Source organism: Halorubrum rubrum (assembly GCF_024494685.1).
GTDB classification, from domain to species: domain Archaea; phylum Halobacteriota; class Halobacteria; order Halobacteriales; family Haloferacaceae; genus Halorubrum; species Halorubrum rubrum.
The window spans coordinates 1-56,245 of record NZ_JANHDM010000002.1; the positions used below are offsets into that span (position 1 = coordinate 1).

Below are 56,245 nucleotides of genomic sequence, written 5' to 3' on the forward strand. Positions count from 1 at the left end.
TTGAGGTGCTGTACGAGCACTACGATGTTCGGACAGATCAGGAGAAGATGACCGTCCGCAAGAGAGCCCTCGATGATGTGGAGGTGTTGTCAGATGACCGATAAAGCTCCTGCCCCGCGAGTCCATAGCAGTCTCCCGTTTCTGCGAAGGTCTCGAATCGACCAGAAGAAGAGCTTCCTGTGTCGTTTCGAGAGAGAGAAGACCGGAAAGAAGAGGATCGGCAAATCGAGTTAAACAGGCAGCCGCATCATCCCGCCGCCGTCTGGCGAAGGAAATCGATCGGATCGGAGAAATGACTTTCCGTATCGTGTTTCATGAATACTAGACGATGTGCTTAGAATTCTCACAGTCGGATATTGAAACACGATCTACGAGAGATAACTATGACTGATCTCAACCGAATAAAAGAGGCGAGTGATTACCTCAAGTCGACGCATATTCTGTTGGGGCTTTCGACTGCTGGCATGATTCTAATCGGATACACATATTACTATCAAAGTCCGGAAAAACTACAGGCTGTCTCAACTGTCGTACTGGTCGCGATTACAGCATGGTATGCGTATCAACTTCGGGAAACAGTTGAAGAGACACGAAGGGGTAGAGAAAGAGGTGCCATCATCAGAATCATCAGTGATGGCATCGATCCGATGTTGTCAATTATTGAGAGACACGATAGTACAGATTCTAATTATGACTCAGATGATCTTGAACCGCTCCCAGATTATTCTTGGAAAGATCCGTCTAGTGAAACTAGAGGACCACTTGTCGTAAATTTGGGAGGACCATCTATTCCGATCAACGAACCTATCAGAAAAGATCTAGAAAGAGATAGTTCGGAAATAATCAAGCTATGTGAAGACTACAGAGATATTTATAAAGAATATTCGGACGTGAGATCAGACGTTAAAAACGGCATAGAGAAATATATAAGAGATAATTTTATAGATGACAAAGAAGATTGGATTGAAAGCCTAGATGGACGACCGGAAGATCAGAAATATGCGATCAGACAGAGATACAATCAATACGCTGATCTTGTGATACAGCAGGCCTGGGAACGACGGATGGAAATTAGTGAAAATAAAGCGTATTTTGAATCAATCCGTGAGATCTATGACGAAGAACTGGCCAAACTCCAAGATATTCGATCTGATCTAATCGAAAAAAGGGAAGAAGTCAGACGACTTTTGAATGACCAACGTCAACAATATATTTCAACGTATCATATCAGAGAGATCCAACTCGAAGACGATGTAGACGACACGTAGGATGATCCTGTGTTCCACGTTCATCGCCTGTAAGTCACGACAAGATTTTACAAACATCATCTCGATCGGTCCGCATGACCGATCCGACGCCCGCCGACGTCTCCGACGAGATCCGCTATCAGGGGAAGGCGATCGACGATCCGGAGTGGATCCCGGAGTTCCTCGCCGACCAGGAGACGGGCGTGCTCGGGCTCGTCGACGACGACACGCCGCACCTCGTGACGCAACTGTTCGTCTACGACTCCGAGGCGGGCGCCATCTACCTCCACGGCGCGCAGGGCGGGCGGGCTCACGACCTCGTCGAGGAGGGCGACGGGCCGCGAGCCAGCTTCACGACGAGCGAGAAGGGGCGGTACGTCCCGGCCGATGAGCCGGTGAATTTCACCGTCGAGTACTCCAGCGTCGTCGCCTACGGGACCGTGGACTTCGTCACGGAGCGGCCGGCGAAGCGGCGCGTCCTCGAACGCTTCATGGAGAAGTTCGCTCCCCAGTTGACGCCGGGCGAGGACTACGAGGAGATGGCCGCGGAGTCCATCGACCGGACCGCCGTCTACCGCCTCGACGTGGACTCCTGGAGCGGCAAGGAGGGCTGGAAGGAACCCGACCACCCGGACGCCTACGATCTGGACGCGGTCTGAGCCGTCCCGGTCGAGCGGTCTCGGTCGCGCGTCGGGCGAGCGGTCCCCGGAGCGCTCGGTGCCCGCCGGACCGAGGCGGAGCCCGACCGCCCACGCGATCTCGAACGGCCCGGCGAGGATCGGGAGGAATCACGACGTATCGGATCGGCGTTCTTCTCGGACCGCGCGCGAGGTTCGGGGTTCCGTCGACTCGCGTCGGGGCGTCGCATCGATTCCGGGGCGTGGAAGACGGGAAGACGAGGTGACCGGTTCGACCGCTCCCGGCAACGCCGGCGTCTACCCGCGGGGTTATGCCCGCCCCGGATGAGATCCGGACATCGATGGACGCGAACGAGCGACGCATCGTCGCCTTCACGGCGAGTTCCCACGGGCTCGTCCACACCTACGAGCTCTCGATCCCGATCCTGCTCACCGTGTGGATCGCGGAGTTCTCGACCACGGCCGCGACGCTGGGCGCGCTCGTCACCGTCGGCTACGGGCTCTTCGGCGTCGGGGCGCTCCCCGGCGGCGTGGTGGTCGACCGCTTCGGCTCGAAGCCGGTCATCCTCGCGTGCCTGCTGGGGATGGGCGGCGCGTTCCTGCTCGTCGGGGCCGCCCCGAGCCTGCCGGTGCTCGCGTTCGCGCTCGCGGTGTGGGGCGTCACCGCGAGCGTCTACCACCCGGCCGGGCTCACGCTGCTCTCGAAGGCGGTCGAGCGCCGCGGGACCGCGCTCGGCTACCACGGCATCGGCGGCAACCTCGGCATCGCGCTCGGCCCCCTCGCGGCGGTCCTGCTGCTCCTCGCTTTCGACTGGCGGATCGTCGCCGCGCTGCTCACGATCCCGGCGTTCCTCGTCGCTGGCTACGGCGTCACCGTCGACGTCGACGCCGCGCTCGCGGCCGCCGGCGAGGCCGACGGCCGGGACGAAGCCGAAGGTGAACCCACGAACGCCTCCCTCGCCGACTCGCTCGCCGGGTTCGTGGGCGACACGCGGGCGTTGTTGACGCTCGGGTTCGCGCTCGTGTTGGTGTTCGTCACGTTCAGCGGGCTCTACTACCGGACCTTCCTCACGTTCCTGCCGGACCTGCTCGGCGACACGCTCGGCGGGTTCGCCGACCTCCAACTGGTCGATCCCGAGGGCCCCTACGCCGAGGAGTTCGACCCGGCGCGGTACCTCTACGTCGCGATCCTGATGGTCGGCGTCCCCGGCCAGTACCTCGGCGGCCGGATCGCCGACCGGATCCCACCCGAGCGGGGGCTCGTCTACCTCATGTCGATCCTGGCCGCGCTCGCGCTGGCGTTCGTGCCCGCTACCGGTCGGATCTGGTCGTTCCTGCTCGTCTCCGGACTGCTCGGCGTCGCGCTGTTCACCGTCCAGCCGCTCTCGCAGGCGACCGTCGCCGCCTACTCGCCGCCGGGAACGCGGGGGCTCTCGTTCGGGTACACCTACCTCGGGATCTTCGGCGTCGGGTCGCTCGGCGCGGGGCTCGCGGGGTTCGTCCTCACGGTCGCCGGCACGCGGGAGCTGTTCTTCGTGCTCGCGGGTATCGCCGCCTGCGGCGCGCTCGCCTCCGGCTCCGTCCACCGGTTCGGCGACTCTCGGGAGTAGTCGGCCCGATCCCCGGAAGGGCTTAGTCGCCGGCGGCGTCCCTCCCCCGTATGGACGATCGACGCGACGAAGCCAGGAGAGGGGACGGAGCCGATCCGTACGCCCCTGCGACGACGGCACTCGACCGCGGGGCGTTCGAAGCGGACCCGGCGGCGGTCGCCGCCCGACTCGACGCGGACGACCCGCTCTCGGGCCTCGCGGATCGCTTCTCGGTCCCCGGCGACGCGTTGTACATGGACGGCAACTCCCTCGGCCCCGCGAGCGACGCCGCGCTCGCGAGCCTCGACCGGGTCGTCGACGAGTGGCGCGACCTGCTGATCGGCGGGTGGACCGACGCGGACCCGCCGTGGTTCGAGGTCGGCGAGCGGATCGGCGCGGCGCTCGCGCCGCTCGTCGGGGCCGACCCGGCGGAGGTCGTCGTCGGCAACTCGATCACGGTGAACGTTCACACGCTCGTCGGAACGTTCCTCGACGAGTTGCTCGCCGGCAACGGCCCGGACCGGGCGGGGCACGCGGCCGCCGACGGGAACTGGAATCCCGACGTCGAGCCCGCGGTGCTCGTCAACGACCTCGATTTCCCGTCCGACCACTACGCGATCCGCGCACAGCTCCGGCAGCGCGGGATCGACCCCGCCGAGAAGCTCCGGATCGTCGAGAGCCGCGACGGGCGGACGATCGACCCCCGCGACATCGAGGCCGCGCTCGGGGCGCACGACGACGTGGGTATCGTCTTCATGCCGACCGCGCTCTATCGGTCCGGACAGCTGTTCGACGTGGCGCGGATCGCCGAGGCGGCCCACGACGCGGGGGCGTACGCGGGGTTCGACGCGGCCCACTCGGTCGGGGCGGTCCCGCACGCGTTCGCGGACGCGGGCGTCGACTTCGCGGTGTGGTGTACGTACAAGTACCTCAACGCCGGCCCCGGCTCCATCGGCGCGCTGTTCGTCGCCGAGCGCCACCACGGGCTCACGCCGGCGCTGGCCGGGTGGTGGGGTCACGAGAAGGCGACGCAGTTCGAGATGAACCTGACCTACACGCCCGCCGACTCCGCGGGCGCGTGGCAGATCGGCACGCCGCCGCTGCTCGCGGCGGCCCCCCTGGAAGGTTCCGTCGAACTCCTCCGAGAGGCGGGGATCGACCGGATCCGCGCGAAGTCGCTCGCGCTCACCGACTTCCTGATCGCCCTCGTCGACGAGAGACTTCCCGAGGTCTCGGTCGGGACGCCCCGCGAGCGCGACGCCCGCGGCGGCCACGTCGCCCTCGAACATCCCGAGGCGGAGCGGCTGAGCAAGGCCCTGACGGACCGCGGCGCCGTGGTCGACTTCCGGCCGCCGAACGTGGTCAGAGTCTGTCCGGCCGCGCCGTACACGTCCTTCGCGGACGTGCTGGCGGTCGTCGACCGGATCGAGGCGCTCCTCGAGAGCGGGGACCACCTGGCGTACGCGGTCGGCGAGGGCGGCGTGACGTAGGGGTACGCCGATCATCCAGCGACGGGGCGGTGGCGCGCCTGCGAGCGCCCGGCAGGGCGCGAGCAGCCCGCGAGGGAGTCGGTCGCCCGGAGCGACGCGGAGGGCGGCCGACGAGGCTGGGGAGGCACGAGGTGCGGGGCGGGACTCAAAGGGGCAGCCGCGAGGACTCGATGCGCTCGCTGCGGTCCTCAGTCGGTCGCTACCGCTCCCTCCTTGCGGTCCTTACGTCGCGCGTCTTCGCCCTCGCGGCTGGGGCTTTGGAGGCGTTCTCCGCAGTCACGTTTTCCGTGTCGTACAGCCGAGCGACTGGGGCTTTGGTGATGTTCACCGCGCTAACAACGAGATACGATCGCGCAACTACGGCTTCGGCGAGCGGCACTACACCGCCGACACTCAGCTAAAGACGTTCCTCGTACAGCGACGAACTTAATCGGCCGAGCGCCCAACGTCCGACGATCAGACGATGGCGGAACCGTCGGGTATGGACGCCTTCACCCGCCTCGGGAGCGAGGTCCGCGGGGCGCTCTCCGAGCGGGGCTTCTCGACGCCCACGGAGCCGCAGCGGAAGGCGATCCCGCCGATCGCGGCCGGGAGGAACGCCCTCGTGCTCGCACCCACGGGCACCGGGAAGACCGAGACCGCGATGCTGCCCGTCCTCGACGCGATCCACCGCGCCCGCGACGCCCCCGGCGACCCCCCGCGTGAGGGGATCTCCGCGCTCTACATAACCCCGCTCCGCGCGCTCAACCGCGACATGATGGACCGGCTGGAGTGGTGGGGCGACCGGCTCGGGATCGAGGTCGCGGTGCGTCACGGCGACACCACCCGGTACGAGCGGTCGAAGCAGGCCGACGACCCGCCCGACGTGTTGATCACGACGCCCGAGACGCTCCAGGCGATCCTGACGGGATCGAAGATGCGGGTCGCCCTCGAGGACGTCGAACACGTCGTGGTCGACGAGGTCCACGAGCTGGCGTCGGCGAAACGCGGCGCCCAGCTGACGGTCGGGCTCGAGCGGCTCCGGCGGGTCGCGGGGCCGTTCCAGCGGATCGGGCTGAGCGCGACGGTGGGGTCGCCGGAGGAGGTGGGGCGGTTCCTGGTCGGCTGCGGGCGGCGCGACCCGGACCGGGAGGGTGACCGCGCGTTCGAGACGGTCGAGGTCGCGGCCGGGACCCGGACCGACGTGCGCGTGCTCGACCCCGAGATCACGGGGGCGGATTCGCGGCTGGCCGGCGAGCTCGCGACCGACGAGACGACCGCGAGTCACGTCCGCGCGATCCGCGAGACGGTCCGCGAGAACGACTCGACGCTGATCTTCGTCAACACGCGCCAGACCGCGGAGGCGCTCGGATCGCGGTTCAAGACGCTCGCCGAGGGCGACCCCGAGGACGAGACGGTCACGATCGAGGTCCACCACGGCTCGCTCTCGACGGAGGTCCGCGTCGACGTCGAGGACCGCTTCAAGGCCGGCGCGGTCGACGGGCTCGTCTGTACGTCCTCGATGGAGCTGGGCATCGACGTGGGGCGCGTCGACCACGTGGTCCAGTACGGGAGCCCCCGCGAGGTCGCCCGGCTGCTCCAGCGGGTCGGGCGCGCGGGCCACCGCCGCGACCTGGTCTCGGAGGGGACCGTCGTGACGCAGGGGGGCGACGACACGCTGGAGGCGATGGCGATCGCCCGGCGGGCCGGCGAGGGGCTCGTCGAGCCGGCGAGCATCCACCACGGCAGCCTCGACACGGTGGCGAACCAGGTCGTCGGCGTCGTGATGGACGAGGGGGAGGTCCACGCCAGGACGGCCTACGAGACGATCACGAACGCGTACCCCTTCCGCGACCTCTCCGAGCCGACGTTCCAGGAGATCGTCCGCGAGCTGGACGGGAACCGCCTGCTGTGGCTCGACGAGGAGTCGGACACCCTCGAGAAGTCGGGGGGGACGTGGCAGTACTTCTACGCGAACCTCTCGATGATCCCCGACGAGTCCACCTACGAGGTGTACGACATGTCCTCCCGGCGGGGGATCGGCACCTTGGACGAGCGGTTCGTCGTCAACTTCGCCGGGCCGGGCGAGACGTTCGTCCAGCGCGGCGAGATGTGGCGGATCACGGAGGTCGACGAGGAGGAGGAGCGCGTCGAGGTCACGCCGATCGCCGACCCCGCCGGAGAGGTTCCCTCGTGGGTGGGTCAGGAGATCCCCGTCCCGAGGCCGGTCGCCGAGGAGGTCGGGCGGATCCGCGGGGAGGTCGCGAGCGCGCTCGAGGCGGGGTCGACGCCGGCGGCGGTCGCGGGCGACCTGGCCGACCGGTACCCGGCGGACGAGCGGACGGTCCGGGAGGCGATCGGGACGATCGCGGACCACGTCGACGCCGGCCACCCCGTGCCGACGGACGAACGGGTCACCATCGAGGGGAGCGCGCGGACCGTCGCGGTGAACGCGACGTTCGGCCACGAGGTCAACGAGACGCTCGCACGGCTGCTCGCCGCGCTCGTCGGCCAGCGCACGGGGTCGTCCGTCGGGATGGACGTCGACCCCTACCGCGTCGAGTTCGAGGTGCCGGGCGGGGCCGACTCCGGCACGTTCCGGGAGGTCCTCGAGACGACCGATCCCGATGGGTTGGCGGCGTACCTCGAGATCGCCGTGAAGAACTCGGACGCGCTGAAGTTCACGCTCGCGCAGGTCGCCGCGAAGTTCGGCGCGGTCAAGCGCTACCGGGAGGGTCGCGGGAAGTTCGGCGGCGATCGACTCCTCGCGGCGCTGGAGGGGACGCCAGTCTACGACGAGGCGCTCCGGGAGGTGTTCCACGCCGACCTCGCGGTCGCGGAGACGGCCGACGTGCTCGAGGCGGTCCGGTCCGGCGGGATCGACCTCGCGACCGCTCGCGAGCGCACGCCCCTCGGCACGGCCGGCCGGTCCGCCGGAACGGAGTTCCTCGTGCCCGAGAACGCCGACGCCGACGTGATCGAGACGGTCCGCGAGCGCATCCGGGACGACCGGGTTCGCCTCTTCTGTCTCCACTGCCGGGACTGGGAGCGCACCACGAAGGTCAGGCGGGTCGGAGAGCGGCCGGAGTGTCCGGAGTGCGGATCGACGCGCGTCGCGGCGCTGAACCCGTGGGACGAGGAGACCGTCGCCGCGGTCCGCGCCGCGGAGAAGGACGACGAGGAGGAGCGCCGCACGGAGCGGGCACACCGGGCGGCGAGTCTCGTCCAGTCACACGGGAAGCGCGCGGTGATCGCGATGGCCGCTCGCGGCGTCGGCCCGCACAACGCCGCCAGGATCATCAACAGGCTGCGCGAGGACGAAGACGAGTTCTACCGCGACGTGCTGCGCCAGGAACGCGAGTACGCGCGAACGCAGTCGTTCTGGGACTGACGCGGATCTCCGGGCGACGCGAGGTCGCGATCGCCCTCCACCCGACGTCGTCACCGGGGGACCGCCGCGGATCGGTGGTCGAACGCGGGCGCGAGATCCCGCACATAGATCAGTAACGACCATTAGAGAAAGAAAATCGATAGTAATACCTCTTCGATGACGATATACGCACAGATTATCACGCCTCTCCTTCATGATCTGATACTGGAGGACTGTCGGAGTGGATGAACCACATATTTATATACTTCCTACCGAAACGGTGGGTTGATCCATGGTTAGGTCAGACGCGGACATGAAACGGCGTGACTTCCTGAAAGCGACCGGTGCCGGCGGCACGGTCGGAATTACGGCCCTCGCCGGCTGTTCCGGTGGCGGCGGTGGCGGCGGCGACGACGGTTCGGGCGACGACGGCTCCGGTGACGACGGTTCGGGCGACGACGGCTCCGGTGACGACGGTTCGGGCGACGACGGCTCCGAGAACGGCGGCGGGAGCAACCTCCCGACGTACACATACGTTAACAACGCACAGAGCTACAACCCGCCGCGACACGACGCGATCAACCTGATCGCGAGCCAGTTCGACGACGAACTCGGCCTCGACATCGAGGTCGACGTGCTCGAGTGGGGGACCCTGTTCAGCCGGGTCTCCGAGGAGTACGACTACAGCTTCTCGACGTGGCACACGTTCTTCGTCTCGGAGCCGGTGACCGAGCTGAACAACCTGCTCAACTCCGGCAACACCGACCCCGGACAGGGGAACTACGCGGGCTACGTGAACGAGGACCTCGACGAGCTGATGTCGAGCTACCTGGCCGAGCCGGACGCCGACACGCGGATCGACCAGTGTCACGAGATCCAGCAGACCGTGATGGACGACGTGCCGATGATGCCCGTCACGCATATGCCACAGACGGCCATCTACAACAACAACCAGGTCTCCAACTGGGAGTCCGACCTCGCGAACGGGTTCAACTCCTACTGGACGATGATCAACCTGGAGATGGAGGGCGACGAGGACACCCTCAAGGGCTACTGGCCGGAGACGCTCTCGACGATGAACGTGCTCGGGCACAACGACGAGAGCAAGCACGTCTACCAGTTCAACATGCTGTACGACTTCCTGGTCCAGTACAACGGCGACGCCGAACCGGACCCGGAGGTCAGCCTCGCGACGGACTGGGAGCGCGTCGACGAGACCACGATGGAGTACACCATCCGGACGGACCACTCGTGGCACGACGGCGAGGACGTCACGGCCGAGGACGTCGCGTTCTCGTACAACTACATCGTCGATAACGAGGTGCCGCTGTACTCCACCCAGGCCGGCTACATCGAGGGTGCGGAGGTCGTCGACGACGAGACCGTTCGGATCAACATGTCCGAGCCGCTCGGGCCGTTCAACCTCTCGGTCGCCAACCTCATCCCGATAATCCCCGAACACAAGTGGGCCGACCGGGACAACCCGAGCGAGGCCAGCATCGAGGAGCCGGTCGGCAGCGGTCCGATGATGTTCGACTACTGGGAGCAGGGCAGCGAGTTCGGCATGACGAAGTTCGACGAGCACTTCGCGCCCGTCGACTTCGATCGCCGCTTCTGGCGGGTCATCCCCGAGGCGTCGACGGTGTGGGAGAACCTCATCGACGGCGACCTCAACTACGAGCCGTTCGGCCGGATCGACCGCCAGCTCAACGAGAACCAGGACAACGAGAACATCGGGACCCAGTTCAACCCCGCGGCGACGTTCTGGCACTTCACCCCGAACGAGCGTCAGGAGGGACTCGACGACCCGCAGATGCGGAAGGCGCTCGTCGAGGCCATCCCGCGGACGCCCATCGTCGACCAGATCCTGTTCGGCTTCCCGGAGCCCGGCTTCAACGTCGTCTCGGAGGCGTTCGGTCCGCTCCACACCGAGGACGTCACCGAGTACGAGGAGAGCATCGACGCGGCCCGCAGCCGGCTCGAGGAGGCCGGCTACTCCTGGAACGACGAGGGCGCGATCCAGGCACCCGAATAGAGCGCACGGGCGCTTACCCCACCTCACGGCGCAATCTTTAAACGAACCACAAGGATATTAGTGACTAAGTAACATGGGAAAAGCTAGCTTCGTTGTCAGGCGCACGCTCCAACTCGTCGCGACGTTGTGGGCGGTCGGAACGGTGCTGTTCGGGCTGTTCAGGCTCATGCCCGGCGATCCGACGTCGTACGTGGTCTCCTCGCAGATGACACAGGAGGCCCGCCAACGGCTCATCGAGAGCTACGGCCTCAACGACCCGTTGTACGTCCAGTACATCCGGTTCCTCCAGAACCTGGTCCAGCTGAACTTCGGGCAGTCGTTCCACTCGAATCAACCCGTCACCGACATCATCGCGACGTACATGCCGAACACGCTCGTGTTGATGCTGTCGGCGTTCGTCGTCGCGTACGCCATCGGGATCACGCTCGGCGTGTTGTCCGGCTGGTACCGCGGCTCCCGGTTCGAGCGGAGCACGGTCATCACGGCGTTGACGGCCCGGAGCGTGCCGACCTTCTACGTCGGGCTCATCGTGCTCTGGATCTTCGGTGCCGAACTCGGCCTCATCCCGATGAGCGGGATGACCAGTCTGGGGACCGGCGGTCAGAGCACGGGGTTCCTCGACATGGTCCTCACCGTGGACTTCCTCAAACACCTCATGGCGCCGGCGGCGGTGCTGGCGTTCTACTACATGGGATACCCGCTCCTGATCATGCGCTCGAGCATGCTCGAGGTGCTCTCGGAGGACTTCATCGACGTCTGCCGCGCGAAGGGGCTCAAGGAGCGGACGATCATGTTCAAACACGCCGCCCGGAACGCCCTGCTCCCGATCGTCACGGCGGCGGCGATCGCCCTCGGCTACGCCGTGGGCGGGAGCGTCCTCATCGAGACCGTGTTCGCGTGGCCCGGGATCGGTCGGGAGATGGTCCGCGCGGTCCTCCGGCGCGACTTCCCGGTCGCACAGGGCACGTTCATCGTGCTCGCGTCGACCATCATCTTCCTGAACTTCGTGGCCGACCTCGCGTACGGCTACCTCGACCCGCGGGTGACTTACGACTAGACCAATGGCCCAAGAAGAACAATCAAGTCGGTCGATATACACCGACCTCGACGACGGCGGCTCCGACGAGGAGATAGACAAGTGGCAGCGGACGTTCCGCCTCTGGCGGGAGACGCTCCGGGAACACTGGGGAATGCTGACCGACGAGCTGTCGGTCAAGCTCTCGATGCTCACCGTCGCGGGGTTCATGCTGATCGCGATCTTCGCGCCGTTCATCGCGACCCACCAGCCGCTCCAGCGGCAGTACCAGGGCGAGGCGGGGATCATCATCGAGGACTGGGCCGAACCGTCGCTTCTCGGCGCGGACACCGAGTACCTCCTCGGGACGACCGCGGAGGGATTCGACATCTTCAGCCAGCTCATCTACGGGACGCGCGCCGCGCTGCTGGTCGGGCTCGTCGCCGCGATCTTCACCGCGGGGATCGGGACGCTCGTCGGCCTCGTCGCCGGCTACTACGGCGGGAAGGTCGACGACGCGCTGATGCGGATCGTCGACTTCCTGTACGGGATGCCGCTTCTACCGACGGTCATCGTCCTGGTCGCGGTGTTGGGACCGGACCTCTGGAACATCATCCTCGCGCTGATCGTTCTCCAGTGGCGCTCGACCGCCCGCGTCATCCGCTCGCAGTCGCTGTCGCTGCGTGAACGGCCGTTCGTGAAGGCCGCGGAGGTCGCCGGGGCGGGCGACTGGCACATCATCAGTCGACACCTCGCGCCGAACGTCCTTCCGATGACGTTCCTCTACGGCTCCTTCGGGATCGCATGGGCCATCCTCGCCGAGGCGGGGATCTCGTTCATCGGCCTCGGCGACCCCAACACGGTCTCGTGGGGAACGATGCTGCAGGCCTCCCGTGCGTACTCCGCGCTCTCGTTCGGCGCGTGGTGGTGGTTCGTGCCGCCGGGGATCTGTATCGGTCTGCTCGTCATCAGCGGTTTCCTCATCGGCCGCGGCTACGAAGAGATCACTAACCCCAAACTACAATGAGTCAACTGGAAGTCGAAGACCTCGAAGTCTACTACGAAACCGAAGAAGGGCCGGCACAGGCCGTCGACGGCGTCTCCTTCGAACTCGAAGAGGGCGAGAACCTCGGTATCGTCGGCGAGTCCGGCTGTGGGAAGACCACGCTCGCGAAGGCGATCATCGGGATCCTCCCCGACGCCGGCTACATCAACAACGGCAGCATCAACTTCAAGGGTGACGACCTGACGGAGATGTCCGGACCGGAGCGTCGCCGCCTCAAATGGGAGGAGATCTCCATGATCGCCCAGTCGGCGATGAACTCGCTGGATCCGGTGTACACCATCCGCGAGCAGATCGTGGAGGCCATCGAGACCCACCGGCCGGGGACCGGCCGCGTCGAGTCCGACGAGATCGTCACCGAGATGTTCGAACTCGTCGGGCTCGACCCCGAGCGCGCCGACGACTACCCGCACCAGTTCTCGGGCGGAATGCGCCAGCGCGCGATGATCGCGATGGCGCTCGCGCTCGAGCCGTCGCTGATGCTGGCCGACGAGCCGACCACGGCGCTCGACGTGATCATGCAGGACCAGATCCTCAAGCGGATGGGGTCGATCCAGGAGGAGATCAACTCCTCGATGCTCGTGATCACCCACGACGTGAGCGTCGTTGCCGAGACCTGCGACCGGGTCATCGTGATGTACGCGGGGAAGATCGCCGAGGAGGGTCCCGTCGAGGAGATCTTCAACCGGCCGTATCACCCGTACACGATCGGGTTGAAACGCGCGTTCCCGAACATCCGCAAGAGCAGCCAGGACCTGCTCTCCATCGCGGGATACCCGCCCGAACTCGTCGACCCGCCGCAGGGCTGCCGGTTCGCCGCGCGGTGCCCGATGGCGACGGACAAGTGTCGCGAGGAGGAGCCGGAGGCACACTACGAGAACGGCCTCCGCTCGTACTGTCACTACGCCGACGAGATCGACACCGAGCTCCGACCGTACGCCGACGACTCGGACACGTGGAGTCAGACTGCCGCGGCCACCGACGGGGGTGTCGAGGAATGAGCGGGAAGGAGGCCCTCCTCGAGGTCGACGGCCTGAAGAAGCACTTCAAGGTCAATCAGGGCTGGATCGCCAGCCTGATGGAGTCGTTCGGCAGCGGGGAGCCGGACTACGTCCACGCGGTCGACGGCGTCAGCTTCGAACTCCGCGAGGGGGAGACGCTCGGACTCGCCGGCGAGTCCGGCTGCGGGAAGACGACGACCGGGATGTCGCTGGTGAAGCTCCACGAGCCGACCGCCGGCGACATCATCTACGACGACCAGCGGCTCTCGGAGGCGACCGACGCGGAGATCAAGAAGTTCCGGCAGAACGCCCAGATGATCTTCCAGGACCCCTTCGAGAGCCTGAACCCGCGGATGACGGTGTACGACACCGTCGCCGAGCCGCTGCGCATCCACGACATCCCCAACGAGACGGCGCGGGTCCAACGCGCCCTGGAGTTCGCGGAGCTGCTCCCGGCCGAGCACTACTTCGACCAGTACCCGCACGAGCTGTCCGGCGGACAGCGACAGCGGGTCGCGATCGCGCGGGCGCTCGTGCTCGATCCCGACTTCATCGTCGCGGACGAGCCGGTGTCGATGCTCGACGTGAGCCTCCGTGCGGGGGTGCTCTCGCTTCTCGACCGCATGACGGACGAGTTCGGCCTCTCGGTCGTCTACATCAGTCACGACCTCTCGCTGCTCCGGCACATGTGTGACCGGCTGGCGATCATGTACATGGGCAAGATCGTCGAGAAGGGGCCGACGGACCAGATCATCGAGAACCCGCAACACCCGTACACGCAGGCGCTCATCAACGCCGTCCCGGTCCCCGATCCGGGCGTGGGTCGCGACCGCGTCGAGCTACAGGGCGAGGTCGGCGACGTCATCGACATCCCGACCGGCTGTCGGTTCAAGAACCGGTGTTCCGAGTACATCGGCGACGTCTGTGACCAGGTGGTGCCGCCGTTAGAGCAGAAGACGGAGTTCGAACAGGACGTCGCCTGTCACCTCTACGAGAGCGCGGCGGGGTACGATCCCTACGAGGAGATGAGCGGGAGTCCGAGCGCCGCCGAGACGGGCGACGGGGCCGAGTCGACGCCCGCCGACGACTAGTTCCCGTCCGTCAGCGGCGCTTCGAGCCGGATCCCCGGCGCGGTCACCGCGAACGGGATCTGGGATTTGTGTTTCTCACAGACGCCGGTCACCGTCCCGCGAGCGTCGCCGATACGCGAGACGCTCCGGAGCACGTCCGGCGTGTACTCCAGAGCGACCCCGTCGACGCGACCGGCGCGCGCGCCGTCCTCGAGCCGGTACCCCTCGGCGATCGAGAGCTCCGCGGAGCCGCAGTCCGGTCGCTCCTCGGTCATGTCGTCGATGTCCTTCGCGTAGAGGGCGCTCGCCGGGAACACGCCCTGCCGCTGAACTCGCTCGAACTCGTCGCGGAGCCACGGCTGTTTGAATCGCTCGACGTACACGTCGGCGTCCTCGCGGAGCGCGGCGGCGTCGGCGTCGCCGGCGGCCACCTCCAGGTGGCGGGCGTGGATCCGCGGCGGCTCCGTGAACCCGAGGCTCGGGACGCTGTTTCCGGCCGGGTAGACGTCCTCCTCCGCGGCGGTGGTGGTGTTGTGGAGCAGTCGCTCGATTCGTCCGTTCGAGACCAGCCGCGTGGGCGTGGTCGGTTTGACCTCGGCGTCGTACGCGCGGGCGGCCCAGGAGCCGGCGTGGACCGTGTCCTCGATCGCGAGGTCAGCCGGCCCGATCCGGTCGCCGACGTCGTAGGGGCTCAATCCCATGTAGCCGGTGTCGGCCTCGAGGTAGTGTGAGACGAAGTGGAACAGCTGCCCGGACGCCTCCGGGCTCAACGCGACGGTCGTCTCTCCGGTCGACGCCTCGACCGAGTCGGCGTTCGCGAGCGCCCGAGCGTCGGCGGCGGCGGCCTCGAAGTCGTCTCCGATCTCCTCGAGGAACGCGGCGCCCTCCGTCGACCCGGCGTGGCGACTCACCTTCGGCCCGTCGGCGAGCGTGAGGCTGAAGTTCACTCTCGCCCGGTCGAGCGTCGTGCGGACGACGCTGCCGGTCGTCGTCCCGACCGCCTCCTCGACGTGTGCGTCCACGTAGTTCGCCCACCGACGGTCGAGGTCGAGGTCGTCGGCCGCCGCGAACCCCTCCTCGACGGCGGCGACCTTCTCGTCGAGGTCGCGCTCGTGTATCCCCTCGCTCGCCCAGCCGCCGTGGGTTCCCCGGTGGGTGGTGTAGGCGTCGAACCGCCCCGGCTCGTCCTGCGCGAGCACCTCGCCGCTCCGGATCGCGCGGTCGGCAACGTCGCGCAGGCTCTCCTCGTCGAGCGAGTTCGTGTAGCGGTAGTCGGCGGCCCCGTCGGCGAAGACCCGCAGCCACACGCCCGTCTCCGTGAACTCCGTTCGGTTTCGGGGGCCCTCGTCGGTGACGACGATGTCCGTCTTCTCCTGGTAGACGCCGCCGACCTCCGCGTACGACACCGCGTCGTCGGCCTCGAGGCTGTCGAGCAGCCAGTCCATCGCGTCCAACGCCTCCTCGCGTTCGTCGCTCATGAACGTGTGATCTCCGCTCTCACACATGAAACCCTTGACTTCCGGGGACGGCGGTCGACAGTGCGGTGACTCGACACGCCGCGTACGTTAGCGCTTGTCCTCGCGGCGCTGCTCCTCGGCTTCCGCCTCGTACCGTCTCGCCACCCGCTTCTCCTGGAGCTTCTTTTTGTATTCCCAGTAGCCGGCACCGAGGATGAGGACGGCGAGCACCGTGCCCTGAAACAGCGAGCCGTCGAGCGCGAGGTAGACGAACGCGCCGACCGCGAAAAACAGCGAGAGCCCGAGCGTCGCCCTCGCCCACCGCTGTTTCGGCGCGCGAGGGAGGTTCATGCCCGTGGATTCGTCTCAATACGTATCAACGTTGGCCTTCGGACCGCCGCGATCGACCGGTCGCCGGGTCTAGCTCGCGCCGCCGTACGTCTCCTCGAGGTACGCGACGATGTCGTCGCTCTCGGGCATCGCGTCGATCCCGTTCGCCTCGTCGACGAGGACGGGGACGCCCGTCTGGCCGCTCACCTCCTCGACTTCGGTTCGCTCCCCGTGCGGGCGCGGGACCATGATCGACTCGTACTCCAAGTCGAGCTCGGCGAGCTTCTCTTTGACCTTCGCACAGTACGGGCACCCCTCCAGTTCGTAGAGTTTCAGGTCCGTCATCGTCCGAGAACACGGGCCCGGGAGGTAAAGAACCTCCGCGGTCGGTGTACCCGGCGCGCACGGACGCTGGTGACGTGGCGGGACGACGGTGGCGACGGCGGTGGAGGCGCGACGACGGCGCGGCGACGACCGCGCGGCGACGACCGCGATCACCGCCCTAGAGGATCACGTCGCGCGTCTGGAGCACGTAGTAGACGACGAGCAGTGCCGCGATAACGTACTGGCCGCGGTCGACGTCGTCGTACTCGCCGGTCGCGACCTTGATCAGCGGGTACGCCACGATGCCGGCCGCCAGCCCGTCGGCGATGGAGTAGGCGAACGGCATCACGGTGACGGTGAGCCCGGCGGAGACGGCCCACGCGGGGTCGCTCCAGTCGACCTCGACGAGCCCCTGGAGCATCATCACGCCGACGACGATCAGCGCGATGAAGGAGGCGTACGCGGGGATGGCGGCCACGAGCGGGATCACGGCGAGCGACGCGAGGAACAGGAGCGCGACGACGAGCGCGGTGAGTCCGGTGCGGCCGCCCTCCTCGACGCCGGTCGACGACTCGATGAACGTCGTCACGGTGGAGGTGCCGAGCATCGCGCCGGCGGTGGTGCCGACCGCGTCGGCCATCAGCGGCTTGTCCATCTCCGGGAGGTCGCCCTCGTCGTCGAGGAAGTCGCCGAACTGCGAGACGCCGATGAGCGTTCCGGCGGTGTCGAAGAAGTCGACGAAGAAGAACGTGAACACGACCAAGGCGAACGTGAGCGGATCGACGTCCGCGAGCCCGTCGACGAACGCGCCGGCGATCGGCGTGATGTCGTACTGGGCGGACGGCAGCGACTCCGGGGTGACGACGCCGCGTTCGAAGAGTCCGGCGAGCGTGAGTCCCCAGCCGACGACGGAGGTCGTCAGGATGCCGATCACGATCGAACCCGTGATCCCGCGCGCCCAGAGGACGAAGGTGAACGCGAGCCCGAGGATCCCCAGGATCGCCCACGGGTTCCCGAAGATCCCGCCGAGCGTGACGAGCGTCGCGTCGTCGGGGACGACGATCTGGAGCTCCTGAAAGCCGATGAACAGGAGGAACAGCCCGATCCCGGCACCGACCGAGCGCTTCACCGGTTCGGGGAACAGCCGGATGACGTACTCGCGTGCCCCGACCGCGGTCAGCGCCATGAACAGGACCCCTTCGACGAAGACGGCCGCCAGCGCCGTCTCCCACGGGATCCCGAGGCCCAACACGACCGTGAACGCGAAGAACGCGTTGAGCCCGAGCCCCGGTGCGAGCCCGAACGGTCGGTTGGCGTAAAGCGACATCACGAGCGTCGCGAGCGCCGAGGAGAGGATCGTCGCGATCGCGATCATCTGGACCACCTCGAAGAACTCGTAGCCCGGAATCTGGATCGCTTCGGCGAGGATGAAGGGATTCACTACGATAATGTAGGACATCGCGAGGAACGTCGTGAGCCCCGCCACCAACTCGGTCCGGAAGTCCGACCCGTGCGCTTCGACGTCGAATCGCGCCGCCAGCGTGTCTGCGATCCCCATTGGTTACTCGTGGATACTCTCGGTGTTCAACATAAGGATTGCTACCTGAAATACGCAAATATACACAAATGTGGACATGACTGGAGTCGAAATGTTTTCTCGCCGTCAAAAACTGGTCGAACGTGTGTTCCGGGAGACGGCGGCGGGTTCGGACGCTACTCGAAGGCCGTTAGCGCGCCGACCGGCGCGTCGGTTATCTCGCGGGCCCGGCGCATTCCCTCGTCGCCGACGGCGATGAGCGTGAACACCCCGCCGACGTCGGCGTCGGCCTGAAACGCGATGTCGAGCAGGAGCTCCTGGGTCTCGCCCGAGCGGATCAGGTCGTCGACGACGAGGACGGTGTCGCCGGCCTCGATGGCGCGCCTCGGAAGGTAGTAGGTGAGCTCGATGCCGGAGGCGAGCCGCTGGCGCGACTCGATGAACTCCTCGACGGCGGTCTCCTTCGACTTCTTGGCGTACGCCAGCCGCGCGTCGAAGAAGGAGGCCATCGCCGCACCGAGCGTGATCCCGTCGGTCGCGGCGGTCAACACCACGTCTGGCGAGGTGAACTCGAAGGTCTCGGCGGCGACTGGCGCGACGAGGTCGAGGAACGACTGGTCGAAGACGACTCCCGAGTTGTCGACGTACCCCTCGTCGTCGAAGGCGACGCGGGCGACGAGCTCGTCGGCGAGCGCGTCGCGGCCCACCTCGGAGACGACCTCGCGCGCCCGGTCGGCTCCGGGGAGCACGTGGCCGTTCACGTACCGGTTCAGATCACCCGCCGGCAGCCCCGTGAGCGTCGACAGCTCCTCGTACGTCCGCGTCTCCTTCAGCGTCCGCAACACGGCGACCGCCTGTAGCTGGAGGGCCGCCTTCTCTGCGCGGTTCATACCGATGATCGTGATCACACAACTATGAATACATCGAAGTCACACGACGCAGAGAATATCCACGAACGAACGACCCTCAGCGAACGATTCGCGGACGAACTACCGTTCGCGAACGACGACGAACTCCGCGAGATCCCGGAGGTACTCGATCGCCTCGGTCTCGGGCGGGTCCGCGTCCTCGAGCGCGGCGAGCGCGAGCTCGGACTGGTTGCGCGCTCGCTCGTCGACCTCGTCGGGCGAGAGCGAGGTCACCTGGACGACGCTCGGCCGGTCCATCTCGGCGTCCTGGCCCGTGGGCTTGCCGAGGTCGTCGGCGTCGGCGGTGGCGTCCAACACGTCGTCGCGCATCTGGAAGGCGACGCCGACGCGCTCGGCGTACTCGCCGAACGACTCGATCGCGGCTGGCTCCGCGCCGCCGGCGACCGCGCCGAGTTCCGCGGCCGCGCGGAACAGCGCGCCGGTCTTCCGGCGGGCCAACTCCATGTACTCGGCCTCGGTGGCGGGGCGGGCGGCGAGCTCCGTCGCCTCGCCCTCGCCGAGTTCGACCATCGCCTCGGCGACGGTCCGCATCGCCCGCTCGTCGGTCGAGAAGAGCGCGAACGCCTCGCCGAGCAGCCCGTCGCTCGTGATCATCGCCGGGCCGTAGCCGAACTCGGCCCACGCGGAGGGCGTCCCGCGCCGGACGTCCGAGCGGTCGATGATGTCGTCGATCACGAGCGAGGCGTTGTGGACGAACTCGATGCCGGCGGCGAAGTCGACCGCGTCGTCGGGGTCGCCGTCGAACGCCTCGCAGGCGAGGATCGTCACCGCGGGGCGGACGCGCTTGCCGCCCGCGAGCACGACGTGAGCGAGCTCGTCGGACAGCTCCTCCGGTTCGACGCGGTCGATGACCTCCTCGAGACGGTCCTCGACCAGCGCGACCCGGCGCTCCAGGTACTCCATCCACTGACCGGAGGGGACGGCCGAGCAAAGGCCTAACGGAACGTCCGGACGAGAGGACGACGGGCGGAGCCCGGAGTACGCCTCCGAGGCGTCGTACACGCTCCGCCATACGTGCCACTCGCACGCGCGCTACCGCGGTGGCGCGCCTCCGAGCGAGCCAGCGGCTCGCGAGGAGCCCGCGAGGGAGTTGCGAGCGCGAACGCGCGAGCAACGAGGCTGGGGAGGCGTGAGGTACTGTGCGGGGTGGGGCTCTGGGAACGTTCACCGGGCCAGCAACGACCTCGGCCCGATCTCCGACCTACTGGAACCGGATCCCGAGGTCGTGGAGTCGCTCGTTGTTGCTCGCGACGTTGATGAGAAGCGGGGTGAGCCCCTCGATCTCGGGGGCGTTCGCGATCCCGCCGGCGTCGAGCGCGCGGAGCCCCTCGATCCCCTCGGCGACGTCGGTGACGATCCCCTTCGCGTCCTCGTCGTCGCCGATCACGAGGGTGTCGATCCCGAGATCCGCGTCGAGGTTCGCGAGGCGCGCGGCCGCGAGGTTGTGGAACGCGCCGACGACCGCGACCTCCTCGGGTGCCGCGTCCGCCGCGATCCGCGTGACGGAGCCCGCACCGGGCTTGTGGTAGTGGAAGCCCTCCTCGTCGCGTTTCATCCCGGTGGCCGGCGAGACCAGGATGTCGCCGTCGTCGAGCGCGTCGCCGACCTCCTCGACCGTGTCGCCGACGTGGTACGGCGGCACCGCGAGCACGACCACGTCCGCGCGCTCGGCGGCCGCGACGTTCTCGAACCCGTACACCTCGCGGTCGAGTCCGCGGCTGTCGAGTTCCGTGGTGTACTCCTCGGCTTTCGTCTCGGCCTTCTCGGCGTCCCGCGAGCCGATCAGGACCTCGTGGGAAGTGTCGGCGGCGAGGCGGAGCGCGAGCCCCTCCCCGATGTCGCCGGTGCCGCCGAGTATCGCGATGTCCATGGGACCCGTCGGCGCGTTACGACCTTAGGGGTTGCGTGACCGGCCGTCCTCGCCGTCGGCGGCGCTCCCCGACGCCGACGGGAGCCCTCCCGCCGCCGTCGCCGAGCGATCTTCGGTGCGCCTATACGCAGCCCGGTCGATCCGGCCGCCATGGACGCACAGGACCGCGTTTCCGCGTTCGTCGACGAGCACGGGCTGGAGGCCGACCTCGCGTACCGCGTGCTCGACCTCGAGAGCGAGGTCGGCGAGGTCGCGAAGGAGGTGACGACCTCGACCGACTACGGGTCCGCCCCCGACGACGCCGAGGTCGCGACCGACGAGGTCGGCGACTGCCTGTTCGCGCTGCTCGCGCTCGCCGAGGCGGCCGACGTCGACGCCGGGGAGGCCTTGGAGGTCGCGCTCGCGAAGTACGAGGACCGGATCGAGACGAGCGGGGGAGCCGGCTCGGGAGCGTAGGAGACTCCGAGGACGCCCTCGCCCGCTCACGCGCGGATCTCGATGAGCAGGTCCGCCTCCGGCGACTCGCCCATGATCGACCGGACTCGGTCCCACGAGAGGTCCGCGCGGGCGGTGACGGTCTCGGCCGCGATCGCGCCGCAGGCGTTGGCGACGAGCAGCGGCACCTGGTACTCGCGCGGGTCGTGCGCGAAGCCGCCGTCAGCGATCGCCGGTTCCCTGAGCGCCGCCCCGAGGAACCCCGCGGCGAACGCGTCTCCCGCGCCCGCGGTGTCGACCGCGTCGACGTCGAACCCCGGATGCGAGACGTCGCCGTTGGGGGTGTGGACCGTCGCGCCGTCGCCGCCGTGTTTGACCGCCACGATGCGGTCGTCCGGCGCTCGCGGGTCGATGTCGGTCGCGTCCGCCAGCGCGTCCGCCTCGCGGTCGTTCACGAAGATCAGGTCCGCGGCGTGAAGCGCCGCGTCGTACCCGCGGTCGGTCACCCGGCGACCGGGGTCGAAGCTCCGGGTCGGACCGAGTTCGGCCGCGGTCGTCGCCAGCGCGGCCGCGGTCTCCGGTTTCTGGCCGGTCAGGTGGAGGTGGTCGGCGGCCGCGAGCGTCTCGCGGTCGAGGTCGCTCGCGGAGAACGACTCGTTGGCCCCCTCGTTGGCGAGCATCAACAGCTCGCCGTTCCCGTCGACGATCACGTAGGTGACCGAGGTGGGCGCGTCGGCGTCGACGAGCACGTGGCCGGGGTCGACCCCCGCGCTCGCGAGCTCGCGGAGGGCGAGCGCGCCGGACTCGTCCCCGCCGACGCTGCCGAAGACGACCGACTGGCCGCCGAGCCCCACGACGCCGACCGCGACGTTGGCGGCGCTGCCGCCGCCGGACTGTTCGAGCCGCTCGATCCGCGTCTCCCCGTCGCGCTCGGGCAACTCGTCGACGTGGATCGTCACGTCCCAGTTGATGTGACCCGCGGCGATCACCGCCGGCGGTCCGGTCCCGGTCTCCGGCTCGAGATCGGGATCGACCGCGGGCTCGATCTCGTCGCCGCCGTCGGCGATCGTTCGTCGTGAGCCGTCGTTCGCGTCCGTTCGTCGTGAGCCGTCGTTCGCGTCCGTTCGTCGTGAGCCGTCGTCCTCGCCGCTCATGGCTCGGCCCACGGCTCGGCGGCACCCTCACCGAACAGTTCGCGCATCAGCGTCACGATGCTCTCGGGCGGGAACTGGCCGTGTTCGGTCACGATCGCGTCCATGTACCGCGGCGGCGTCACGTCGAAGGCGGGGTTCTCGACCGCGATCTCTCCGATCTGCTCGCGAGACTCCGGGGCGATCACCTCGTCTTCGGCGCGCATCTCGATCTCCACGGTGTGGCCCGTCAGCGTCTCCGGGTGAAGCTTGATCGTCTGCGCGGCGGTCATGATCGGCACGCCGCGCTCGCGGGCGTTGACCGCCAGTCCCGAAGTCCCGATCTTGTTGATGACGCCGCCGTCGGCGGCGATCGAGTCCGCCCCGACGAGGACGTGGTCCGCCTCGTTCAGGTAGCGCCGCGCCGCGGAATCGACGACGAGCGTGACGGGAACGCCCGCCTCGCGGAGCTGCTCGGCGGTGATATGTCCCTGGTTGCGCGGACGCGTCTCCTTGACTATCGCCTCGATCTCCTTGCCTTGGTCGACGGCGGCCTCGATACACGCGAGCGCGTCCGTCGAGTGACAGTGGGTCATCACCGTGTCGCCGTCGGCGAGGCGGTTCGCACCGACCTGCCCGAGGTCCTCCTGGGCGCGGTCGAGCTGCGCGACGAACTCCGCGACCGCGTCGGTCACGCTCTCCCGTAGCGCCTCCACGCTCCGCCCTTCCATCCGACGAAGGACGTACCGGAGGGCGTTCGGGAGCGAGACGGCCGTCGGCCGCGTCTCGCGGAGCCTCCGGGCGGCCGCGCGCATCGACGCGCGGAACGCCTCCGGGGAGTCGGCGTCGGCCTCGCGCGCCTGCGTGGCGAGCGCCTCCGCCGCGCCGGCCGCGATCGTCGCCGCGCCGCGGATCTCCATCGACGCGATCGCCGCCGTGGTCTCCTCGACGTCGGGGGCGAGTCGGTGATCGGTCATGTCGATACCGTTTCCCGCGAGACGGATATAAACCTCACTCGGCCCGCGCCCCTTCCGTTCCCTCCGTCCCCACCGTTACGCGGCCGGCGCTGGACGCTCATCCGTCCTCCGGTTGCTGGCCGTAGCTCTCGAAGCGCTCCTCGACGGTCGCGAGTTGGTCGTCCGTCAGCAGGTTCGGCTCGCCGATCGCCGACGAACGAACGTAGAGCCGACAGAGGTCCTCGACGTGGTGGGCGTTCTCGATCGCGGTCTCGAGGTCGGGACCAGTCACTACGAGGCCGTGATTCGCGAGGATCGCGGCGTCCGACTCCGCCTCGGCCATCGCGGCGACGACGTTGGCGGCCAGCTCCTCGGTCCCGTACGGCGCGTAGTCCGCCAGCGGTACCTCCCGCCCCACCGCGACGATCATGTAGTGGACCGGCGGGAGCGACACCCCGAGCGTCGCCAGCGTCGTCGCCCACGGCGAGTGGGTGTGGACGATCGCGCCGGGCCGCGCGTGCTCGTAGATCCCCGCGTGCATCGGCACCTCGCTCGAGGGGGCCATCCGGCCCGCACGGCGCTCGCCGTCGACGCCGACCACCGGCACGTCGGCCGCGTCGAAGGCGTCGTACGCCACGCCGGTGGGCGTGACGGCGAACGCGTCGCCGGCGCGGACGCTCAGGTTTCCGGTCCGTCCCGGCGTCAGCTCCGACAGCGCCGTGGCGTACGCCACCACCGCCTCGCGCTCGGAACGGAGGGTCACGCGAGCACCTCCGGGAGCGCCGCGAACTCGTCGATCCGATGGTCGGGTCGTCGCGGACCCGCAAGCTCGTCGCCGGTCGGGTTCTCGCCCGTTCCGCCCGTGAAGAGCACCGTTCGCATGCCGACGGCGTTCGCGCCCTCCACGTCCGCGACGACGTTGTCCCCGACCATGACGGCCTCGCTCGCCCGGAGATCGAGCGCCGAGAGCGCCGCCGTGAACGGGAGCGCACTTGGTTTCTCGCGGCCGACCTCCTCGGAGGTGACGAGCCGATCGATCCGGTCGTCGATATCGAGATGAGCCAGCTTCCGCAGTTGGACTCGCGTCGTGAGATTCGTTACGACGACGACCGCGAGACCGGCCTCACGAAGCGCGTCGAGCGTCTCCTCGACCTCGTCAAAGAGTTCCATCTCCGCCACGTATCCGTCCCAGTACGCCTCGCCGATCGCGAACGCGTCGGCGGCGTCGTGGACGTCGGCGTGTCGTCGGAGCGCCCGCTTGAAGTAGACGAACCGCTCGTGTGAGGCCGCGGTTCCCGCCGTCTCGCGTTTCACGTCCGCACGTGCCCTCGCGTACAGTTCGTCGAACCGTTCGCGGTCGAGGTCGTACCCGCGTTCGCGGAACGTCGAGAGCGCCGCCCGCTTGCCCGCCTCGTTACAGGGATCGTACGGGTAGAGGGTGTTATCGAGGTCGAAACAGACCGCTTCGTACTCCATGTCGAACCCTCGCGGGGCGGCGACTTAAGCGTGGTTCGGCGGGGTCGGTCACCGGACTCAGTCGCCGACTCGACTCCCGTGATCGAGGTCGTACTTGAACGAGTAGCAGTACTTCTCGTAGCCGACTTCCTCGTAGAATCGGTGAGCCTCTTCTCGCCACAGTCCGGACTCGAGCTCGACCGTCTCACAGTCACGGTCGCTCGCCCACTCGTGAAGAAACGAGAGCAGGGCGGAACCGTGCCCCTCCGACCGCCGCGACTCGGTCGTCACCAGGTCGTGGACGAAGACGTGTTTTCCCAGGTAGAAGTTCGTGTCGACGGTGATGCCGGCGACGGCGACGAGTTCAGACCCGTCGTACCGGCCGAAGAGGAGGTACCCCTCCTCGCGCATTCGCTCGTGGGTCACCTCCATCTCGGCGCGGTCGAGGTGATCCCGTAGCTCACGGAGTATCGGATAGGCCGCCTCGAACTCGGGACCGGTCGTGAGCTCGCGGACATCGGTCGTGGTGGCGTCGTCCATTCCGAACGAAACGCCTCCCGCCCGATGCAAGTACGTGTCGGCTCGTGGGTCGTCGAGGGACGCGAGTCCTCGACCGGATGCCGGAACGGCGCCGTACGTTTATCACCGGAAACGCGGCCAGCCCGCCCGTGCGTTGATCACGGACCCGGATCGGGCGAGGCGGGCGTCCGGCGGCCCGACCGGGAAGCGCCCTCGCCGGCTGTCCGCCACCTACCTCTCGTCCACCGGCAGGACCGACAGTACTGCCACCGCCGGATCCGTCCTCACTGCTCGTTCATCGCCTCGCTGGCGATGTTGCGTCCGCGCGAGTTGAGCGCCACCTCGCGGCGAACCCGCACCTCCTCGACGACCTCCAGTTCGATCAGTCGCTCGAACGTCTCCTCGACCTCGTCGACGTCGCTGCCCAGGAACGCGGGGATCTCGAACGGAGAGACGCCCGAGTACAGCGCCATCAACACTTCCCGATCCCGACTCGAGAGGTCGACGTTCGTCGCGCTCCGCTCCTCGCCCTTCCGGAGCCACGACTCGACGAACCGCATCCGCCGTGGCGTCCCGGCGAGATGCGTCTCGATGCTGGTGTCTCCGTCGTCGGTGTGTGACACCTCGATCACGGGTTTCTTCTCGCCGTCGACGGTTCGTCTCGCGGCGTCGAGTCCGCTGATGTCGTCGAGGTCGAACTCCACGAACGCGCCGCCTTCGAGCGCCGCTCCGAGACCGTTCTCGTCGATCTTCACGCGGGCCTGCTCCCAGCCGGTATCCTGGACGACGCCGCCCTCGACGGCCGGATGTTTGGCCAGCAGCGTCCGCTGGTCGAGCAGCGCGCGGTAGACGTCGCGTTCGAACGACTCGTGATCGGCGGCGGCCACTAAGAGCACCTCCTCGCCGAGGTCGAAGCTCACGTAGTTGGAGACGCGAGCGATCGACTGGTTGGCGTCGTGGCGGCCGCCGAGCCGCTCGAGCCGCGAGAGCGGAACCGTGCGCTTCCCGTCGTTGCTCGCGAGTATCAGCCGTCGGTTCGACAACAGGACCCGACCCGGCGTCCAGGAGACGTCGTTGATGGCTCTCCCCTCGCGGACGGCGACCGCGAACCGCGCCTGCGTGTCCGTGACCTTGTACTCGCCGTCTCCGGTCGGCATTTAGACACCACCCGCCCGGAGCTTCGAGACCGCCGAGAACACGCGTTTCCGGACCGCCGAGCTCTCGTCGTCGGTCAGGTCTTCCAGTCGATTCAGCGTCTCCTGTCCGCCGATCTGTCCGAGCACGAACACTGCCTTCGCGCGTACGTCGTCGGGACGTTCGGTACCGAGCCGATCGAGCAGCCGATCCTCGACGACCGGCCCGCCGAGGTTCGTGAGGCTCGTCGCGGCGAACTGGGCGGTCTGTGCGTCGTCGTCGTCGAGGGCGGCCGCGAGCGCCTCGACGGCCGGTTCGGATCGGGGATCGGCGACGCGTCCGAGGATCCACGCCGCGTTCCGACGCTGTCGGCTCTGTGTACCCTCAGTGAGGATCTCGACGAGCGGCTCGACGACCGTCTCGTCGTCGGCCGCCTTCAGCTCGGATACCACTCGATCCCGGACCGCGTGGCTGTGTTCCGTCGGCACGTTCGAGAGCAGCTCGATGACCGAGTACACGGCCGCGTTCCTGACGATCGCGCTCTCGTCGGCGAGCGCACGCGCGAGCGGCTCGACCGGTTTCGGATTGCTCGCGTTCCCGAGCGCGCCGGCGGCGATGCGGCGGAGCGACTCGTCCGAGTCCTCGAGCAGGTCGATGAGCGGGTCGAGCGCGCGGTCGGTCCCGACGGCTCCCAGCGCGTTCGCGGCCGCCCGCCGGACGCGCGGTTCGTCGTCGAGGCGTTCGATCAGCCCAGGAACCGCTCTCGAGTCGGCGAACGTCCCGCAGGCGTGACACGCCCGGAGCCGAACACGCGGATCCGGGTCCGAGAGGGCCCCGACGACTGCGGGAAGCGCGCTCGGCTCGTTGAGGCGAGCGAGCCCGTTCGCCGCCGCGATCCGAAGTTCGGCACGGTCCGCCTCGAGTGCGCGAGCGAACTTCCGGGCGGTGACCCACTCGGCTTCCGACCCGCTCCCGCCGGCGAGTTCCGACAGGAGCTGTTCGAGCGCCTCCTGTCCGATCTCGTCGAGGGCGTCGACGGCAGCCCCACGGACGCCGGCGTCCTCGTCGACCGTCGCCGCGCGGAGGAGCCCGTCGATCGTCGCCTGGTCGTCCTCGTCGGCGAGTTCGCCGAGGAACTCGACCGCACGTTTCCGAACCGCGGTGCTGTCGCTCGCCAGCGCGTCCCTGAGACGGTCGACGTTCCCCTCGCGAGCGTGCTGGTACAGCGACATCAGCGCCTCCGAAACACCCGTCGGCGCTTGTCGATCGGATCGTAGCCGTCGCTGCGGTCCGGCGGGATGCTCTCCGTCATCCCGACGACGAGGACGCCGCTCGCCGCGAGCGACGCCTCCAGGGTATCGAAGAGCGACCCTTTGTGATCCGCGTCGATGTAGATGAGGAGGTTCCGGCACAACACCACGTCGAAGGGTCCCCGAGACCCGTCGCTGATCAGGTCGTGGGTGTCGAACGTCACGAGCCGCCTCGGTGCCTCGCGGACGCGGAACGCGTCACCCTCGCGGTCGACGTAGCGATCCGGCTCCGAGAGCGGCTCGAGCTCCTCGGCGATGTCGGTCGTCCGCGTCGTGTGGTACACGCCCTCGCGGGCGTGATCGAGGGCACCCTCGCTGATGTCCGACCCCAGCACCTCCAGGCGCGCCTCGTCTACGTCGTCGTCGTCACACGCGAGCATCGCGAGCGAGTAGGCCTCCCGACCGTCCGCACACGGCGCGGACCAGACGCGGACCCGCCGCTGCTCGTCGGTGAGACGCCGTAACACATCTCGGAGGACCTCCCACATCTCGGCGTTCCGGAAGAACTCCGTCACGTTGATCGTGAGCGCGTCCATGAGCGCCTCGCGCTCCGCGTCCTCCTCGCGAAGTAGCCGTCGGTACTCGTGGTGCGACTCCATCCCACGACGGCGCATTCGGGCAGTGATCCGTCTGTCGAGGTACGACTCGTTGTAGTAGCCGGGTTCGAACGGAACCGAGTCGTCGATCTGCTTGAGCACGCCCTCGAAGGCGCTCTCGCCGGTCATAGGCTCACCACGTCGAGGACGGCCACGACATCGCCGTCGCCGAGCACGGCCGTTCCGCTGAGTCCCGGCGTTCCCGACAGCGGGCCGTCGAGCGGCTTCACGACCACCTCCTCCTGGTCCAACACCCCGTCACAGTGGAGCGCCACCTTCCGGGTTTCCCCGCGGATCCGGACGAGCATCCCCTCGTCGGCGGCCCCCGCGGCACCGCTCGCGGCCGCAGCGCCGTCGTCGGTGCCGCCGGGATCGTCGGCGTCGCTGTCGCCCTCGATCGAGCCGCCGTCGGTCGCCGCGGCGTGTGGGTCGGCCGCTCCAGCTCTCGACCCGGCGACGTCGAGTCGGTCCGCGAGCCGGATGACCGAGTAGAGGTCGTCCTCGTGGCGGACGACCTCGTCGCCGTGAACCGTTTCCACGTCATCGGCGCGGGAGACCTCGGCGATCGATTTGATCGGGATCCCGTACTCCGTCCCGTTCACGTCGACGAACATCACCTTCACGATGGCGACGGTGACCGGGAGTCGGAAGCGCACGGTCGTTCCCTCGCCCGGCTCGCTCTCGACCGAGACGGAGCCGTCGAGGTCGCGGGCGGTCGTTCTGACCACGTCCATCCCGACGCCGCGGCCGGAGACGTCGGTGACCTCCTCGGCGGTCGAAAAGCCCGGATGGAAGACCAAGTCGTACACCTCGCCGTCGGTCATCGCCTCGACGGTCTCGCGGTCCTCGACGCCCTCCGCGACCGCCTTCTCCCGGAGACGGTCGGCGTCGAGCCCGGCACCGTCGTCGGCGACCTCGATGACGACGTGGTCGCGATCGCGCTCCGCCGTGAGCTCGACCCGCCCGACCGGATCCTTGCCGGCGGCCTCGCGCTCCTCGGTGGATTCGATCCCGTGGTCGACCGCGTTCCGCAGCACGTGGACGAGCGGATCGCGCATCTCCGTGAGGATCGTCCGATCGAGTTCGACGTCGTCGCCCTCGATCTCGAAGCTCACGCGCTTGTCGAGGTCGCGAGCGATGTCCCGGACCAGCCGCGGGAACGAATCGGACACCTGTGAGAACGGAATGAGCCGCATGTCCATCGCGGTGTCCTGGAGGCTGGAGGCGAGCTTGTCGAGTTCATCGAGCGTGTCGGGCTCCGTTCCGGTTCCCTCGAGCTCCCGACGGAGCTTGATCCGGCTCGTCACGAGCTGTTCGACCAGGCCGTACAGCTCGTCGACCTGGTCGACGTCGACCCGGATCGACTTGATCTCTTCGCGATCGGCCGCTCCCGAGGACTCCGGTTCGTCGGCAGCGCCGTCCCCGTCGACAGCGCCGTCCGATTCCCCGCCGACGCCGGCGTCGTCCGGTTCGTCGTCATCGTCCGATGCGATGTCGTTCCCGTCGCTCTCTTCCGAGTCGTCGCCGTTTTTCGAGCGATCCTCGGCAGGGTCGACGGCGGCTTCGGCGTCGGTCGACTCGGTCTCACCGTCCCGATCCGCTCCGGAACCGTCGCTCACGAGCGCGGTTCGCACGCCAGCCACCTGCGTGAGCGCCTCGAGTCCCTCCGTGACGACCGTCGGGTCGGCGTCGGCGACGAAGGCGTCGAAGGTCCCGTCGTACTCGCCCTCCTCCAACGCCTCCGCGTCCGGCCGGGTGGCGTACTCGTCGAAGTTCTCCTCGAGCGCTCGGAGGACGAGCGCCGCGTCGACACCCGGCATCGCGGTCTCGCCCACGGTCACCTCGGCGTAGGTCGCGCCCTCGAACCTGGCCGCTCCGGCCGGCAGTTCGGGAACGTCGATCTCGGCGTCCGCGTCCCCGTCCCCGTCGTCGTCGCTGATCTCGCCGCTGTCGTCGTCGCTGACCTCGCCGCTGTCGTCGTCGCCGACGGCTTCGTCCTCGCGGGCATCGGGATCGACGGTTCCGTGCTCCTCGACCGCTCGGAGCCGCGATTCGAGGCCGGAGGGGTCCGTCGACACCTCGCCGGTCTCCTCGATCTCCGCGACCATCGCCTCGACGGCGTCGACCCCCTCGAAGAGCAGGTCCATGAGTTCCGGCGTGACCTCTCGCTCGCCCCCGCGGACCGCGTCGAGGAGGTCCTCGAGGGCGTGGCCGAACGAGGAGACGTCCTCGTACCCCATCGCGGCGGCGTTCCCCTTCAGGGTGTGTGCGACCCGGAACACGTCGTCCATCGCCGCGTCGTCTCCGGGATCTGCCTCGAGCGCGAGCAGCGCGTTGTTGAGGTCCGTGATCCCGTCTTCGGCCTCCGCGACGAACGCCGCGCGGTGGGAGTCCATCAGGCCGCACCTCCGAGGATCGCGCCGGCGACGTCGTCGAGGTCACACACCGAGTCGACCGCGCCGGTCCCCACGGCGCGTTTCGGCATCCCGTAGACGACGCAGGTGTCCTCGCTCTGTGCGACCGTCCGCGCTCCGGCGTCGGCCATCGCCCGGACGCCCGCGGAGCCGTCGTCGCCCATGCCGGTAAGGACCACGCCGACGAGCGGGTCAGAGACCGTCCCCGCGGCCGACCGCATCGTCACGTCGACGGCGGGCGTCACCGACGCGTCGTCGTCCTCGACGAGTTTCACGCGCAGGCGACCCGCTCGGTAGCTCCCGACCTGCATGTGGCTGCCGCCGGGGGCGACGAGCGCCTCGCCGGCCCCGATCCGCGCGCCGTCGGTCGCCTCCCGAACGTCGTACTCGGAGGCCGCGTCGAGCCGTTCGGCGAACCGCGGGGTGAACGCCTCGGGCATGTGCTGGACGACGAGCACGCGACAGTCGGCCATCGGAAGCGCGGAGAGCACCCGCTCGACCGCCTTCGGGCCGCCAGTCGATGCGCCGATGACGGCGGTCAGCGGCTCCTCGAGGTCGACGTTCGCCGCCGAGCCCCTCGCGGCCCCGCTTCGGGGGTTCCGATCGCGCGTCGCGGCCTCGAGGTCCGCGTCGGCGACCGACCGGACCGCCTCGACGAGCCGATCTGCCTCGCGTGAGACGCCGGTCGACACCTCGCCGCCGGGCTTCGAGAAGAAGTCGACCGCACCGCGCTCGAGCGCCTCGAAGGTCACCTCGGCACCCTCCGCGGTGTGTGCCGACAGCATCAACACGGGCGTCGGCGTCTCCGCCATCAGCCGTTCGACGGCCTCGAGACCGCCCATTCCGGGCATCTCGACGTCCATCGTCACCACGTCCGGCCGCGTCTCGCCGACAACTGACAGTGCCTCCTCGCCGTCGCCGGCCTCGCCGACGACGGCCACCCCCGCGTCGGTCAGGACGTCGCCGATCAGTCCGCGCATGAACGGCGAGTCGTCGACGACGACCACTCGCGGGGCGTCGCTCCGGCCGCCACGCCGATCCGTCGTCCTACTCATGTCCGAAACCGCTCCCAGAGCGAGCATAAACCCACGGACCCAGGAATCACCGGTGATAATTCAGGGGATACCGTTATTGGTCGTCTCGACGCGAGTGGAAGCATGCCAGCCACGGAGGCGGACGCCGAACACACGAAGGTACTGGAGTTCGGCCTCGGCGACGGCACGTACTGTCTGGACATCGGGGTCATCGACGAGATCGTCGACGCCGGCGAGCTCACGCGGATCCCCAACTCGCCCGAGCACGTCGAGGGCGTGATGGACCTCCGAGGTCGGACGACGACGATCGTCGACCCGAAGACGCTCTTTTCGATCGGGGAGACGGGTCCCCGCGAGCGGATCGTCGTCTTCGATGACGACCGAGTCTCGGAGGGCGGGACCGTCGGGTGGATCGTCGACGAGGTGTTCCAGGTCAGAGACGTCGCGCCCGAGGACGTCGACGAGGGGACCACCACCGACGACGAGGGCGTCCACGGGATCGTCAAATCCGACGACCGGTTCGTCGTCTGGGTCGCCCCCGACGTCGACGCCGGCGTCGACGTCGAGATCGACGGAGAAGGAAACTCGGCGGCCGACGAGTCCGTGGAGGCATGATCGACGAGCGAGGGGCGGATCGGCCCGGATCGATTCCGAGCGGATCGGGTTCTCACCGCTGAAAAACGGGTGCCAACGCTTATCGGGCCGCCCGCGATGCTCCACGTATGCGAGTCTCCAGCGGGGTTCCCGGATTCGACGAGCTCGTCGACGGGGGGTTCCCGTCCGACCGGCTGTACGTGGTGAGCGGCCCTCCCGGAAGCGGCAAGACGACGTTCTGCTCGCAGTTCGCGGCGCAGGGTGCCCGAAACGGAGACGACGTGCTGTACGTCAGCATGCACGAGACGAAGGAGGGGATCCGCCGCGACATGGGCGGGTACGACTTCGGCTTCGACCGCGCGCTCGACACCGACCGGGTGACGTTCCTCGATTCCTTTTCGGCGGACGGCCGGCGGTTCTTCGGGCTTCCGGGCGAGCGCCGGGACCGCTCGGGCGTCACGAACCGGCTCACGGGGTTCGTCAACTCTCGCGACATCGACCGGGTCGTCTTCGACTCGACGATGCTGTTGCGCTTCCTGCTCGACGACGACGAGGACACCATGATCCAGCTGCTCTCCTCGCTGAAGCGGACGGACGCGACGACGATGCTCATCTCCGAGATGACCGACCCGAGCGCGTACTCCGAGGAGCACTACCTCGCACACGGCGTCGTCTTCCTCCACAACTACCTGGAGGACGAGGGGATGCGTCGCGGGATACAGGTGTTGAAGATGAGGGGAACCGACGTGAACACCGACATCCAGGACGTCGAGTTCACTGACGGGGGCATTCGCGTCGGCTCGGCCGCGACGGTGACCCGGTGATGTACGCCCGGACCTTCGGGACGGACTGGGATCCGGCGGAGCTGACCCGCGAGGCGGCCATCGATCGGGCGTTCGCGCTCGGCGTTGCGGCGGGCTGCGGGAGCGAACGCCCCGAGGAGCTCGACCGGATCCTCGAGGCGTTCCCCGGCGCGTACGAGCGGAGCATGGTCGAACTCGCCTACGACGAGGGACGGACCAAGGCGCTCGACGCCCCGGCAGAAGAACCCGAGGCCGTCTGGGCGGAGCTGGTCGACGGGGTCGGTACGCCGCGGACGCCGCCGCTGCCGGCGGCGCTCCCCGGAGCCCTCAGTGAACTGACGATCACCCGCTCGCCGAGAACCGGGTCACCGTCCGCGCTTGACCTGCCGAGGTTCCTCCGAAAGTGATTCCTCGGAAGGGTTTTATCGGGGTCGCCCCGATGTGTGAGACATGAGTCCGCTCCCTGACGCTGTCGTCTCCGCCGACAGCGTCCTCGTCAGCGGACCACCGATGAGCGGGAAGTACGACCTCTTCAACCGACTGCTCGCCGCGTGGTCGGACGCCCCCGTCGTCGTCTCGACCGGTCGGACCGCGGAGAAGGTCCGCGCGGATCACGACCGGATCGTCGGGGACGGCGGTGACGACCTCGTCGTCATCGACTGCGTCACCCACCAGCAGGGAGGGAGTCCAGTCGACACGCCGACGACGAAGTACGTGAGCGGTCCCGGCGACCTCACCGAGATCGGGATCAAGTTCACGGACGTGGTCGAGTCGTCGATCGGTCGTGAGCGGGCGGTCGGCGTCTACTCGCTCTCCGAGCTGTTGATGTACTGGGATCCCGACCGGGTCTACCAGTTCACCCGCGTCATGGCCTCTCAGTGCTCGGGACAGGGGTGGCCGTTCGTGAGCGCCGTCGGATCGACGACCCACGACGAGCAGGTGATACACACCCTGTACGAGCCGTTCGACCTGGTCGTCGAGACCCGCGTCGAGGGCGACGAGCGGCAGTTCAGGGTCCGCGACCGGATGGGAGACCCCTCCGGCTGGGAGTCGTTTTGAACGCCCGTCGAGGGCCGTTTTCACCCCACCAGCTCGAACTCGATGCCGATCGGCGGGGCGTCGACGACTCCCCAGTAGACGAACCGGTAGGGGCCCGAACCGAGCGGGGGACAGACGTCGAGTTCGCGTCCCGGAACGGCGTCGACGATGGCCGGCTCCTCCAGATCGATCGACCAGCTGTAGGTGTCGCCCGGCCCGAGCGCGTCGTCCTCGCGGGGGAGGTCCGCGGCATCGCCGGTCGTGGATCCGCGCACGTCGAGCCACCCCTCACCGGTCCGGCGCTGTATCGAGTACGCGTGCTCGCCACGGGTCGTCACCGACGACTCGCCGGCGTTCCGCATCACGAGCCGGAGCGACTGTCCGTACGTCTCGGTGGTCCCCTCCGCGGACAGCTCGAGCGTCGTCCCCTCCGTCTCGACGGTTCGCGATTCGACGGAGGCGTCGAACGGGGCCTCGAGCCGGACGAACTCCTCGTCGGGACACGACAGCGTCTCGGGCGTCCCCTCGGGACCCTGCGGGCCGTCGCCGGCGGCGACGTCGAGACAGCCGGCAGTCGCGGTCGCGCCGAGGACGATCCCGGCCGAACCGGCTCGCCACAGCAGGTCCCGCCGTGAACGCTTCATGTCCGGGCTACGAACGCGACGGGTTTCAACCCCGCGAGTGTGGCCGGCCCGACGGAGTCGCCGGCGATCGCGTTCGGGACCGCAGGCGCCGGCGTTCGGAACCGCTTTCCCGCCGGCCGGCCCATGGCCCCGTATGGAGCTGTTCGGATCCAGCGGCATTCGCGGGGTCGCACTCCGGTATCTCACGCCGGAGCTCGTCCTCGACATCGCGAAGGCGGCCGGATCGACCTGGGAGGCCGACCGGGTCGCCGTCGCCCGCGACACCCGCACCACCGGCGAGCTGTTCGCCAACGCCGCCGCGAGCGGGCTCGCCGCCGTCGGCTGTGACGTCGACCGGCTCGGCGTCGTCCCCACGCCCGCGGTCGGTCACTACTGTGAGTCCGTCGGCGTCCCCTGCGTGCTCGTCACTGCCTCGCACAACCCGCCCGAGTTCAACGGGATCAAACTCGTCGGCGACGACGGCGTCGAGCTCGCCGTCGACGTGTTAGAGCGCGTCGAGCGCCGCGTCCTCGACGACGAGTACGCCCACGCCGACTGGCGGACCGCCGGGAGCGAGACGACCGTCGAGGGCGTCGTCGACGACTACGCCGACCAGCTCGTCGCCGCGATCGATCGGGAGGCGATCGCCGCCGCCGATCTCACCGTAGCCGTCGATCCCGGACACGGGGCCGCGTCGGTGAGCTCCCCGCGGATCTACCGCGAACTCGGCTGTGAGGTACTGACGGTGAACGCCACCCCGGACGGCCACTTCCCCGGCCGGGACTCCGAGCCGGTCCCCGAGAACCTCCGGGCGCTCTCGCGGCTCGTCGCGACCTCCGAGGCGGACGTGGGGATCGCCCACGACGGCGACGCCGACCGGGCCGTCTTCGTCGACGAGACCGGATCGGTGGTCGACGGCGACACCTCCTTCGCGGCGCTCGCCGACGACGCGCTGTCGCCGGGTGACGCCGTCGTCAGCGCGGTCAACGTCTCCCAGCGGCTCGTCGACGTCTGCGAGGCGAACGACGCCGACCTCGAGTTGACGCCGATCGGCGCGACCAACATCATCACCCGGACCCGCGAGCTGGACGAGGATGGCGTTCACGTGCCCATCGCCGGCGAGGGCAACGGCGGGGTGTTCTTCCCGCCGTACCGGCTCTCGCGGGACGGCGCGTACATCGGCGCGCGCTTCCTCGAGCTCCTCGCGGCCGCGGACGCCCCCGTCAGCGAGGCGATCGCGCCCTACACCGACTACCACTTCGTGCGCGTCAACGTCGAGTACGACGACGGCGACGAGCGCGAGGACATGCTGTCGGCCGCGCGGGCGTTCGTCGAGACCTCGGATGCGACCCCGAACACGACCGACGGCTACCGGCTCGACTACGGCGACGCGTGGGTGCTCGTCCGCCCCTCCGGGACGGAGCCGAAGATCCGGATCTACGCCGAGTCAGGCGACGCCGACCGCGCCGATCGGCTGGCCGAGGAGATGCGCACGGCGGTCGAGAGCGGTCGGTAGGGTCGATTTTCACGAGATCATGCGTCGGCGCGCCGGTGAGCGCCCGGCGGGCGCGAACCGCCCGCGAGGGAGTTGCGAGCGCTTGAAAAGCGCGAGCAACGAGGCTGGGGAGGCGTGAGGCTGCGGTTGCGGGGCTGTGCGGGAGGGGCGGGGCTTTGGAGATGTTCGTCGGAACCGTGTTTCTCGATCAGTACGGTCAGGGAGCTGGAACTTTGGAGACGGTCACTGCGCCGGCAACGGGTTATGAACGGATCCGTCAGTCGAGCGCCGCGAGCGCCTCCGCCGCCTCCCGCGCCGCCCGCAGGTGGTCGCGAGCGCGGCGCGGGTCGTCCGTCTCCTCCGCCGCGCGGGCGAACCGGTTCAGCGTCCGCGTCAGCGACTCGCGGGCCGCGGTGATCCCACCGGCGAGGTCGTCGATCGGGGTTCCTCCGGCCGCGGCCTCCCCGGTCCCGGTTCGCGACCCCGCGTTCGGCGTCGACGTTCGCGATCCCGCCTCCGGCGTCGACGGCGACCGTCCGACGGCCCCGTCCGAGGCGTTACGAGCGCCCTCGATCCCGGTCGGTTCCGGGTCGTTCGCGACGGCGGCATCCCCCGCGGCGGCGTTCGCCGCGGCGTCTCCCGTGGCGGCGGCGTTTCCGGCGGTCGCGGCGCTGCCGGCGTCAGCCGTGGGTTCCGACTCCTCCGTTCCGGTCTCGTCGGCCGCGGGGACCTCGAACCCGTCCTCGGTCGCGTGACACGTCGGGCAGAACTCCCGGCCGTCGTGTCGGAATATCGGGTCCCCACACGCGTCGCAGTGGCGGTTCGTCATCGTCGCGCCCTGTAAGAGCAGCTCCGACATCCGCTGGGTGTGCTCGCGTTTCTTCTCGTCCTCCGCGAACTTCTCGCGGAGCTTCTCGCGTTCCGCTTCCTTGTCGAACTCGTCGCTCATGTGCGGCCGAACGCCCTTCACGAGCAAAAGTCCGGTGGGCTCGGCTCGCGCCGGTGCGGATCGGGTCTCCCGCGATCCGCCCCTCACTCCTCGGTGCGGGTCCGGTCGGCGTCGGGGTCGAGCTCGCCGCGGTGGATCTTCGCGCCGTCCTGGGCGACCTGTCGACCGAGCACGGCGCACTTGATCCGCATCGGGGAGATGTCGACGCCGAGCATCTCGGTGACGTCGTCGGTGTCGAGCGCGTCGAGCTCGTCGACGGTCATCCCGCGGAGCCGCTCGGAGAGCATGCTCGCGGACGCCATCGAGATGGCGCAGCCGTCGCCGGTGAACGCCACCGTCTCGATCGTCTCGCCGTCGTCGTCGAGGGCGACGTCGACCTTGATCGTGTCGCCACAGGAGGGGTTCTCCCCGACGTGTGTGAAGTCCGGATCCTCGAGTTCCCCGTAGTTGCGCGGGTTCTTGTAGTGGTCGAGGATCTGCTGTCGGTACATGTCCGAGCCCGTTCCCATACTGGCTCCGAGTAAGCCCGTCGCGTTCAAAAGCGTTCCGTCGGGCCCGTCACGCCACCGAACCGCCCGTTTCTCCCGACGGGTGACCCGCCCTCGCCCGCGAGTGCTCGTCCGCGGACGCGTGCGAGCGACCGGCGTGCGAGCGCTCAGGCGAACAGGTCGCGCGCCTCCCGAACCGCGTCGACGAGGGCGTCGACCTCCTCGACGGTGTTGTAGAGGTAAAAGGAGGCGCGCGCCGAGGCCGCGACGCCCAGTTCGTCGTGGAGCGGCTGGGTACAGTGGTCGCCCGCGCGGATCGCGACGCCGTAGTCGTTGAGGACGCTCGAGAGGTCGTGCGCGTGGACGCCCTCGACGTTGAACGCGACGAGGCCGCCGCGCTCGTCGCCCGGCGGGCCGTAGATCTCCACGCCGCCGAGGTCGGTCAGCCGGTCGTAGGCGTACTCGGCGAGCAGGCTCTCGTGGTCCTCGATGCGCTCCATGCCGACCTCCTCGAGGTACTCGATCGCGGCCGCGAACCCGATCCCCTGGGCGATCGAGGGGGTGCCGGCCTCGAACTTCCACGGGAGGTCCTCCCAAGTCGACTCCTCGAAGGTCACCTTCCGGATCATCTCGCCGCCGTAGAGGTACGGCTGCATCGCCTCCAGTAACTCCTCCCGGCCGTACAGCGCGCCGATCCCGGTCGGCCCGCACATCTTGTGACCCGAGAAGGCGAGGAAGTCGACGTCGAGGTCCTCGACGTCGACGGGACGGTTCGGCACGGACTGGGCCGCGTCCGCGAAGATCAGCCCGTCGTGGTCGTGTGCGAGCTCCGCCAGCTCGCGGATCGGGTTGATCGTCCCGAGCGTGTTCGAGACGTGGACCGCCGACACCATCGCCGTGTCGTCGTCGATCTTCGCCGCGGCGTCGGCCATGTCGAGTCGCCCCTCGTCGGTCACCTCGATGAACCGCACCTCCGCGCCCGTCTTCTTGCCGATCTGCTGCCAGGTGACGAGCGAGGCGTGGTGTTCCATCTGCGTGAGCACGACGTTGTCGCCGGGGCCGAGCTCCGCGAGCCCCCAGGCGTACGCGACGAGGTTCATCGCCTCCGTCGTGTTCTTCGTGAATATCACCTCCTCGCGACCGTTCGCGCCGATGAAGTCGGCGACGACGTCGTGGGCCTCCTCGTAGGCCACCGACGCCTCCTGGCTCAGCTGGTGGATCCCGCGGTGGACGTTGGAGTTGTAGCTCCGGTAGTAGTCGGCGATCCGATCGACGACCGGGTCCGGCGTGTGCGACGTCGCCGCGTTGTCGAGGTAGACGAGGTCGACGTCGTCCGTCTCGTCCTGCCCGGGCGAGGTGGGGTTGCCGCCGACCAGCCGATCGAGGATCGGGAAGTCGTCGCGGATGGCCCCCACGTCGAACGGGTACTGTTCTTGAACTCCCATTGCCCGAGGTAGGTCCCGGAGCACTAACACACCTTCGGTCCGGTACGTGTTGCCCGTATCGGGGAGCTACCCTGATCCGTGTGGTTTGAGCGATCCGACCGATCGAGAGTACGAATCGTGGAATCGGGGTACGTGAAACGTCTCCAAAGGCCACCCAACCGCACAGCACCTCACGCCTCCCCAGCCTCGCGGCTCCTTTCAGTCGCCGCGTCCCTCGCGGACTCCTCGCGCCCTATCGGGCGCTCGGAGGCGCGCCACCGCACCGAAGATCGCTCATTCTCTCATCTGTAGTGTAGTGAGCATCCGCGAACGAAGTGAGCGGTTCACCGACGGCGAGGCGAACGCCGAGCCGTCGGCTTTTTCCCTCCAGGTTTTTCGAGGAGCGGTTCCCGCAGCGAACGGAGTGAGCGAGGGAACCGCTCCTCGAAAAAGGTGGAAGTGAACTGGTGCGCTTTTGAACGCGGGGGGCCTGGATTCGAGCATGACCGAGACCCTCATCCTCGCCACCCGCGGGTCGGAGCTTGCCCTCCGACAGGCGGAGACCGTCCGCGACGCGCTCGCGACCCGGAAGCGCGAGGTCGAGATCCGCCGCGTCGAGACCCGCGGCGACCAGATCCCCGACGAGCTGATCCACCGGCTCGGCCGGACGGGGGCGTTCGTCCGCGCGCTCGACGAGGAGGTGCTCGCCGGCGACGCCGACCTCGCCGTCCACTCGATGAAGGACGTCCCCACCGAGGGGATGGACGATATGGTCGTCGCGGGCGTTCCCGAGCGCGCCGCCGCCGGCGACGTGCTCGTCCATCCCGAGGGGAAGGCGCTCGCGGACCTCCCCTCGGGCGCGGTCGTCGGAACGGGCTCGCTCCGGCGGACCGCCCAGATCCTGGCGGCGCGCCCGGACCTCGTCGTCGAGCCGATCCGCGGCAACGTCGACACCCGGCTGGAGAAGCTGCTCGCGCCCGGCCTCCAGGCGGAACACGAGCGCCGGCTGGTCGCCGCCGGGGAGGACGCCGCGTTGACCGCCGAGGGAGACGGCGAAAACGAGGCTACCGACGCTTCCGACGAGACGTTCGACGCGAGCGTCGAGGAGTGGTTCGACTCGCTGTCGGACCTCGAGCGCTCGGCGATGGAGCGGAAGGTGGACGACGAGTACGACGCGCTCGTGTTGGCGGAGGCGGGGCTCCGCCGGTCGAACCTGCTCGACGAGGTCGGGACGACCCGGCTCTCCCGCGAGGAGTTCGTCCCCGCGGCCGGACAGGGGGCCATCGCCGTCACCGCCGCGGACGACGCGGTCGCCGAGGCGGTGCGGTCGGCGGTCGACCACCCCCGAACGCGGGTCGCGACCACCGTCGAGCGGACGGTGCTCGCCGAGCTCAACGGCGGCTGTATCGCCCCGATCGGCGTCTCCGCGCTCGTCCAGGGCGAGCACGTCCACACCCGCGTTCGCGTGCTCTCGACCGACGGCACCGAGGAGGTGGAGGGCACCCGCGACCTCCCGATCCGGTCGCACGCGACGGCGGCCGCGTCGTTCGCGGGCGACCTCGCCGACCGCGGCGCGACGGAGCTGATCGCCGAGGCCCGCGAGGAGGTCGACGCGGATGCCTGAGGACGCGGCGGGATCGACGGGCGATCGCGACCACGACGACGAGGTCGACACCCGCCACGACGACGAGGTCGGCACGGTGTCCCTCGTCGGCTCCGGGCCGGGCGACCCGGACCTCCTGACGGTGAAGGCGGCCCGGCTGATCGCGGAGGCGGACGTCGTGCTCCACGACAAGCTGCCAGGCCCGGCGATCCTCGGCGAGATCCCCGAGTCGAAACGCGAGGACGTGGGCAAGCGCGCCGGCGGCGAGTGGACGCCCCAGGAGTACACGAACCGCCGCATGGTCGAACTGGCCCGCGAGGGCAAGCGGGTCGTCCGGCTCAAGGGCGGCGACCCGTTCGTCTTCGGGCGCGGCGGCGAGGAGGCCGAACACCTCGCCGAGGCGGGGATTCCCTTCGAGGTCGTTCCGGGGATCACCTCCGCGATCGCGGGCCCGGCGGTCGCCGGGATCCCCGTCACCCACCGCGATCACGCCTCGTCGGTCTCGTTCGTCACCGGCCACGAGGACCCCACCAAGGCGGAGTCAGCGGTCGACTGGGACGCGCTCGCGGCCACGGGGGGAACGATCGTCGTCCTGATGGGCGTTGGGAAGCTGCCCGCCTACGCCGCCGAACTCCGCGACGCGGGGATGGACCCGGAGACGCCGGTGGCGCTCGTCGAGCGCGCGACGTGGCCCGACATGCGCGTCGCGACCGGCACGCTGGAGACGATCGTCGACGTCCGCGACGACGCCGGGATCGAGCCGCCCGCGATCACCGTGATCGGCGAGGTGGCGGCGACCCGCGAGCGCGTCGTCGGGTTCCTGGGGAACGCCGACGAGAGCGCCTCCGGAGGTGACGGCGCGTGAGCGACGACGCGGACCGCGCGAGTGACGACGCCCCCCGCGTCGCCATCTTCCGCCCGGACGACGAGCGGATCGACGAGGCGGTCGACCTCCTCGCGTCGCTCGGCGCGCGCCCGGTTCCGGACCCGATGCTCGCGGTCGAGCCGACGGGCGCGGTCCCGGCCGAGGACGCCGCGTTCGTCGTGCTCACGAGCAAGACGGGCGTCGAACTCGCCGCGTCGGCGGGATGGTCCCCCGGCGACGCGACGCTCGTCGCCATCGGCCCGTCGACGGCCGCCGCGGCCCGCGACGCGGGCTGGGCGGTCGACCTCGTCCCCGAGGAGTACACCTCCGCTGGGCTCGTGGCGGCGCTCCGCGACCGGGTCGACGGCGAGCGCGTCGAGGTCGCGCGCTCGGACCACGGGAGCGACGTGCTCCTCGCCGGGCTCCGAGAGGCGGGCGCGACCGTCACCGAGACGGTCCTCTACCGACTGACGCGGCCGTCCGAGGCGGGCGAGTCAGCCGAACTCGCCGCCGTCGGCGACCTCGACGCGCTCGCGTTCACCTCCTCGCTCACCGTCGAACACTTCCTCGCGGTCGCCGACGAACGGGGGATCCGGGAGGCGGCGGTCGCCGGCGCGAACGACGCGGTCGTCGGCGCGATCGGCCCGCCGACCGCCGAAACGGCGGCAGACCTCGGGATCGACGTCGACGTGATCCCCGACGCTGCCGACTTCGGCGCGCTCGCCGAGGACGTCGTCGAGGCGGCCGAGGGCCGCTCGAACGGAACCGACGCGATCGAGAGCGAGACCGTAGAGGACGCCTGATCGGCGAGGTCGGCGAGCGCGTCGAAACGGCGCGCCATGGCCGAACCGCCGATATCGTGAACCGAGAACTGGAGACCGTCTCCCGTGACCCTCTCACGTCCTTCGGCGGTCACGGCCCGAGAAGCTGGCTCTCCTCACGTCGAGATCGCGCCCATTGTGGATGTCAAATTTGATATCTGAGCACGAGCGTTTATGCCGACCGAACCGATAGCTGGTGACATGGAACCGGGCGAACGATGGTCGATGCGGGTCGACGGGGGCGTCCTCGTCGTCGAGTTTCCACACGGAACGGGGATCAGCCCCGCGGCCGGCGAGGCGCTCCTCGATCGGTGGCGAGGCCTGCTCGCCGATCGCGACGTCGACGCCGTCGTGATCGTCGTGCGGACGAGTCGACCGTGTTCGGACGCGGGTCGGCGAGCGCTCCGCGAGTCCGTACAGATCGCGGTCGCCCGCGGCGTCGACCGCTTCGCCGTCGTCGGGGAGCGGTCGAAACGGCGGTACCTCGAGCGGACGATCGCCATCGAGGACATCGCGGTCGAAGCGTTCAACGACCCCGCGACCGCCGTCCGGTGGGCGCGGTCGTCGCCCGAGCCGCCCTCCTCGCTCAGGTCGTCTCCGTAGCGGTCGACCGTATCTCCGTAGCGGTCGACCGTATCCCCGTCCCGGCCGTCCTCGAACGCCGACGATATCCGGTCAGTCGGCGGTCGCCGGCTCCGTCCCTCCGGCGGCGTCGGCGGGCGGGTTCGCAGAGAAGTAGCTCGCCAGCGCCGGCCCCGAGACGTTGTGCCAGACCGAGAACAGCGCCGGGATCAGCGCCGCCTCCGGGCTGAAAAAGGAGGTCGCGAGCGCGACCGCGAGCCCGCTGTTCTGGAGGCCGACCTCGAAGGCGCAGGCGCGGGTGCGGTCCTCGGACATCGCGGTCAGCTTCCCGATCCCGTACCCCGCGCCGAGTCCGACGCCGTTGTGGATCACGACCGCCGCGAACGCCAGCGCCGCGGCGGTCAGGATGTTCTCCACGTTGAGGCCGACGACGGCGGCGACGATGGCAACGATGGCCGCGACGCTCACCGCCGGGAACACGTCGAGGCCGACCTCGGCCACGCGCGGGGCCCTCCGGTCGAGGACGTACCGGATCGCGAACCCGAGCCCGACCGGGATCACGACGATCCGAACGATGGTGACGAACATCTCCATGAACGTCACCTGGAGGCTCTCTCCGAGGATGAACACGACCCACGCGGGCATGACGACCGGCGCGGCCAGCGTCGTGACGGTCGTGATCGCCACCGAGAGCGCCACGTCACCCTTTCCGAGGTACGTCATCACGTTCGAGGCGGTACCGCCGGGCGCGGCACCGACGAGGATCAGCCCGACCGCGAGCGCGGACGGGAGGTCGAAGGCGACGACGAGCCCCCACGCCGCGAGCGGCATCACGAGCCACTGGGCAATCGCGCCGATCGCCACGTCGCGGGGGCGCTCGACGAGCCGCCTGAAGTCCGCGGGCTCGAGCGTGAGCCCCATCCCGAGCATGATGATGCCGAGGAGCGGCGTGATGTACGGCGCGATGGGCGTGAACGTCCCCGGCGAGTACAGCGCCAGCGCCGAGGCGACGAGCACCCAGACGACGAAGTACTTGCTCGCGATCCGGCTCGCCCGCCGGATCCCGTCGGTTCCGATGCTCACAGAACTCCCCTCCGTCTGCGGTCCATATCGAACGTTCGTCGGATCTACGTTTTCACTCCGTCGCTTCCGGCGAGGCGTTCGGAGGCGGCTCGGGTCAGTCCTCGATCCCGGCCGCCTCGACGACCCGTTCCGCCTGACGGGTCGCGCGCTCGCGGACCGCCGCGGCGTCGATCCCGACGTGTTCGCCGTCGTCGTACCGGACCGTGCCGTCGACCATGGTGAACACCACGTCGTCGCCGTGGGCGGCGTACACGAGGTGTGAAAGCGGGTCGTGGACGGGCGTCGCCCGCGTGCGGTCGGTGGTGAGCCCGATCACGTCGGCGGCGTACCCCGGCTCGAGCCGGCCGATCCGGTCGAACCCCGCGGCGCGCGCGCCGTTCGCCGTCGCCATCCGGAGGACCGTCTCCGCCGGGAGCCTGGTGGGGTCGCGGGCGTCCACCTTCCCGAGGAGGCTCGCCTGTCGCATCTCCGTGAAGGGGTCGAGCGTGTTGTTACACGGCGGCCCGTCGTTGCCGAGCGCGACCGCGATTCCGCGCTCGAGGTAGTCGTGGATCGGGGCGATCCCCGAGGCGAGTTTCATGTTCGAGGAGGGACAGTGCGTGACGACGGTGTCCGTCTCCGCGAGGACCTCGCGCTCGCTCTCGTCGGTGTGGACGCAGTGTGCGAGCGTCACGTCCGGCCCCGTGAGCCCGACCTCGTCGAGCCAGTGGACGTTCCGTCTCCCCGTGGCCGCCTCGACCGCCTCGATCTCCTCGGCGTTCTCGCTCGCGTGGGTGTGGATCGTCACCCCGTCGTGGCGGTCCGCGAGGTCGCGACAGCCGCGCAGGCACGCCTCGCTACAGGTGACGGCGAACCGCGGGGTGACCGCGTAGCGAACCCGCCCGCCGGCCGCGCCGTGGTATTCCTCGATCAGCGTCTCGCTCTCCGCGAGCGCCTCCTCGGTGTCCTCGAGCAGGCCGTCGGGCGACTCCTTGTCCATCAGCACCTTCCCGAGCCGTCCGCGGATCCCCGTCTCGATCGCCGCCTCGAACGCCTCGGCCGCGTGGTTCACGGAGAGGTGGTCGACGACCGTCGTCGTCCCCGACTCGAGACACTCCAGGTAGCCGAGCTCGGCGGCGGCGCGGGTCGCCGCCGCGTCCATCGCCGCCTCCATCGGCAACACGGCCTCGAAGAGCCAGTCGAGGAGCGCGGCGTCGTCGGCGATCCCCCGCCCGATCGACTGGACCGAGTGGACGTGGCCGCCGACGAGGCCGGGCGCGACGACGTCGAACTCCCGCTGCTCGTGGTCGGGATACGTTTCGCGGAGGGCCGCCGCCTCGCCGACCGCCGCGATCGCGTCGCCCTCGATCGCGACCGCGCCGTCCTCGATGACGGTGTCCGCGTCGGCGACGACGGTTCCGGTTACCAGCATGTCCGTCCGTTCCTGACGGGTGACGCTCAAGAGTCTTGCCATCGATCTCGGACCGCCCGGATCGGTCGAGCGTCCGTCCCGCTCGCCCACCACGTCCCGTTCGCGGTGGCGTGACGCCCGTGTTCGGAATTGCGCGGAAGCGTGTGGGAGCGATCCGCTCCGTTCGATCCGTCCCCGAATCTTATCTTTCGTGGCGTCCAATCGGCGAGGAACAGGCCGCCCATGAGCGCATCCTCGGACGCGATCCGTGTCCTCCACGTCGACGACGAGCCGGAGCTCGCGGAGATGGCCGCGACGTTCCTCGAACGCGAGGACGACCGGATCGCCGTCGAGACCGCGACGAACGCGAGCGAGGGGCTGGAGCGCGTCGCCGACGGCGACGTCGACTGCGTGGTCTCCGACTACGACATGCCCGGCCGGAACGGCATCGAGTTCCTCGAGACCGTCCGCGAGGAGCACCCGGACCTCCCCTTCGTCCTCTACACGGGCAAGGGCAGCGAGGAGGTCGCGAGCGAGGCGATCGCCGCCGGCGTCACGGACTACCTCCAGAAGGAGCGCGGAACCAGTCAGTACGCCGTCCTCGCGAACCACGTCACCAACGCGGTCGAGCAGTACCGGACCGGCCGGCGGGCCGCCGAACTCGACCGCGTCCGCACGCTCGCCAGCGACGTCAACCAGGCGATCGTGCGTGCGGACTCGCGGACGGCGGTGGAAACCCGCGTCTGTGAGGTCCTCAGCGAGTCCGACCCCTACCTGTTCGCGTGGATCGGCGAGGTCGATCCCGAAACGAACCGCGTCGAACCGGGGACGTCCGCGGGCACGGAACGCGGATACCTCGACGCGATCTCCATCACCGCCGACGAGAGCGACACCGGGCGGGGACCCGCCGGCACGGCGATCCGCGAACGGCGGGTCGCCGTCTCACAGAACGTCGCCGAGGATCCCGAGTTCGAGCCGTGGAAGGCGGACGCGATCGAGCGCGGGTTTCGGGCGGTGGCCGCCCTCCCGCTCGAGTATCGGGACACCCTGTACGGCGTGCTGGCGGTCTACGCCGAGCGTCCGAACGCGTTCGACGCGAACGAACGCGACCTCCTCGCCGAACTCGGGAACGACATCGGCCACGTCCTCCACTCCTTCGAGGTGCGAGCGAGCCTTCGCGAGGAACGTGACTTCGTCGAGCAGGCGCTCGATTCGCTCAACGACGTCTTCTACGTCATCGACGCCGACGGGACGTTCCGCCGGTGGAACGACCACCTCACGGCGGTCACCGGCTACACGGACGAGGCGATTGGGCGGATGCGGGCGACCGACCTCTTCCCGGAGGACGAACTGGAGCGGATCGACGACGCGCTCGAGGAGGCGCTCGCCGTCGGGGAGACGACCGTCGAGTCCGCGCTCCTGACGGCCGACGGCGACCGCGTTCCCTACGAGTTCACCGCGTCGCGTCTGACGGGGCTCGACGACGACCTGATCGGACTCATCGGGATCGGTCGGGACCTCACGGAGCGCAACCAACGCGAACGGCAGCTCGAACGGCTCGTCGATAACCTGCCGGGGATGGTCTACCGATGCGACAACGAGCCGGAGTGGCCGATGGAGGACGTTCGGGGGGAAGTGACGGAACTGACGGGGTATCACCCGTCCGAGCTGACGGATGGGTCCGGGACCTACGGCGAACGGATCATCCACCCTGACGACCGAGAGCAGGTCTGGCGTTCGATACAGGACGCGCTCGATGACCGCGAGCCGTTCGAGATCACCTACCGGATCCGCACCAAGAACGGGGAGATCAAGTGGGTGTGGGAACGCGGACAGGGGATCGATGCCGACGACGACCACGTGGAGGCGCTCGAAGGGTTCATCACGGACGTTACCCGCCAGGAACGATACACGCGGGTCATCGACGCGCTCCACGAGACCGCACAGTCGGTCGTGCGGGCCGACACGGCCGAGCGAGCCGCCGAGATCGCCGTCGAGACCGTTCACGACGTCCTCGACATGCCGGCGAGCGCCATTCACCTCCACGACGAGAGCGACGGGACGCTGGTGCCGGTGGCGTGGACGGATCTGACCGAGGAGATCGTCGGCGAACCGCCGATCTTCACGCCCGGCGAGGGACTCGCCGGAAGGACGTTCGAGACGGGCCAGCCGCTGATCTCCGACGACGTCTCGACGGTCTCCGAACGGTTCAACCCGGACACGCCCGTTCGGAGCGAGATCATCCTCCCGCTCGACGATCACGGCGTGCTCCTCATCGGGTCGGCCACCCCCGACGCGTTCGACGACGCGGACGTCTCGCTCGCGGAAACCGTCGCCGCGCACACGACGACCGCGCTCGATCGGATCGAACGCCAGCGGGAGCTCGAACGACAGAACGAGCAGCTGTCGGAGTTCGCGAGCATCGTCTCCCACGACCTTCGGAACCCGCTGAACGTGGCTTCGGGGCACCTCGAACTCTCCCGTGCGGAGTGTGACAGCGAACATCTCGACGCGGTGGCGAAGGCACACGACCGGATCGGGGTGTTGATCGACGACCTGTTGAAGTTGGCACGCGAGGGAGGCGGGGTGATCGATCCGGAACCGGTCGATCTGGTCGACCTCGTCCGGGACTGCTGGGAGAACGTGGACACCGCCGCGGCGACGCTCGACGTCGCCGTCGAGCGCACGGTTCGGGCCGATCGGAACCGGCTCGCACGGCTCTTGGAGAACCTGATCCGGAACTCCGTGGAACACGGCGGCGACGACGTGACGATCGCGATCGGCGACCTGGGCGACGGGTTCTACGTCGCGGACGACGGTCCCGGCGTACCGGAAGACGATCGCGATCGGGTCTTCGAGTCCGGCTACTCGACGCGTGCGGACGGAACGGGGTTCGGACTCGCGATCGTCGAGGAGATCGTCGACGCACACGGCTGGAACGTGCGAGTGACCGAGAGCGAGGCCGGCGGCGCACGCGTCGAGATCACCGGTCTCGAAACCGGCGCAGCGTGAACCGCCTCGGGGTCGCGCCCCGAGGCACTCGGCCTGCTTAGCCTGTAGATCCCCGAGTCCCGTAGCGGTTCCCGGCAGGGATCGGGTTCCGGTCTCCCGCGGTGCGTTCCCACGTTGTCCAGTGATATCATTGGTTAAGTAACGTATTTATTGTAAAACGACATATTATCCGCGTGACACGCTGTATTCACTGCGGGAAACCCTCTTCGGGGCGGTTCAGTCTCGTTTTCGAGCGGGAGTCGGAGCAGCGGGAGATGGACCTCCCGCTCTGCGATCAGTGCGTCGATCGGTTCGAGGCCGCTCCGGACGTGCGACTGTCCGAGTGACGGGGCGACCGCTCCGATCTCCTCAGGGCGACGCGGAGTCCGACTCCAGCGCCGTCTCGATCTCCGTCATCTCCTCCGCTCGTCCTCGCGATCCGTCTCGATCGACCGCTCTCTCGAATTCCTCGGTCTCCAGCAGCCGGTCGAGCCGTCGCTCGAACTCCGGCTCGTCGATCTCGCCGGTCGCGTACCGTCGCCGGAGCGTCGCGATCGGGTTCTCTCCGTCGTGACTCCTCGTTTCTCCGACATTCGCACTCGTCGTCTCCGCCGGGTCCGCGGGCTCGACGAGCGGGACGTCGTCGCCGAGGAGCGCCACGAGCGGGAGCAGGAGCAGGAACCCCGTCACGAACGTCGCGGGGACGAGCACGCCGAGCTCGAGCACCGCGAAAAGCGAGGTCAGCCCGAACGAGAGCACCGCGACCAGTCCCATGAGCCGCTTCTTTTCGAACGTGGGGAGGGCAGCCATGATCGCGATCGTCTCGTCGCGGCGAAAAAAGCGTGTCGCCGCCATCGACGCCTATTCCCGTCGCGCGCGCGGACTCGTCGCCACATGCTGCGGTACGTGACGACCAATCCGGGGAAGGTCCGCGAGGCGGAGAGCTACCTGGCGGACGGCTCGGTCAGCCAACTGGACTTCGACTACGCGGAGATACAGGCGGACGAGCTCGCACCGATCGCGGCGCGCGGCGCGCGCGACGCGTACCGGGAGGCGGGCGAACCCGTCCTCGTCGACGACGCGGGACTGTTCGTCGAGGCGCTCGACGGCTTCCCCGGTCCCTACTCCTCGTACGTGGAGGACACCCTCGGGATCGACCGCGTCTGGGAGATCGTCCACGACCTCGAGGACCGCCGGGCGGCGTTCCGATGTACCCTCGCGTACTGCGACGGCGCGGGGTTCGCCGCCAGCCCCGACGCGGTCGACCGCGGCGATCGCGTCGCCGCCGCGGCCGCGGGGCCCGGCGGGGGGACCGACGACGGCGGCGAGGACGACGAGGGCGGTGGCGGCGAGGGGCGCGCCGAGTCGCTCCCCGTCAAGCTGTTCGAGGGGTACGTTCCCGGCCGGGTCGTGGCCCCACGCGGCGACGGGGGGTTCGGCTACGACCCGATCTTCGAACACGACGGCGAGACGTTCGCCGAGATGGACACGGAGCGAAAGAACGCGGTCTCACACCGCGGCCGGGCGCTGGAGAAGTTCGCGGAGTGGTATGCGGACCGCTGAGGCGTTCACCACTCCCGCGCGTCCCGGTCCGGTCCGGGGTACTCCCCGCCGACGACCTCGGGGTAGAGCCGCTCGGGCGAGAACACGCTCGCGAACGCGCGCGGCTCGCGAACGCTCACGGGGAATCGGCCCTTGAGTCCAGCGGCCGCGCCGGCGCTCGTCAGCGCCGGATCGAGGCTGATCACCTGCATCGCGCCGCCGCGGTACGCCGACGCCAGCGCCGGGTGGTCGCCCTCGGGGTGGGTGGCGGGCTCGCGCCACGCCGCCACCCGCTCGCGCCAGTCGCGGGCGAGTTCCCGGTCGGCGAGCGAGGCCACGACCGCCTCCGCGTCCGCGAGGAGGGCGTCGCTGGCGACGAGCGTCGTCCAGGCGTGTGCGCGGAGGACGTCGAGCGCGTCGCGGGCGGGACCGCCGACGAGCAGGTCCGCCGCCAACACGTCGGCGTCGGCGACGACCCGAGCGGGGCTCGGTTCGGGTCGCGCGTCGGTGCCGGCGTCGCTCATGCGTCCTCGCCCCCTTCCGTGCCCCGTTCCGCGCGCCGCTTCGCGAGCGCCCGCGAGATCGCCTCCTCGTCGACGTCGTAGCCGGCCGCGCGCTCGAACAGGTCGCCGAAGGTCATGCCCGGACCGTCGCCCGCCGCACGTATCGACCTTCCGGACGGAACCCGCGGCGCGGCCGCGCGGCGCGTCGACCGCGAATCCCCCTCGGCGACGTGGGACGCTCGTCGGACGGGGGGCACACGTCTGACGCGGATATAAGTCGGTTCAGTCGGTCGATCTCGGCAGGCGCGTCGCTCCGATCGACCTCGGGGTGGGGTGCCATTCCCCCGGTTTTTCCGACGGCGGCACGGCTCGTCGCCGCGCGCCCTACCCATGCCTACGCGTACCAAACAACGATGTGGATGGAACCCGTACGCGGGGGTATGCTCGGATCACCGTCCACGACCGACGTCGCGACCGGCGACGCGGGTCGCATGGGCTCGCTCGCCTCGGCGCACTGGGTCGGGATCGCCGCCGCGGTCGTGAGCGCGCTCGTCCACCTCGCGTTGGGGGTGGGGTTCCTCGGCGACTTCCTCGAGACCGGCCTCACCGTCTCGCTGGCGATGGGCGTCTCCTTCCTCGTCGCAGTCGCGGGGTTCCTGGTCGGCATCTGGTTCGTCCTCACCGACCGCTTCCGGCCGACCGTCTACCTGCTCGGGATCCCCTTCACCGCCGGCCAGATCGTCCTCTGGTACGCCTTCAACAGCCCCGGACTCCCCGCGCCGCCGGCGATAAACCCGCTTTCGGCGGCCGACAAACTCGCGCAGATCGTCCTGATCGCGGTGCTCGTGGTCCTGTACCGCCGGGAGTCGTGACCGAGTCGCCGCCGAGACGTCGTCACGCGATCGTACCTACAACCGGCCGCTGGCGACGAGCCAGTCGCGCGCGAACGAGGCGACGACCGGCACCGCCACCGCGGCCGTGAGGAGCCGCGAGATCCCCTGCCCCGGCACCGGCGACAGCGCCAGCCACGTCGCGAGCATCGTCGCCGCGCCGATCGGCCGACGGAGCCGGCTCGGGCGCAGGTCGTGGGTCGGGAGTCCCAGCCGTCGTCGCCGTCGGAGCCCGTAGGCGAAGAGCGGTCGGGCGCCACCGACCGCGAGGAACGCGAGCGGGGCCGCGCCGGCGACGACGGCGGCCGTCGCGCCCACGAGGACGGTCGCCCCGTCGACCTCGACGTCGAGTTCCGCGCCGAGGTCGGTCACCGCGTCGGTCGCGCGCGCGACCGCGCCGTCGACCGCGTCGCCGCCGGCGGCGACCGCGAACAGTCCGCCGGGGAGCCAGCCGCTCGCGGCCCCGCCCGCGACCGGGTCGACGACGAGGTACGCGCCGAGCAGCGCGAGCGCGGACGCGCGGAGGGTCGTCACGACGGTCGCTGCCGTCACCGGCTCCCGGCCGGCCGCCTCGCGGGCTCGGCCGGCCGCGACCCGGATCGCCGCGACCGCGACCACCCCGCCGAGCGCGACGCCGCCGAGCGCGACGAGGGGGAGCCCGGCGGCGAGCAGTCCCGCCGCGCCGATCCCGGTCGGGACCGCCCACAGCGCGACGAGCGGGAGCCAGCCGCCGTCGATCGGGAGCCGGCGGACGACGCGATCCCTCGAGGTCATCGATCCCACCAGGGGACCGCCGGGAAAACCCCTTTCGGCGGGCGGGGAGAACAGCGGCGGGACCCCTCGTCCCGTCACTCGAAGCGGTTCGGAGACAGGTACGCCGCGATCTCCGGATCGACCGCCTCCCCGGCGAGTCGCCTCGCGAGGACGTCGCCGACCGCGGGCGCGAGCGTGACGCCGAGGCCGCTCATGCCGGCGGCGAGGTGGAAGCCGTCGACCGCCGACTCGCCGACGACGGGGATCCCGTCGGGCGTGAGCGTCCGGACGCCGACCCAGTCGGCGACCACCTCGGCCCCCTCGAGCCGCGGGATCGCCGCCTCGATCCGCTCGCCGATCTCGAGGTAGAAGTCGTGGTCGACCGAGCGCGCGTCGGTCGGGTCGAGGCGCCCGGCGTCCCCGTAGCTCGCGCCGAAGCGCCCTCCGAACGCCCGGTTCCGTCCCTCGCCGCGGACGTAGCGGCCGTCGCCGAACTGAACGAAGGGGAGCGAGAAGGGGTCGTCCTTCCCGAGGACGACGACCGGCCCGCGGTTGTGTCGGAGGGGCAGCGAGACGCCGGCCATCTCGTTCACCGCCGGTGCCCACGGCCCCGCCGCGTTCACCACCGCGGCGGCCGGCCGCGTTCCAGCCGCGGTCTCGACGCCGGCGACCCTCCCGTCCTCGACGCGGACGTCCGTCACGGCGGTGCCGGTCTCGACGGTCACGCCGTCGTCGGCCGCTGTCGCCTCGCGGACGGAGTACTGGACGATCTCCGCGGGGTCGAGGTAGCCGTCGTTCGGGGTCCACATCGCGCCGGCGACCGCGTCGGGGTCGAGCCCGTGGTCGGCGAGCGCGGCCGGCTCGAGGATCGACACCTCGACGCCGAACTCCGAGAGCGCCGCCGCGGCTTCGCGAATCTCGGCCAGCTCCCGATCGGTCCGAGCGACGTCGAGCGTCCCGATCCGCTCGAAGTCGAGGGTGCCGTCCTCGATCAGCGGCTCGTAGTGGTCCCACGCGCGCTCGCGAAGTTCGTGGCTCAGCGGGTCCGGATCCGATTGGTGGCGGACGAAGATCGCGACGGAGTCGCCGGTGGTCCCGGAGCCGAGCGCGTCGCGCTCGTAGAGGACGACGGGTCGCGGGTGGTCGCGCAGGCAATACGCGAGGCTCGCGCCGACGATGCCGCCGCCGACGATGACGATCGGGTCCATCGGATTCTCGGTCTCCGCAGTCCGGTAAAAACCCCGTGTTCGGCTCGAGGAAGCCGGCGGTCGCTTGGCTGATCGAGGAAACGTCGACCGGAAGTGCGGTGGCGCGCGCCTCCGAGTGCCCGGAGGGCACGAGGAGCGCGTGCGAGGGACGCTGCGAGCGCGTGGAACGCGCGAGCAGCAGCGAGGCACTACGCGCCTCTGGCAGCCGGACGTAGTCCGGCGACGAGGCTGGGGAGGCGTGAGGCGCGGGGCTGTGCGGGGCGGGGGGGATTCAAGGGGGCAGTCGCGAGGACGAAGCACGGCGACGTAAGCAGCGTGGCGCTACGCGCCACGGGCAGCCGGCGGCTCCGCCGCCGGCGACACTGGAAGGAAGTGAGCGACTGAAGCGCGCAACGGGGCCCCCGAGTCCTCGCGACCGGGGCTTTGGCGGTGTTCATCGTGCTAGCAACGGCGTAGTACCGAGCGGCTGGGACTTTGGAGACGCTCATCACGTCGGCACCGGCCCGGCAGCCGCCGATTCGATGCCATACGGTGGGGTGGTGCTCGGGGTCGTTCCGTGACGTCGCCCGCACGACCGATCTCCGATCGGGGCGGGGACACGCTTTTGATCGCTCGGTCCGTGGTGATCCCGTGTACTCGGTTCGCGTCTCCCGGCGGTTCATCGCCCAGCACTTCCTGACCGTGCCGGACGCCGGCCCGGAAGGGGAGCTCCACTCACACCGCTTCGAGGTCGACGTCGAGGTGGCCGGCCCCGAGTTGAACGAACACGACTACCTCGTCGACATCGACGACCTCGCCGGCCGGATCGACGAACTCGTCGACGAGTACGCCGACGCGACGCTCAACGACCGCCCCCGGTTCGAGGGGAACAACCCGAGCGTCGAGCGGTTCGCCCGCGTCTTCTGTGACCGCCTGCTCGAGGGGATCGAGACCGAGGGGATCGAGACGGCGAGCGTCACGATGTGGGAGGACGAGACCGCGGCCGCGAGCTACCAGACGACCGTGGGGGAGTAAACCGAGACGGTTGCTGCCGCGATTAGCGTCTCCGAACCCTCAGTCGCTCGATCCCGTGTCGTTGCTGGTGCGGTGACCACCGCCAAAGCCCCAGTCGCTCGGCTGTACGAAGTGAAATGAACGACTGCGGTGACCACCGCCAAAGCCCCAGTCGCTCGGCGATACGCAGTTGCCGACACGGTAAACACCGCCAAAGCCCCAGTCGCGAGGCGGCCGTACGCTCGCTGCGCTCCTCACTCGGTCGCTATCGCTCCCTCGTTGCGGTGCTTGTGTCGCCTACGGCCGCCTCGCGACTGCCCCGTTGAGTCCCACCCCGCACAGCCCCGCACCTCACGCCTCCCCAGCCTCGTGGCTCACTTCGTTCGCCACGTCCCTCGCGGGCTCCTCGCGCCCGTTCGGGCGCTCGGAGGCGCGCCACCGCAGGATCGTTCGACGGCTTCCTCACCTGACTCCGCCTCGCGATCCCTCTCAGTACGTCAACAGCACGCCGACCGCCTCCTCGGGTCGTTCCTCGAGCAGTTCGTAGGCGTCGGCGGCCTCCGCGAGCGGGACCCGGTGGGTGAGTATCGGGTCGAGGTCCAGTCCCGCGAGCCGCTCCCAGGCGACCTCACGGCGTCGTTCGAGCGACCAGCGACCCCGGAGCGCCGGCTCGACCGTCGACACCTGGCTGCTCTCGATCGCGATCCGGTCGCGATGGAAGCTCCGCCCGAGGTCGAGCTCGGCAGGTTTCGTCCCGTACCACGAGCCGACGACGACACGCCCGTCGTACCCGGTGGCCGCGATCGCGTCGTCGAGGGCGTCGGGCGCACCGCTCAGCTCGTAGGTGAGGTCCCGTCCGGGCGGGTCGCCCTCGCGGAGGCGCTCGATCGCGTCCGCGCCCGGCGGCAGGCTTCGGTCCGCGCCGATCCGCTCGGAGCGCTCCCGGCGGGCGGGACAGGCGTCGACGGTGGCGAGCTCCGCGAGCGGCGAGTCCGCCAGCAGCGCCGCCGTCGCGAGGCCGATCATCCCCTGGCCGAACACGCCGACGCGCTCCCCGATTCGAGGGTTCCCGTCCATCAGGAAGTTGACCGCGGTCTCCACGGTCGGGAACAGCGCGGCCTGCGCGTCGCTGACCCCGTCGGGGACGGGCTGGAGTTCCCCCGGCGACGCCGTGAACGCGCTCGCGTGCGGCTCGAAGGCGAACACCCGTCGTCCGTGCCACTCGGGGTCGACCGCTTCGCCGACCGCGTCGACCTCGCCGACCGCGGCGTAGCCGTACGACAGCGGGAACGAGAGGTCGCCGTCGAGCGACTCCAGCGCCGGGTCAGCCGGGAGGTCCGTCGGTGCCTCTCCCCGATAGACGAGCCGCTCCGTGCCGGAGCTGATCGCCGAGACCGTCGTCCGCACGCGGACCTCGTCGCTCTCCGGAACCGGGTCCGGGACCGACTCCACCTCGACCGTCCGCGGCTCGGTGAACCGCAGTCGGCGCGCCGTCATCGCCGGGACCGACCCCGAGAGACCGGTTCGGCGCGGTCGACGGCTCGACGTCGAGGTCGATCCGTCCGCGCGATCGGCCGTGCGGCCGGATGGATGCGTGGATACATACGCTCCCCATGGGTGTGAGGACCGTAAACGTTGGCCGTGACGGTGGCCGCAGGTCGGTCGCGTCGATCGCCCGGC

Annotated in this window: 52 protein-coding genes and 1 pseudogene; 25 read left to right on the forward strand and 28 right to left on the reverse strand. The window is 69.2% G+C overall.

The window, feature by feature from the left end:
• Window positions 1-383: 383 nt before the first annotated feature.
• The 10 genes from NO889_RS02275 (at window position 384) to NO889_RS02320 (ending at window position 14,518) form a co-directional block, all read left to right on the forward strand.
• The gene (locus tag NO889_RS02275) at window positions 384-1,268 is read left to right on the forward strand and encodes a hypothetical protein (protein ID WP_256410641.1); all 885 of its coding nucleotides are present in this window, start codon (window positions 384-386) and stop codon (window positions 1,266-1,268) included.
• Window positions 1,269-1,342: 74 nt separating this feature from the next.
• Window positions 1,343-1,906: a pyridoxamine 5'-phosphate oxidase family protein gene (locus NO889_RS02280; protein ID WP_256410642.1), complete on the forward strand. Its 564-nt coding sequence runs from the start codon at window positions 1,343-1,345 to the stop codon at window positions 1,904-1,906.
• A gap of 320 nt (window positions 1,907-2,226) precedes the next feature.
• The gene (locus NO889_RS02285; RefSeq protein WP_256410643.1) at window positions 2,227-3,495 is read left to right on the forward strand and encodes an MFS transporter; all 1,269 of its coding nucleotides are present in this window, start codon (window positions 2,227-2,229) and stop codon (window positions 3,493-3,495) included.
• A 50-nt stretch (window positions 3,496-3,545) separates the two neighbouring features.
• Entirely contained in the window at window positions 3,546-4,964 is a 1,419-nt protein-coding gene (gene kynU, locus NO889_RS02290; RefSeq protein ID WP_256410644.1) for a kynureninase, read from the forward strand.
• A gap of 463 nt (window positions 4,965-5,427) precedes the next feature.
• Window positions 5,428-8,334: a DEAD/DEAH box helicase gene (locus NO889_RS02295; protein WP_256410645.1), complete on the forward strand. Its 2,907-nt coding sequence runs from the start codon at window positions 5,428-5,430 to the stop codon at window positions 8,332-8,334.
• Window positions 8,335-8,605: 271 nt separating this feature from the next.
• Entirely contained in the window at window positions 8,606-10,348 is a 1,743-nt protein-coding gene (locus NO889_RS02300; protein WP_256410646.1) for an ABC transporter substrate-binding protein, read from the forward strand.
• A 73-nt stretch (window positions 10,349-10,421) separates the two neighbouring features.
• Window positions 10,422-11,405 carry an ABC transporter permease gene (locus NO889_RS02305; protein ID WP_256410647.1) on the forward strand — a complete coding sequence of 328 codons (984 nt, stop codon included), beginning with the start codon at window positions 10,422-10,424 and terminating at the stop codon, window positions 11,403-11,405.
• A 4-nt stretch (window positions 11,406-11,409) separates the two neighbouring features.
• A complete protein-coding gene (locus NO889_RS02310) occupies window positions 11,410-12,390 on the forward strand; it encodes an ABC transporter permease (RefSeq protein WP_256410648.1) in 981 nt (326 codons plus the stop codon).
• Window positions 12,387-13,427: an ABC transporter ATP-binding protein gene (locus NO889_RS02315; RefSeq protein ID WP_256410649.1), complete on the forward strand. Its 1,041-nt coding sequence runs from the start codon at window positions 12,387-12,389 to the stop codon at window positions 13,425-13,427. The genes NO889_RS02310 and NO889_RS02315 overlap by 4 nt, the downstream gene beginning before the upstream one ends.
• The gene (locus NO889_RS02320; RefSeq protein ID WP_256410650.1) at window positions 13,424-14,518 is read left to right on the forward strand and encodes an ABC transporter ATP-binding protein; all 1,095 of its coding nucleotides are present in this window, start codon (window positions 13,424-13,426) and stop codon (window positions 14,516-14,518) included. Before NO889_RS02315 ends, NO889_RS02320 begins: the two co-directional genes overlap by 4 nt.
• Here the strand turns inward: NO889_RS02320 and NO889_RS02325 are convergent.
• The 7 genes from NO889_RS02325 to npdG form a co-directional block, all read right to left on the reverse strand.
• Window positions 14,515-15,975, reverse strand: a complete 1,461-nt coding sequence (locus NO889_RS02325; RefSeq protein WP_256410651.1) for a metallopeptidase TldD-related protein — start codon at window positions 15,973-15,975, stop codon at window positions 14,515-14,517. The two genes, NO889_RS02320 and NO889_RS02325, sit on opposite strands and share 4 nt — an antisense overlap.
• 87 nt (window positions 15,976-16,062) lie before the next feature.
• Window positions 16,063-16,305 carry a hypothetical protein gene (locus NO889_RS02330; protein ID WP_256410653.1) on the reverse strand — a complete coding sequence of 81 codons (243 nt, stop codon included), beginning with the start codon at window positions 16,303-16,305 and terminating at the stop codon, window positions 16,063-16,065.
• A 69-nt stretch (window positions 16,306-16,374) separates the two neighbouring features.
• Window positions 16,375-16,629: a glutathione S-transferase N-terminal domain-containing protein gene (locus tag NO889_RS02335; RefSeq protein WP_256410654.1), complete on the reverse strand. Its 255-nt coding sequence runs from the start codon at window positions 16,627-16,629 to the stop codon at window positions 16,375-16,377.
• 157 nt (window positions 16,630-16,786) lie between these two features.
• Window positions 16,787-18,166, reverse strand: a complete 1,380-nt coding sequence (locus NO889_RS02340) for an NCS2 family permease (protein ID WP_256410655.1) — start codon at window positions 18,164-18,166, stop codon at window positions 16,787-16,789.
• 155 nt (window positions 18,167-18,321) lie between these two features.
• On the reverse strand, window positions 18,322-19,035 hold the full coding sequence (locus tag NO889_RS02345; RefSeq protein ID WP_256410656.1) for a phosphoribosyltransferase family protein: 714 nt from the start codon (window positions 19,033-19,035) through the stop codon (window positions 18,322-18,324).
• A 99-nt stretch (window positions 19,036-19,134) separates the two neighbouring features.
• A complete protein-coding gene (locus NO889_RS02350) occupies window positions 19,135-19,977 on the reverse strand; it encodes a polyprenyl synthetase family protein (protein ID WP_256410657.1) in 843 nt (280 codons plus the stop codon).
• 298 nt (window positions 19,978-20,275) lie between these two features.
• Window positions 20,276-20,944: an NADPH-dependent F420 reductase gene (gene npdG / locus NO889_RS02355; protein WP_256410658.1), complete on the reverse strand. Its 669-nt coding sequence runs from the start codon at window positions 20,942-20,944 to the stop codon at window positions 20,276-20,278.
• A gap of 150 nt (window positions 20,945-21,094) precedes the next feature.
• Between npdG and NO889_RS02360 the strand changes: the two genes are divergently transcribed.
• Window positions 21,095-21,400, forward strand: coding sequence for a MazG-like family protein (locus NO889_RS02360; protein WP_256410659.1), 306 nt, complete (start codon window positions 21,095-21,097; stop codon window positions 21,398-21,400).
• Between the two features lie 26 nt (window positions 21,401-21,426).
• Here the strand turns inward: NO889_RS02360 and NO889_RS02365 are convergent, their stop codons facing one another.
• The 10 genes from NO889_RS02365 to cheB all read right to left on the reverse strand — a co-directional run bounded on the left by NO889_RS02365 (window position 21,427) and on the right by cheB (window position 31,948).
• Entirely contained in the window at window positions 21,427-22,533 is a 1,107-nt protein-coding gene (locus NO889_RS02365; protein WP_256410660.1) for an ATP-dependent ribose-1-phosphate kinase, read from the reverse strand.
• Complete coding sequence (locus NO889_RS02370) at window positions 22,530-23,486, reverse strand: ribose 1,5-bisphosphate isomerase (RefSeq protein WP_256410661.1); 957 nt, start codon at window positions 23,484-23,486, stop codon at window positions 22,530-22,532. Before NO889_RS02370 ends, NO889_RS02365 begins: the two co-directional genes overlap by 4 nt.
• 97 nt (window positions 23,487-23,583) lie before the next feature.
• A complete protein-coding gene (locus NO889_RS02375) occupies window positions 23,584-24,228 on the reverse strand; it encodes a ribulose-1-phosphate aldolase (protein WP_256410663.1) in 645 nt (214 codons plus the stop codon).
• Entirely contained in the window at window positions 24,225-24,941 is a 717-nt protein-coding gene (locus NO889_RS02380) for a ribulose-1,5-bisphosphate 5-phosphatase (protein ID WP_256410664.1), read from the reverse strand. The genes NO889_RS02375 and NO889_RS02380 overlap by 4 nt, the downstream gene beginning before the upstream one ends.
• 57 nt (window positions 24,942-24,998) lie before the next feature.
• The gene (locus NO889_RS02385) at window positions 24,999-25,460 is read right to left on the reverse strand and encodes a GNAT family N-acetyltransferase (protein ID WP_256410665.1); all 462 of its coding nucleotides are present in this window, start codon (window positions 25,458-25,460) and stop codon (window positions 24,999-25,001) included.
• 263 nt (window positions 25,461-25,723) lie between these two features.
• Window positions 25,724-26,596, reverse strand: a complete 873-nt coding sequence (locus NO889_RS02390) for a CheF family chemotaxis protein (protein WP_256410666.1) — start codon at window positions 26,594-26,596, stop codon at window positions 25,724-25,726.
• Window positions 26,597-27,805 (reverse strand): HEAT repeat domain-containing protein, encoded by a 1,209-nt coding sequence (locus NO889_RS02395; protein ID WP_256410667.1) that lies wholly within the window; start codon window positions 27,803-27,805, stop codon window positions 26,597-26,599. It abuts the gene before it with no gap.
• The gene (locus NO889_RS02400; protein WP_256410668.1) at window positions 27,805-28,608 is read right to left on the reverse strand and encodes a CheR family methyltransferase; all 804 of its coding nucleotides are present in this window, start codon (window positions 28,606-28,608) and stop codon (window positions 27,805-27,807) included. Before NO889_RS02400 ends, NO889_RS02395 begins: the two co-directional genes overlap by 1 nt.
• Complete coding sequence (locus NO889_RS02405) at window positions 28,605-30,875, reverse strand: chemotaxis protein CheA (RefSeq protein ID WP_256410669.1); 2,271 nt, start codon at window positions 30,873-30,875, stop codon at window positions 28,605-28,607. Before NO889_RS02405 ends, NO889_RS02400 begins: the two co-directional genes overlap by 4 nt.
• Entirely contained in the window at window positions 30,875-31,948 is a 1,074-nt protein-coding gene (cheB, locus tag NO889_RS02410; protein WP_256410671.1) for a chemotaxis-specific protein-glutamate methyltransferase CheB, read from the reverse strand. Before cheB ends, NO889_RS02405 begins: the two co-directional genes overlap by 1 nt.
• 102 nt (window positions 31,949-32,050) lie before the next feature.
• Here cheB and NO889_RS02415 point away from each other — a divergent pair, with 102 nt between their 5' ends.
• From NO889_RS02415 to NO889_RS02430, 4 genes are all read left to right on the forward strand, one after another.
• On the forward strand, window positions 32,051-32,542 hold the full coding sequence (locus NO889_RS02415) for a chemotaxis protein CheW (protein WP_256410672.1): 492 nt from the start codon (window positions 32,051-32,053) through the stop codon (window positions 32,540-32,542).
• Between the two features lie 107 nt (window positions 32,543-32,649).
• Window positions 32,650-33,345, forward strand: coding sequence for an RAD55 family ATPase (locus NO889_RS02420; protein WP_256410673.1), 696 nt, complete (start codon window positions 32,650-32,652; stop codon window positions 33,343-33,345).
• Window positions 33,345-33,731, forward strand: a complete 387-nt coding sequence (locus tag NO889_RS02425) for a DUF8057 family protein (protein WP_256410674.1) — start codon at window positions 33,345-33,347, stop codon at window positions 33,729-33,731. The genes NO889_RS02420 and NO889_RS02425 overlap by 1 nt, the downstream gene beginning before the upstream one ends.
• A 43-nt stretch (window positions 33,732-33,774) precedes the next feature.
• A complete protein-coding gene (locus NO889_RS02430) occupies window positions 33,775-34,383 on the forward strand; it encodes a DUF7504 family protein (protein WP_256410675.1) in 609 nt (202 codons plus the stop codon).
• A 20-nt stretch (window positions 34,384-34,403) separates the two neighbouring features.
• Here the strand turns inward: NO889_RS02430 and NO889_RS02435 are convergent, their stop codons facing one another.
• Window positions 34,404-35,006, reverse strand: a complete 603-nt coding sequence (locus NO889_RS02435) for a hypothetical protein (RefSeq protein WP_256410676.1) — start codon at window positions 35,004-35,006, stop codon at window positions 34,404-34,406.
• Between the two features lie 133 nt (window positions 35,007-35,139).
• Here NO889_RS02435 and glmM point away from each other — a divergent pair, with 133 nt between their 5' ends.
• Window positions 35,140-36,501, forward strand: coding sequence for a phosphoglucosamine mutase (glmM, locus tag NO889_RS02440; protein WP_256410677.1), 1,362 nt, complete (start codon window positions 35,140-35,142; stop codon window positions 36,499-36,501).
• A gap of 256 nt (window positions 36,502-36,757) precedes the next feature.
• On the opposite strand, the gene NO889_RS02445 is transcribed toward glmM, so the two are convergent.
• The 3 genes from NO889_RS02445 to NO889_RS02455 form a co-directional block, all read right to left on the reverse strand.
• Window positions 36,758-37,429 (reverse strand): Sjogren's syndrome/scleroderma autoantigen 1 family protein, encoded by a 672-nt coding sequence (locus NO889_RS02445; protein WP_256410678.1) that lies wholly within the window; start codon window positions 37,427-37,429, stop codon window positions 36,758-36,760.
• Between the two features lie 83 nt (window positions 37,430-37,512).
• Window positions 37,513-37,938, reverse strand: coding sequence for a Fe-S cluster assembly sulfur transfer protein SufU (sufU, locus tag NO889_RS02450; RefSeq protein WP_066411893.1), 426 nt, complete (start codon window positions 37,936-37,938; stop codon window positions 37,513-37,515).
• A gap of 146 nt (window positions 37,939-38,084) precedes the next feature.
• Window positions 38,085-39,362, reverse strand: coding sequence for an aminotransferase class V-fold PLP-dependent enzyme (locus NO889_RS02455; RefSeq protein ID WP_256410679.1), 1,278 nt, complete (start codon window positions 39,360-39,362; stop codon window positions 38,085-38,087).
• 481 nt (window positions 39,363-39,843) lie between these two features.
• Here NO889_RS02455 and hemC point away from each other — a divergent pair, with 481 nt between their 5' ends.
• The 4 genes from hemC (at window position 39,844) to NO889_RS02475 (ending at window position 43,233) form a co-directional block, all read left to right on the forward strand.
• Entirely contained in the window at window positions 39,844-40,965 is a 1,122-nt protein-coding gene (gene hemC / locus NO889_RS02460) for a hydroxymethylbilane synthase (protein WP_256410680.1), read from the forward strand.
• Complete coding sequence (cobA, locus tag NO889_RS02465; RefSeq protein WP_256410681.1) at window positions 40,958-41,809, forward strand: uroporphyrinogen-III C-methyltransferase; 852 nt, start codon at window positions 40,958-40,960, stop codon at window positions 41,807-41,809. The genes hemC and cobA overlap by 8 nt, the downstream gene beginning before the upstream one ends.
• A complete protein-coding gene (locus NO889_RS02470) occupies window positions 41,806-42,612 on the forward strand; it encodes a uroporphyrinogen-III synthase (protein ID WP_256410682.1) in 807 nt (268 codons plus the stop codon). Before cobA ends, NO889_RS02470 begins: the two co-directional genes overlap by 4 nt.
• Before the next feature lie 219 nt (window positions 42,613-42,831).
• On the forward strand, window positions 42,832-43,233 hold the full coding sequence (locus NO889_RS02475; protein ID WP_256410683.1) for a hypothetical protein: 402 nt from the start codon (window positions 42,832-42,834) through the stop codon (window positions 43,231-43,233).
• A 72-nt stretch (window positions 43,234-43,305) separates the two neighbouring features.
• Here the strand turns inward: NO889_RS02475 and NO889_RS02480 are convergent, their stop codons facing one another.
• Together NO889_RS02480 and NO889_RS02485 are read right to left on the reverse strand one after the other, a co-directional pair.
• Window positions 43,306-44,289 carry a bile acid:sodium symporter family protein gene (locus NO889_RS02480; protein ID WP_379786998.1) on the reverse strand — a complete coding sequence of 328 codons (984 nt, stop codon included), beginning with the start codon at window positions 44,287-44,289 and terminating at the stop codon, window positions 43,306-43,308.
• 100 nt (window positions 44,290-44,389) lie between these two features.
• Complete coding sequence (locus NO889_RS02485) at window positions 44,390-45,706, reverse strand: 5'-deoxyadenosine deaminase (protein ID WP_256410986.1); 1,317 nt, start codon at window positions 45,704-45,706, stop codon at window positions 44,390-44,392.
• Window positions 45,707-45,928: 222 nt separating this feature from the next.
• On the opposite strand from NO889_RS02485, the gene NO889_RS02490 reads away from it, so the two are divergent.
• A complete protein-coding gene (locus tag NO889_RS02490; RefSeq protein ID WP_256410685.1) occupies window positions 45,929-48,697 on the forward strand; it encodes a GAF domain-containing protein in 2,769 nt (922 codons plus the stop codon).
• Between the two features lie 173 nt (window positions 48,698-48,870).
• Window positions 48,871-49,023, forward strand: coding sequence for a hypothetical protein (locus NO889_RS02495; protein ID WP_256410686.1), 153 nt, complete (start codon window positions 48,871-48,873; stop codon window positions 49,021-49,023).
• 22 nt (window positions 49,024-49,045) lie between these two features.
• Here NO889_RS02495 and NO889_RS02500 read toward each other — a convergent pair whose 3' ends face one another.
• The gene (locus tag NO889_RS02500) at window positions 49,046-49,486 is read right to left on the reverse strand and encodes an SHOCT domain-containing protein (protein WP_256410687.1); all 441 of its coding nucleotides are present in this window, start codon (window positions 49,484-49,486) and stop codon (window positions 49,046-49,048) included.
• A gap of 84 nt (window positions 49,487-49,570) precedes the next feature.
• Between NO889_RS02500 and NO889_RS02505 the strand changes: the two genes are divergently transcribed.
• Entirely contained in the window at window positions 49,571-50,239 is a 669-nt protein-coding gene (locus NO889_RS02505; RefSeq protein WP_256410688.1) for a non-canonical purine NTP pyrophosphatase, read from the forward strand.
• A gap of 5 nt (window positions 50,240-50,244) precedes the next feature.
• On the opposite strand, the pseudogene NO889_RS02510 reads toward NO889_RS02505, so the two are convergent.
• Window positions 50,245-50,858, reverse strand: a pseudogene (locus NO889_RS02510) (DUF7384 family protein).
• Between the two features lie 303 nt (window positions 50,859-51,161).
• On the opposite strand from NO889_RS02510, the gene NO889_RS02515 reads away from it, so the two are divergent.
• The gene (locus tag NO889_RS02515; RefSeq protein ID WP_256410689.1) at window positions 51,162-51,593 is read left to right on the forward strand and encodes a DUF7475 family protein; all 432 of its coding nucleotides are present in this window, start codon (window positions 51,162-51,164) and stop codon (window positions 51,591-51,593) included.
• A gap of 36 nt (window positions 51,594-51,629) precedes the next feature.
• Here NO889_RS02515 and NO889_RS02520 read toward each other — a convergent pair whose 3' ends face one another.
• A complete protein-coding gene (locus NO889_RS02520; protein ID WP_256410690.1) occupies window positions 51,630-52,385 on the reverse strand; it encodes a CDP-alcohol phosphatidyltransferase family protein in 756 nt (251 codons plus the stop codon).
• Window positions 52,386-52,459: 74 nt separating this feature from the next.
• Window positions 52,460-53,572, reverse strand: a complete 1,113-nt coding sequence (locus tag NO889_RS02525; protein ID WP_256410691.1) for an NAD(P)/FAD-dependent oxidoreductase — start codon at window positions 53,570-53,572, stop codon at window positions 52,460-52,462.
• A gap of 630 nt (window positions 53,573-54,202) precedes the next feature.
• On the opposite strand from NO889_RS02525, the gene NO889_RS02530 reads away from it, so the two are divergent.
• Window positions 54,203-54,586, forward strand: coding sequence for a 6-pyruvoyl trahydropterin synthase family protein (locus NO889_RS02530; protein ID WP_256410692.1), 384 nt, complete (start codon window positions 54,203-54,205; stop codon window positions 54,584-54,586).
• Window positions 54,587-55,054: 468 nt separating this feature from the next.
• On the opposite strand, the gene NO889_RS02535 is transcribed toward NO889_RS02530, so the two are convergent.
• Window positions 55,055-56,062 (reverse strand): zinc-dependent alcohol dehydrogenase, encoded by a 1,008-nt coding sequence (locus NO889_RS02535; protein WP_256410693.1) that lies wholly within the window; start codon window positions 56,060-56,062, stop codon window positions 55,055-55,057.
• Window positions 56,063-56,245: the final 183 nt, after the last annotated feature.

Bases quoted from the DNA above. Each gene is read 5' to 3' on its own strand.
- NO889_RS02280 (WP_256410642.1), top strand. From the start codon at position 1,343: ATGACCGATCCGACGCCCGCCGACGTCTCCGACGAGATCCGCTATCAG.
- NO889_RS02300 (WP_256410646.1), top strand. From the start codon at position 8,606: ATGGTTAGGTCAGACGCGGACATGAAACGGCGTGACTTCCTGAAAGCG.
- kynU (WP_256410644.1), top strand. From the start codon at position 3,546: ATGGACGATCGACGCGACGAAGCCAGGAGAGGGGACGGAGCCGATCCG.
- NO889_RS02435 (WP_256410676.1), bottom strand. From the start codon at position 35,006: ATGAAGCGTTCACGGCGGGACCTGCTGTGGCGAGCCGGTTCGGCCGGG.
- NO889_RS02505 (WP_256410688.1), top strand. From the start codon at position 49,571: ATGCTGCGGTACGTGACGACCAATCCGGGGAAGGTCCGCGAGGCGGAG.
- NO889_RS02520 (WP_256410690.1), bottom strand. From the start codon at position 52,385: ATGACCTCGAGGGATCGCGTCGTCCGCCGGCTCCCGATCGACGGCGGC.
- NO889_RS02340 (WP_256410655.1), bottom strand. From the start codon at position 18,166: ATGGGGATCGCAGACACGCTGGCGGCGCGATTCGACGTCGAAGCGCAC.
- NO889_RS02310 (WP_256410648.1), top strand. From the start codon at position 11,410: ATGGCCCAAGAAGAACAATCAAGTCGGTCGATATACACCGACCTCGAC.
- sufU (WP_066411893.1), bottom strand. From the start codon at position 37,938: ATGGGAACGGGCTCGGACATGTACCGACAGCAGATCCTCGACCACTAC.
- NO889_RS02475 (WP_256410683.1), top strand. From the start codon at position 42,832: ATGGAACCGGGCGAACGATGGTCGATGCGGGTCGACGGGGGCGTCCTC.
- NO889_RS02455 (WP_256410679.1), bottom strand. From the start codon at position 39,362: ATGGGAGTTCAAGAACAGTACCCGTTCGACGTGGGGGCCATCCGCGAC.
- NO889_RS02295 (WP_256410645.1), top strand. From the start codon at position 5,428: ATGGCGGAACCGTCGGGTATGGACGCCTTCACCCGCCTCGGGAGCGAG.
- cobA (WP_256410681.1), top strand. From the start codon at position 40,958: ATGCCTGAGGACGCGGCGGGATCGACGGGCGATCGCGACCACGACGAC.
- NO889_RS02360 (WP_256410659.1), top strand. From the start codon at position 21,095: ATGGACGCACAGGACCGCGTTTCCGCGTTCGTCGACGAGCACGGGCTG.
- NO889_RS02445 (WP_256410678.1), bottom strand. From the start codon at position 37,429: ATGAGCGACGAGTTCGACAAGGAAGCGGAACGCGAGAAGCTCCGCGAG.
- cheB (WP_256410671.1), bottom strand. From the start codon at position 31,948: ATGAGTAGGACGACGGATCGGCGTGGCGGCCGGAGCGACGCCCCGCGA.
- NO889_RS02350 (WP_256410657.1), bottom strand. From the start codon at position 19,977: ATGGAGTACCTGGAGCGCCGGGTCGCGCTGGTCGAGGACCGTCTCGAG.
- NO889_RS02325 (WP_256410651.1), bottom strand. From the start codon at position 15,975: ATGAGCGACGAACGCGAGGAGGCGTTGGACGCGATGGACTGGCTGCTC.
- NO889_RS02305 (WP_256410647.1), top strand. From the start codon at position 10,422: ATGGGAAAAGCTAGCTTCGTTGTCAGGCGCACGCTCCAACTCGTCGCG.
- NO889_RS02345 (WP_256410656.1), bottom strand. From the start codon at position 19,035: ATGAACCGCGCAGAGAAGGCGGCCCTCCAGCTACAGGCGGTCGCCGTG.
- NO889_RS02380 (WP_256410664.1), bottom strand. From the start codon at position 24,941: ATGGAGTACGAAGCGGTCTGTTTCGACCTCGATAACACCCTCTACCCG.
- NO889_RS02490 (WP_256410685.1), top strand. From the start codon at position 45,929: ATGAGCGCATCCTCGGACGCGATCCGTGTCCTCCACGTCGACGACGAG.
- NO889_RS02400 (WP_256410668.1), bottom strand. From the start codon at position 28,608: ATGACCGGCGAGAGCGCCTTCGAGGGCGTGCTCAAGCAGATCGACGAC.
- NO889_RS02525 (WP_256410691.1), bottom strand. From the start codon at position 53,572: ATGGACCCGATCGTCATCGTCGGCGGCGGCATCGTCGGCGCGAGCCTC.
- NO889_RS02485 (WP_256410986.1), bottom strand. From the start codon at position 45,706: ATGCTGGTAACCGGAACCGTCGTCGCCGACGCGGACACCGTCATCGAG.
- hemC (WP_256410680.1), top strand. From the start codon at position 39,844: ATGACCGAGACCCTCATCCTCGCCACCCGCGGGTCGGAGCTTGCCCTC.
- NO889_RS02405 (WP_256410669.1), bottom strand. From the start codon at position 30,875: ATGGACTCCCACCGCGCGGCGTTCGTCGCGGAGGCCGAAGACGGGATC.
- NO889_RS02320 (WP_256410650.1), top strand. From the start codon at position 13,424: ATGAGCGGGAAGGAGGCCCTCCTCGAGGTCGACGGCCTGAAGAAGCAC.
- NO889_RS02275 (WP_256410641.1), top strand. From the start codon at position 384: ATGACTGATCTCAACCGAATAAAAGAGGCGAGTGATTACCTCAAGTCG.
- glmM (WP_256410677.1), top strand. From the start codon at position 35,140: ATGGAGCTGTTCGGATCCAGCGGCATTCGCGGGGTCGCACTCCGGTAT.
- NO889_RS02535 (WP_256410693.1), bottom strand. From the start codon at position 56,062: ATGACGGCGCGCCGACTGCGGTTCACCGAGCCGCGGACGGTCGAGGTG.
- NO889_RS02425 (WP_256410674.1), top strand. From the start codon at position 33,345: ATGTACGCCCGGACCTTCGGGACGGACTGGGATCCGGCGGAGCTGACC.
- NO889_RS02335 (WP_256410654.1), bottom strand. From the start codon at position 16,629: ATGACGGACCTGAAACTCTACGAACTGGAGGGGTGCCCGTACTGTGCG.
- NO889_RS02415 (WP_256410672.1), top strand. From the start codon at position 32,051: ATGCCAGCCACGGAGGCGGACGCCGAACACACGAAGGTACTGGAGTTC.
- NO889_RS02315 (WP_256410649.1), top strand. From the start codon at position 12,387: ATGAGTCAACTGGAAGTCGAAGACCTCGAAGTCTACTACGAAACCGAA.
- NO889_RS02370 (WP_256410661.1), bottom strand. From the start codon at position 23,486: ATGACCGATCACCGACTCGCCCCCGACGTCGAGGAGACCACGGCGGCG.
- NO889_RS02385 (WP_256410665.1), bottom strand. From the start codon at position 25,460: ATGGACGACGCCACCACGACCGATGTCCGCGAGCTCACGACCGGTCCC.
- NO889_RS02500 (WP_256410687.1), bottom strand. From the start codon at position 49,486: ATGGCTGCCCTCCCCACGTTCGAAAAGAAGCGGCTCATGGGACTGGTC.
- NO889_RS02515 (WP_256410689.1), top strand. From the start codon at position 51,162: ATGCTCGGATCACCGTCCACGACCGACGTCGCGACCGGCGACGCGGGT.
- NO889_RS02330 (WP_256410653.1), bottom strand. From the start codon at position 16,305: ATGAACCTCCCTCGCGCGCCGAAACAGCGGTGGGCGAGGGCGACGCTC.
- NO889_RS02390 (WP_256410666.1), bottom strand. From the start codon at position 26,596: ATGCCGACCGGAGACGGCGAGTACAAGGTCACGGACACGCAGGCGCGG.
- NO889_RS02430 (WP_256410675.1), top strand. From the start codon at position 33,775: ATGAGTCCGCTCCCTGACGCTGTCGTCTCCGCCGACAGCGTCCTCGTC.
- NO889_RS02420 (WP_256410673.1), top strand. From the start codon at position 32,650: ATGCGAGTCTCCAGCGGGGTTCCCGGATTCGACGAGCTCGTCGACGGG.
- NO889_RS02285 (WP_256410643.1), top strand. From the start codon at position 2,227: ATGGACGCGAACGAGCGACGCATCGTCGCCTTCACGGCGAGTTCCCAC.
- NO889_RS02365 (WP_256410660.1), bottom strand. From the start codon at position 22,533: ATGAGCGGCGAGGACGACGGCTCACGACGAACGGACGCGAACGACGGC.
- npdG (WP_256410658.1), bottom strand. From the start codon at position 20,944: ATGGACATCGCGATACTCGGCGGCACCGGCGACATCGGGGAGGGGCTC.
- NO889_RS02395 (WP_256410667.1), bottom strand. From the start codon at position 27,805: ATGTCGCTGTACCAGCACGCTCGCGAGGGGAACGTCGACCGTCTCAGG.